The following is a 57,671-nucleotide window of genomic DNA, read 5'->3' on the forward strand; positions in this document are numbered from 1 at the left end:
CTCTTTAGTCCTGCTCCATGTACTTCTGGTTGTATAGCATTGTACGCCTGTCAATTAACCATTTACAGTGAATGTAAGTTAAAATATTCTTTAAATGATTAATGACTTTACTTAAATGAATACCGAGTTTTTACTTGATTTAATTCAAATTAAAAACTTCAATGACTTATAAGTAATAACCATGGTATAATGTCGTATTTTAAAATCAGGATAAAATTATGTAACAATCTGATTTAAAGCTATTTTACTTAAAATTAATTCTTTTGACTTTACGACTTTTAAACTTTCGACTTACTTATGTTGCAAAAAAATTAATAAAATGCTGTTTTTTCCTAGGATTAAGCGGCATTTCTTTTCTTTAACTAATCCTTAAACGCATCTAAAGCCATTGATGGTTTTCCGTCAGACTGCCAAGCACTCAGGGAATAACCGCTCCAACTTTTTTCTCCTTGTGGTTCCCAATACATTACGCCAAGTCCTTTGTTATTTGGTACCGCTTCGACTGCTTTGATTGTTGCTGCTAACATTTCGTACGTATTTTGCGCTTTGTCATATTCCCCACCAACTTCTACAACCATCACTTCTTTGTTGTATCTGTCCACCATATCGTTTAGATTATACGCTAAATCCGCAATAGTTTCTGTGTAATCTTTCTTGATCCAAAAAGGATAATAGGACAGTCCAATCACGTCGTACTTTACATTATTTGCTGTAGCGTTATCAAAAAATAATCTGAATTTTTCATTATTATTTCCTTCGTCAAGATGAACGATTACTTTAATTTTAGGATCAATAGCTTTTGTAGCTTCATACCCTTTGTTGAGTAATTGTGCCAATTGATTCCAGTTTTTGGTACTTCCTTCCGGCCACATCATTCCACCTGGAATTTCATTGCCTACCTGAACCCATTCCGGAGTAACTCCTGCTGATTTCAAGGCATTCAAAACATCAAAAGTATGATCATACACATCCGTCATTAACTCCTGAAAAGTATGATTTGCCCAGGCTGCGGGTTTCGCTTGTTTTGCCGGATCGGCCCACGAATCGCTATAATGAAAATTGATCATGATGCGCATTCCCATTTTTTGCGCACGCAAAGCCATGACAACGGTTTCTTCCTTGCTGCAATGCCCACTGGCTTTATCGTCATTTGGATTGACCCAAACACGAAGCCGAATGGTATTCATTCCTCTGTCCTTTAGGAGTTGCAAACAATCTTTTTCAATACCGTCAGTATCATAAAATTTATATCCTGTGGCTTCCATTTGTGGCAACCATCCTATATCAGCTCCTTTTGCAAAAGTAGCAACTATTGGAGTTGGCGTATGATCCACATTCGTTTGAGAATTACTGGACGTAAAAAACAAAAATAACAGTAACAACGACAATATAGTTTTACTATTTTTCATTTTAAAAAGATTGGAATTTATAACTTGTTTTATGATAATATATTTCACCTTTTTTTAGAATAGCATTCGGGAAATGTTCGTGATTTGGTGCATCAGGAAAATTTTGCGTCTCAAAACAAATACCGCTCAAAGCATGATAATTTGCATTTTCTTTTCCTTTTATTGTATTAAAACAGTTCCCACCAACATAAATATGAACCCCAGGTTGATTCGTATAAACGGTCATTTTCAAATTATTGTTTTTATTAAAAAGAGAAGCAGCAAATTCATTTTCCTTTTCTAATACAAAAGTGGCATCAATTTTTGGAGGACACTTTTTAGGTTGATTAAAATCGAAAGGTTTATTATCTAAATCCAAAAATCTACCAGTTGGACTATTTTGATCAGTAGTCTCTACCATTTTTTGAGCGTTAACGATTAACTCTTGTTCTAAAATATCAGAATCGTGACCATCGAGATTAAAATAACTGTGATGGGTTAAATTCACAACTGTATCTTCGGTCGAAATGGCTTTATACTCTATAATTAATTCATTGTCTTCCGATACCATATAGGTGATTTCTACTGATAAGCCTCCTGGATAATTTTCTTCCCCATCAGGACTGAAATATGCGAAAGTAATAGCCGGGTTTTTGCCTTCTTTCACGTTTTCTACTCGCCAATTTTTTTGACTATATCCAATATTTCCACCATGTAACGAATTATTGTTATTGTTTTTATTTAAATGAAAAGCTTTACCGTTCAAACTAAAAAAGCCATTATTAATTCTGCCAGCATATCTTCCAATGGTTGCACCAAAGTATGGCGCACTTTCCAGATCAAATGATTTTATGTAAGCATCTAAAGTATCAAAACCCAATACCACATCTACCAATGCACCGTTTTTCAGTGGCATTTTCAACGAAGTAATAGTTGCACCATAATTGGTGATTTTAAGTTGCATTCCATTTTTGTTAGTTAATTCATAAAGAGAAACCTCTTCACCATCTGATGTAAAACCAAATAATTTCATTACAGAATTAGCTTTAAAATGTGATATGTGTTTTATTTTCATTATTTATTTATGAAATATTAAAACCAAAAGTAAAATAATTACTGTTACTTACATACCAGTACCTACCAGTTTTTGTATATTGCCAAGAAATTCCATTTTTTATGAAAATAATTTCCATTCAAAACAATATTGGAGTTCCTAAATACAAACAAATTATCATTACCGTTGAGAAGGGAATTGAAGAAGGAAAATTAATAAAAGGAGACAAACTCCCCTCAATAAATAAAGTGTGCTTAGAGTTTTCATTGTCTCGAGATACGGTTCTTCTAGCCTACGACGAATTAAAAAAAAGAGGTATTATTTATGCTATTCTTGGGAAAGGATACTATATAAAAAGCACCGAAGTAAGAATAAAACAACGGATTTTTTTACTTTTTGACGAATTGAATATTTTCAAAGAAGACCTGTATAATTCGTTTCTGGAAAACATTGGTACAAATGTTCAGGTAGACATTTTCTTCCATCATTTTAATGCTCCTGTTTTCCAGAAACTAATTAATGACAGTAATGGCAATTACACCAAATACATCATCATGCCGACCAATTTAACCCAGGCCGCCATCGTGATAAAAACCCTACCAGTTAATGATGTATACATATTAGACCAGACCAATCCAGAACTAAAATCCTTTCCTGCCGTGTATCAAAATTTCGTAAAAGACATTTATGAGGGCTTACTGAAAGGGAAATCCAGACTAGATAAATATGAAAAAATGATTATGATTTTTCCGGGATTTCGTGAACCTTTGGGAATGAGAATTGGTTTTGAGAATTTTTGCAAAGACTTTGCTTTCGATTATGAAATCATTACTGAATTTAAGAATCGGGAAATTAATAAAGGTGAAGTGTACATCATCCCGAGTGACAGGGATTTAGTGCGTGTAATTGAAAAATCAAAACTTCAAAACTTAAATCTAGGTAGTGATTTTGGCGTTATTTCCTACAACGAAACGCCTTTGAAAAAAGTAGTTGAAAACGGAATCACAACCATTTCAACGAATTTTGAAGCTATGGGAAGAATTTTGGCACAGATGATTTTAAAAGGTACAAAAGAACAAATTGAGAATAAGAGTGCTTTGAATGTCAGGAATTCGTTATGATGAGCTAAACCCTATAAAATCCCTACTCTGATACTTTTTACTAAAAACCGATGAAGTCCTAATCAAGCGATAAGGCGTTAACTTTATTCGCTACGTAGGTCCAGCTCATCGGTTGAACTGTTGATTTAAAGATACAAATTTATTGCTTTGACAAAACTAAAGTATTGCTTGTCCTTATTTATATAAAATGGTTGTCAGTAACTAATACCAATTCATTAGTCAAGCCCCGAATTGCCGCGAATTTCTATTCTAATTTTAAAAAAATTGGTGAAAATTAATAAAATTATTGGCTAACTTTTTTAGAAATAGTTCTCTCTTGAAAATTTAGCCCACTTAGCGGATAGTCATCTTATATAATTTAAAATTTTGCCTTATTTTGAAATAAAAAACTTATAAATACAAATAGAATAGTATTTTTCCCCGGGATTTACTGTAGTTGTAGGGAAATGATTTTTATTAGGGCTATCCGGGAAATGTTGGGTCTCCAAACAAAAAGCTGTTCTATACTCATAAGCTTTACTTTTTTTTCCGATTTCAGTACCATTTAAAAAGTTCCCTCCGTAAAACTGCAATCCAGGTTCATTTGTGTAAACTTCCATAGTTCTCCCGGACACAGGTTCTATAACCTTTGCGGCATAGTTTAAACCTTCCAAATTTTGATTAAGGACAAAGTTGTGGTCGTAACCAAGACCATATTTGAGTTGCGGATCTTTAGTATTAACCCTTTCTCCAATCGCAGTTATTTTTTGGAAGTCGAAAACGGAATTTTCTACACTAGCAACCTCTCCTGTAGGAATCAATCCATTGTCAACAGGTGTGTAATAAGCTGCATTAATCTGTAAAAGATGGTTGTTAATTGTTCCGTTTCCTGCTCCTTTTAAATTAAAAAATGAATGATGGGTTAAGTTTACTACCGTTGGCGCATCAGTAGATGCCCAATACTCAATTTTTAATTCATTATTGTTTGTAAGTTTGTAAACAACTTTTACAACAAGATTGCCAGGATAACCCTCTTCCATATTTTTAGATACATACCGTAATTCTAAAGTTTGACCATCCACTTGTTTTGCATCCCAAACAACAGATTCTAAGCCTTTATTTCCTCCATGAAGATGGTTACGACCATTGTTTTGGGCCAAATCATATTCTTTACCATTTAGTGTGAATTTTCCGTTAGCAATACGATTTCCATATCTTCCGATTAAAGCCCCAAAATATTTTTCTTTAGAATTTAAATAATCAGTAAGGTTAGAATATCCTAAAACTATATCCTCATAATGACCTTTTCTATCTGGCGTCCATAACGAAACTACTTTCCCTCCGTAATTGGTAATTTCTGAAATCATTCCTGAATGATTCTTTAAGGTGTATAATCGTACTTGTTTGCCATCAATCTCTCTTTCAAAATCACTTTTTTTAAGTAATGTAATGGACATCTTTTTTGGGTTTTGTCCCACTGTTATAGAAAATGTAAATAAAAATGAGATAATTAAAATCGCTTTTTTCATTGTTGTTTTTTTGATGTTTTTTGACTCAATTTTAGAGGTTTAATATACTATTTAAGTAAGGCTTTAATCAATAATTATTTTTTCGTTAATTGTATTTCCTTCAATGGTAATATGAAGAAAATATAATCCAGATTTTAAAGCCGAAACATCAACCTTACATTCCGCATCAGTCGTAGTCGTGTTAATTTTCTTTATAGTTTTCCCTGTGATATCAATAATTTTGATTTTTGCAATGCTACCATGGTTATTTAGTCCGGTAATTATAAATTTTTCTTTTGCTGGATTTGGATAAATTTTCACCGTGCTGGACCTATCCATATTTAATGTGTTTAACGTTGCTCTTACAAATTCAAGTTTAAACTGTTGATTATCTGTTCCAGTCGAAGTGTTTTGCTGAACATTTCCCCCGTTAACATTGATATCAGCAGCATCTATCTCGAGTGTTTTACCACTATTCTTATTAGTAATACTATAATTCCCTGAACCGATATCCGTTATAGACCATAATTGACAAGGAGCTCCATTAGGCGTCCAAATTGTGGCACTAGCTAGATTAGAAACGCTACAACCTCCAATCTCCATTGCTAAACCACTCAATGCAGATATAAAAGTATAGTAACCATCCCCAGTAGCTTGAATCCACCATTGTTGCCCTAGTCCACCGTTGTCCTCCCATTGTATAATGTTTGCAGGATTGCCATAAACAGCTCCTGCAATTTCAACTAATTTTGTAGTGTTCTTTTGTTTAATCTTATACAGCCCATTTGCCACCCCTTGAAAAGGCAATGTAGGTTCTCCACTAGGTGCAGTTACTGGTTCTCCTATAACGGAAGGCTTTCCAAATTGTGGAATTCCGTTTCCATCAAAAGTGATTTTTTGAGCTCTTGTAGTTCTAGTATTTCCGCAATCACCTCCAGAATTTGGCGTTGCATGATAGGCAAACCAATCTTCTGTACCGTCCGGAGATTTAAAGAAACAATTGTGTCCCGGACCATAGCTACGGGTTGCCGCATTTGTTGCAAAAACAGGGTCTGGCATCTTTGTCCAAGAAGACAGAAGTAAAGGATTAGCCGAATCATTCATATACATCATCCCCATTTTGTAGTCTGGTGTCCAACAACCATTGGCAGAATAGGCCATAAATATCTTTCCGTTTTTTAAAAGAATTTCAGGTCCTTCATTTACATCACCAAAATTTCCTCCAGACAATTCCCCTGGGCTTGATAACAATGACCTTGAGCCAGTCAGAGTCCACGGATTACTCATTAAAGACACATAAATTCTTTGCGGTTTATCTCTTCCAAGTGCATTTGTTGTTGCGTCTATTCCTGACCAGAAAAAATAGCGATTCCCTAAAAGTTCCAAAACTGTTCCGTCTATAGCATAATAATCCGCACCCGTAGAAGAAAGCTTTCCCCTGAAATTCCAATTATTTGACATTGGGTCGCTGGTACTGTTTTCGATCACAAATGATTTTTGAACATTTGACCCTGTTTCTTTAGCAGTGTAATAAATATACCACTTCCCATCCAGTTGATGTAATTCGGGTGCCCAATAGTCTCCTGTTTGAGCACCCACATTTCCCGGTCCAAATAATCTTGTTAATCTCACTTGTTTTAAGCCTTCAAGAGTTGTTGCCTTTTTAATAGAAATGTCTCCACCAGTAGTTCCAGTGTAGTAATAGTATCCGTTTACATAAGTAATATGAGGATCTGCTAAATCTGCAATAGGTTGCGTAAATGTCTGAGAAATTCCTGCTTGAAAACAACAAATAAAAAAAGCTAAAAGCACTTTGTTTAATTTCATGAATATTATTTTTTATTGTTCAATTTAATCGGACTGTAAATTAGCCCTTCTCTTTTTTTGATGTTTTTACAAACTTTGGTTGTTCTAATCAAGCAGGTTGAATGTCATTATTTTTTTGCAGTCAATTTTTTTATCAAATTTACCTCATCTTGACGATATGGCGCACCATCCTTTGTAAACACATCGTGAAACCATTCAATAGGCTCTTCCCCATTTACCATAGGAGTGTCCCATTGATAAATAGTATTTGACTTTCCTGCTACTAAGCCCCAATTAATTGCTCCAATGTTTTCTTTTTTTAATAATGGCAGAATATTTGAAAACCTGCTATTTCTAGTTCGAGCCATATATTCTGTACAAATCATGGGTCTACCATGTGATTTTAATAAGTGAATTACTTGTTGATGCTCTGCAGCGTCCCCATAATGGTGGTATGTAATAATATCAGAATTTAAAGCCTGGAAAGCATTAAGTTCTTGAAAACTCCAAGTCCACAATCCAGCAGTTAAAGGTTGACTTGGGTTAATTTCTCGAGCCCATTCAAAAACTTTAGTAAGCAGATTCATTGAAGTATTCAATTTTTCACTATTTCCGGGTTCATTATACAAATCCCACATCAGTACACGGTCATCTTTGGAAAATGTTTTGATAATATCTTGAACATATATTTTTAATTCCGGAAAGTTTTTATCTTCTTTAGAGGCAGGGTCGCCCGGATCTTGTACCCAACCAGAATTATGCACTCCAGGTTTAGGACTTGGCTGTAAACCAATTTTGGGATTTTTATCCCATACGTCATCAAATATCACAAAAATAGTTTTTATGCTGTGTTTATCTGCTATTTTTAAATAGGCTTTCATCCGATTTTTAAACCCTTCTGGATTATCCTTGTAGACTAAACTATGTAGGTATACACGCATCGTGTTCATGCCAATACTTTGAGCATACCCCAATTCTTTATCGATTGTCCCTGGATCAAATGTATCTGCTTGCCACATCTCCAGTTGATTGATGGCATTGCTTGGGATAAAATTAGCTCCTACCATCCAATTATTTTTAGCATACCAATTTTCTGCTTTTTTAATAGACCATTTGTGCTGATTGTTTTCTTGAGCCGATCCTACTGTTATAGTAAGAATTAAAAACAGGTTTAAGATGTGTTTTTTCATTTTAGCATTATTGAAATTTAATTATTTATTTTTTTCTTCTTTGAAAAACTACCGTTTTAATAAAAAAACGGTAGTTTAATTAACTAACTCAAACCATTAATCCTATGAATATTAATACATTAAGGATTAAATATTTTTAAATTATTCCCCTGCAGGGATAATTAATTCTTTATTAAGTGGTTCCGAAATTCCAAAAACTGGAAAACCATTGTTATCCCACGTAAATTGCTGCATTCTCATTGATCTATTTTCTCCACATCCTTGTCCAGGTTGCGGGTTGGCATGATATAGAATCCAATCCTCTTTGCCGTTTAAAGATTTAAAGAAAGAATTGTGACCGGGCCCAAAGGTGTTTCCAGTTGTATTAGATTTAAAAAGAGGATTGTTTTCGCTTCTTGTCCATGAGTTTACATCTAAAGGATTTTTTGATACTTCCATCGATATCATTCCAATGCTATATCCATCTGTCCAACAGCCTCCTGCCGAATAGAACAAGAATACCTTATTGTCTCTAATTAAAAATTGGGGTGCTTCTGCTACCAAAGGATTGGTATTATTAGTTTCCCAAGTTGCGGTTGGTTTCAATAAACATACTCTTTCTGTTGAAACTTTAAAGGGGGTTTCTAATTTGGCTATGTATAAATTTTGACTGACATTAGTATCACCAGACCATCCAGACCAGGCAAAGTAATACTCGTTGTTAATCTCGATATGGGTTCCATCGATTGCCCATTTATCATCGGGCAGTTTTAATTCCCCCTTATCTACCCATGTTCCCAGAAATGGATCTTGTGACGAATTTTCAAGAACCCACATTTTGTGATTTTTATTATCGCCATCACTTGCAGCATAATAGACATACCATTTTCCATTAATTTTATGTAATTCGGGTGCCCATATTTCTTTCGAATTAAAACCAGACGAGGGTGGGGTCCAAATTATTTTTTTTGTACCATTTTTAAGTTCAGACATTTTCTCTGTTCGCATCAATGTGATATTATTTCCGGTAGTAAATGTCACAATATATTCATTGCCATTTTTATACACCCAAGGATCAGCACCAGAGCTCAGAATTGGATTTTTAAACGTAGTAGCAGTAGACATTGCGTCAATTTTTGGACTTTCACTGCTAATTTGGCTACTGTTGCAAGAAATAAATAAACTTACCGTAAGACAGACAATAGAAATGGCTCCACATTTTCTCAATTTTATTTTTAGTGATTCCATACTTGTAGTTCTTAAATTAAATATTTAGGATAAAACCCGTTAGGTGCAAATGATTAAAAAAAACAGCACCAACGGGTTTTTAATCTGTATTTTACCAATTAGGATTCTGTGTCATATTTGGATTAATATCCAAGTCTCTTTGTGGTATAGGCAGTAATTCGTGTTTCCCTTTTACAAAATTATTAAATCCAGGATCCTTGCTACTTAATGTTGGTACTAAATCACCCCATCTTTTTAAATCGTTAAATCTATGACCTTCACCTGATAATTCTAAGAGGCGTTCATGCTTGATTTGAGTTAAAAATGCTTGCTGTGACTTCCCGGTTGCTAAGGGCGCTAAGCCTGCTCTTGACCGTACTCGATTAACATATTGGTAGGCATCGTTAGTTTTTCCAGTTGCATTCAAACATTCAGCATACATTAAAAGAACATCGGCATACCGAATAAATCTGTAGTTGTTAATTCCTCTGAAGCCTTCATAATTTCTAGCGTGATCGTGAAGGAACTTTCTAAAAGATACCCTTTTATTGTTGCCATATCTTTGTAAAAATGTTTGACCATAAACCATTGTGGCAGCAGGACCGGCTTCGTTAGTAAAGTTGTATAAAAATGTTGCTGGCAGTCTGGGATCTCTTTCGTTTGAAACCGTTTTTTCAATTTCAAATTCATCAACTACCCATCTTAATGCTTCAGCATCTGAAAACCCTACTCCAGGTGGTGCATAGAATTGACCAATAGATGTTCCATAATTATGGTTAGCGGTTTGTACGTCATTATCTGTTCCTTCTGTAGGATTTTCAATATAGCTCCATTCAATTACGGATTCTGTATTAAATTCTGAAGTGATTTTGAAATTTTCGGAATAATTCGACACTAAATTATAGGCACTAGCTCCATCGCCAACAACTAAATAATCAAGCGCTTTTTTAGCAGCTTCGTAATCGCCTAATTGCATGTAGGCTTTTGCTAATAAAGCATTGGCACCGCCTTTAGTAATTCTTCCTTGATCTTTTGGATCCGCATAGCTCTTTGGTAAACTGGCAACGGCTTCCGTTAAATCCTTAACTACTTGAGCCCAAACTTTAGCCTCAGTCGAAGTTGTTGGTAAATCTGTTGGTGCAGATGGTTTTAATTGCAAAACAACATTGCCCCACAAACTGGCTAAATGATAATAATGCATTCCTCTGAAAAAATAGGCTTCGCCCAATACTCTTGCTTTCAAGTTTGAATCCATAGTTATAGCCGGCACATTTGCAAGGACAGCATTTGCTCTATTGATTCCAACATAATTATCAAAATAAACATCAACCATTGGTCCAAAATTAGAGTCTGGTTGTATGAAATTATTCATCGCATTGGCCAAATCACTCCAGGGGCTATAACTTACACCCACATCGGATCGCAAATCATAAAGCATGGGTTGCCATCTTGAAAATCCTCCTCTGTGCAAGGTACTATAACAGGCATTAATACCTTTTACAGCATCTCTTTCATTCTGCCAAAAACTTTGGTTAGTTACTTCGTTTGGGTTAACTTTATCTAACTCGTCACTACAAGAAGAAAAAATTGTTAACAGTACAAATAATATTAATATATTTTTCATGATTTTTTACTTTAGTTTTTTGTTTTTAAAATTCTAGATTTACACCAAATGCAAGAATTCGATTTGAAGGCCAGTTTCCGTTGTCCACACCTCTTTCGAGAATACCATTACCTTGCACATCGGGATCAAGTCCAGAATATTTGGTAATTGTAAATAAATTTTGTCCTGTTGCATAAACACGCAATCCAGTCATTTTTAATTTTTTTAGAATACTGTCTTCAAATGAATATCCTAGTTGAATATTTCGCAATCTAAGGTATGAGCCATCTTCCAACCATCTATCTGAACTAAATCTAGCGTTGTCAACCAAACCTTGATCATTTGTTGCTACACCAATTCTCGGGTCACTTGTATTTGTATTTGTTGGGGTCCAAGGATTTACATCACTTCTAAAGTTTGTATTTTGATAGGAATCTAACTGTTGTCTCACACTATTAAATATTTCATTTCCAAAGATCCCCACAAACTGCGCACTTAAATCAAAATTCTTGTAATTAGCTCCAAGTTGTAATCCTGTTTGTAAAGTTGGCCATGATGAAGATCCGCTAAAGTCTCTGTCCGTATCAGATATTCTTCCATCCGCATTGCTGTCTACAAATTTGACATCTCCAGGTTTTGCAAAAGGCTGAATCAAATTGCCATTTAACGAGTGAGCATCTATTTCAGATTGGTTTTGAAAAATACCATCTGTTTTTAACAAATACCATTGGCCTAAAGGTTGTCCCACCTTGGACCTTGTCAATCCAGTTTGTATGTAATCTATGCCTTCTCCACGGTTTCCAACTTTTTCAACACGGTTTTTTATGGTTGTAAAATTTAAACCAACATTCCATTTAAATTCATTGACATTGTTCGCGTATGAAGCTTCAAGTTCAAATCCAGTATTTCTAATTGAGCCTGCATTTACTGGAGGAGTACCCCCTAAATTACCTAAATAAACGGCAATAGGCAAATTAGTAACTAAGGCATCTTCAGACAATGAATTATAATATGCCGCAGACAGTTTTACTGTATTTTTAAATAATGATGTTTCTAGACCATAATTTTGTGTTTTTCTATTTTCCCAACGTAAATCCGGGTTCACCAATGTAGCTTGATAGGAACCCACTTGAGGCATACCGCCAAGAATCGCTCTTGTATTGTTATTTATTGTTCCTTGCCAATCAAAAGAACCCAAGGTTACGATTCCCAACTCACCATACGAAGCATTTATTTTCAAATCATCAATCCAAGGAACATTAAAAAAATCTTCTTTACTAATTCTCCAAGCACCCGCTATTGATGGAAAATTACCTGTTCTATTGTCTTTACTAAAACGACTGTCTTTGTCAATTCTTCCTGTAAGGGTTACATAATATTTACTGGCATAATCATAATTTATTCTCCCTAGATAACCAAAAGTTCTATAATCATCTGTGATTGCACCTTCGCTAGTTGATGTTCCTGTTGTTGAATTTATTTGGGTAAATATTTGATCTCCCAATTCCGTAATGTTACTTCTCATAGCTAAAGAGAAATCTCTTTTTGTTTGTTGGTCAGAAATACCTACTACACCATTTAAATTATGTTTCCCTACTTTTTTGTTAAAATTAAGGGTATGTTCCATCAAAACACTGATAAATCTTGATCTATTGTCAGCGATAAAACTAGGGCGAACTGCAGCATTAAATTGGGTAACTCCATTTCGTCTTATTCCTTTAGAAAAGTCAAAACTTGCATCAACACCAACATTAAATTTATAGCTTAAACCCTCTATTATCTCCACATTTACAAAAGCATTACCAACTAATTTCGCAAAATTTATGTTTTCACGTAAAACATCAGTAACGGCAACTTGATTCTTTGAAAATGAAACGGCATCTACAGTTCCTATTCCCCAACCTCCAGGATTATTAGCATTTATGTACCCGTCACCTTTTACAGGAATAACAGGCAACATAGTCACCATATCGAAAAAAGGATTACCCGTATCAAAAGATCCTAAAGGTTGTTTTGTGGTTGAATTAGATATTAATAAATTTTCTCCGATAGTTACGATACCTTTTTTCATCTGGGTATTCACTCTAAAAGATGTTCTTTGAAAAGACCTTCCAATTAGCACTCCTTTGTTTTCAAACTGGCTTGCAGAAAGAAAATAGGAAGAAGTTTTAGTACCCCCAGAGGCGCCAATGTTTAAGTCTACAGTATTTCCGGTTCTCGTCACTTCATCCTGCCAATTTGTATTGATATTGGGATTAAAATTTGCTCCAATTGATAAAGGAGGCATTAATCCAGAATTTGTATAACTTGTTTTTTGTAATTCGGCATATTGGGCATTGTTCATTACATCCCAAGTTTTAGGAATTTGTTGTATCCCAGTGTTAAGCGTAACGGAAATTTTAAGTGGTCCTTCTTTGCCTGATTTAGTTTTAATAATAATAACTCCATTGGCAGCTCTTGAACCGTAAATCGCTGCTGCAGATGCATCTTTTAAAATTTGGATAGACTCAATATCATTATTATTTATGGTTTGATTTGCGTCAGTAATCATTCCGTCAATAATGTATAATGGATTAGAATTAACAAAGCTAGCTGATCCTCTTATCTCTATTTGAGAATTTTGTCCCGGTTGTCCACCGTTCCTAACAGTTACACCTGCGGCTAATCCTTGCAGAGATTCAGCAAGGGAGTTTGAGATGTTTTTATTTGTTTTAGTTGGATCAATAACAGCAATAGCACCTGTTAAATCACTTTTTCGTATCGATTGGTATCCAATTATGACCACCTCGTCTAAATTACCGCTGTCTGAAATTAAAACAACATTAATTGTAGTACGTCCATTGACTTTAATTGATTGGCTCTGATAACCAATATAGCTAAAGTCTAACACAGCATTAGAAGAAACATTTTTCAATGTGAATTTCCCATCAAAATCGGCAGTAGATCCAAGCTGAGTTCCTGAAATTAAGACATTGGCACCCGGTAATGGAGTTCCATCACTACCTTTAATTTCACCGCTAATATTAATTTGGCCTTGAGAATAAGCGTTGTTTAGGAACGCAAATAAGCAAAATGTTAGGGTAATGACTAATTTAATTAATTTTGGTACATTTTTTTTCATTTTGTAATAGTTTATTTGGTTATTTCTAAACAAAACACGGTCAAAAAAAAAAATAAATCTATATTTAACGTGTCATTTTTTATACAAATCAATTATAATATTTATTTTATCAGTAATATTATTATTTATGGAATGAATTGTATAATTATAGGATAATATGAATTGAAAATTGGCATTCTATTTATTTACTTTTATTCACAAAATTAGTATTAAGATTAAAAAATGAAAAAATACATCGTTCACCTCTTCATAATTTATTTCTTGACCAATTCTTCATTTGGGCAAGAATTCTACTTCAAACATTACAAAAGCGAAAATGGTTTATCACATAATACTGTGCTTAGCTCTCTTCAAGATAAAAAAGGGTTTATGTGGTTTGGCACCAAAGATGGATTAAACAGATTTGATGGCTACACTTTTAAAACTTTTCGAAATGACACTAATAATCCTAATAGTATAGGGAGTAATTTTATTGAATGTCTCCACGAATACAATGGTCAATTGTGGGTGGGAACTAATAATGGATTATTCAAATACAATGAAAAAGCAGAAGATTTCAGCCTTTTAAGAAAGTCTTTAAACAAACCCATTGTTGACATTGAGAATGATAATGATGGAAACCTATGGTACATTGCAGACTTAACTTTATTCAAGTACACAATAGCAACTAAAAAGACGGTTAGTTATAAAAATAAACTATTGTTTAATGTAGAAGAAATAACCAGAGCACCTGATGGAAGAATTTGGGTAGCATTTAATAATAATCTATATGGTTACAATAAAGAAACAAATTCGTTTAAAAAAATTAGTATTAACATCTCCACAAAAAACAAACTTCCCATAAATATTAGCAAAATAATATGTGAAGGTGAAAATAATATTTTTATCGGAACACAAAATAGTGGTGTGCTAGTTTATCATATTCGTAACAATAGTATCAAACGATTGCGTCTGCATAATGGTGAACCTTTATACATAAGAGATTTTTTAAAAATTAATCCAAACGAGTTGTGGATTGCAACAGAATCCGGCTTAATTATCTATAATTTGAAGAGTTCTAGGTATAAAAATTTAACTAAAAGCTATAATAATCCCTACTCTATTTCCGATAATGCAGTTTATTCCTTGACAGCAGATTCTGAAGGAGGCGTTTGGATAGGTACTTATTTTGGGGGCATTAATTATTATCCAAAACAGTACATACAATTCAAAAAATATTATCCAAAACTTGGTGAAAATTCAATTAGCGGTAATGCAGTTCGTGAAATTCGTTCGGACCCAAATGGGAATTTATGGATTGGTACTGAGGATGCTGGACTTAATAAGTTTAATCCCAAGACGGGACTTTTTACTAATTACGATCTTTCCAAAAACAGCAACTTATTGACCCATAACAACATTCATGGGCTATTAATCAAAGAAAATAAACTGTGGATCGGTACGTTTGATCGTGGAATTGACATCATGGATACCGACACTGGAAAAGTTATCAAACATTACAGTGTAGGAGATGGTCATGGTCTCTCCAGTAATTTTGTTTACACACTTTATCAAAATATTTCAAAACAAATTTTTGTTATTACTTCAACGGGTATACAAACTTACGATGCAGGAAAAGATAAATTCATCAACATTAAAGGATTTGCAGAACGGGTTTTTTATACTTCGTTTATGGAAGATAAAAAAGGCATTCTTTGGGCTGGTACTTATTGGGATGGTTTAATTAGTTATAATCCAAGGACTAATAAGCGCATTGTTTTTAAACAAAATAAAGACAATTCAAAAAGCATCAGTAATAATGCAATAAATGGCATCTTCCAAGACTATAAAAATGATTTATGGATCGCAACTGAAAATGGGCTTAATGTATATAATTATAAGAGCAATGAATTTAAAAATTACACTACTAAAGATGGATTTCCCAGCAATGTATTTTACTCTATTATTAGTGGTGAAAAAAATATTCTTTGGATAAGTACTTCAAAAGGTTTGGTTGAATTCGATCAAGAATCAAAAAAAATTAAGGTGTACACGGAAGACAACGGCCTTTTAAATAATCAATTCAATTATAATTCAGCTTACAAAGACAAAAACGGTATGATTTATTTTGGCAGCACGAGCGGCATGGTCGCTTTTAATCCAAAAAGGTTTTTAAAAAACACTTTTCGTCCCTCTATTTTTTTGACAGGAATAGAAATATTAGGAAAAGAATCGTCGGGAAAAACTAGTATTTCCACTTATAATAATTCTATCACCAACAACGAAGAGATTACTTTATATCCAGATGAGAATTCTTTTAATCTTGATTTTACGTCGTTAAGTTATACTGCACCTGAAATGGTGAAGTATTGGTATAAGCTTGAAGGTTCTACAAGTGATTGGATTTCGTTAGGAAAAAGGCACAAAGTCTATTTTTCTGGCTTATCCTCCGGTAAATATATTTTTAAAGTGAAAGCACTTAACGTTAACGGCATTTGGAGTAAGTCATCACCAGTACAAATTACCATTTTACCACCTCTATGGAAAAGTAATTTGGCGTACGTCTTTTACATTTGCATTCTAATTGTTTTGTGTTTTTTAGGCTTTAGATTTTATCATAACAGAATAAAGATAAGAAATTCGTATTTATTAACAGAACTAAATAACAAAAAGGAAAAAGAATTATACAATGCCAAGATTGAGTTTTTCACCAATATTTCTCACGAGATTCGTACACCATTAAGCTTGATAAAAGGTCCTTTAGAAAAGTTACTTGATAAAGTGGATCCAGGTACTGAAATAAAGGAGAATTTGTCTATTATGGATAAAAATGTAAGTCGCTTGCTCAATTTAGTTAGCCAATTATTAGATTTTAGAAAAACTGAATTAGAGAGCGTTAGTCTTACATTTGTCAAAACAAATATTTCAGATTTAGTACGAGAAACTTACACGCAGTTTAGTCAAATAATAAAAAGCAAGAACATTTATTTTGAACTTAAATTAGAAACAGATGATTTGATTGCTTTTGTCGATGCTGAAGTATTGACTAAAATATTGAGTAATCTGTTTAATAATGCGATAAAATATTCAAAATCTAACATTATTCTTTCCTTATCAAAAAAGGAAGGCTATTTCAAATTAACGATAAAAAATGATGGTAAACTAATTCCATCCCATCTTAGAAACAAGATATTTGAACCTTTTTTTAGAGCGCCAGGAACCGAAAATCAATCCGGAACTGGAATAGGTCTAGCCTTGGCTTATTCCCTTGTGAAGCTACACAAAGGCAAATTAAAATTAGACACTAATGATGCTGCAATGAATAGTTTTGTACTCAAACTTCCTATACATCAGGATAAAGAGTTCGATTTTGACAATGTAAAAAAATCTGATATTAAAGTAGAAGACGACTTCTCTACTCATAAATTAAAAATCGAAAACAATAAACCGACTATCCTTTTGATAGAAGACAATGAGGATTTACTAGATTTTGTTGCTAAAGATTTAATGGATACTTACACAATAATAAAATCAACAAATGCCATCCAAGCATTAGATATTGTTGATAACGAGAGCATCCAACTAATAATCAGCGATGTCATGATGCCAGAAATGGACGGTTTTACATTTTGTGAAAAAATGAAAACTAATATAAGTACAAGCCATATTCCCATTATTTTATTAACTGCAAAAATATCCCTTGGGGCTAGGATAGAGGGGTTAGAATCTGGTGCAGACGCATACATTGACAAGCCTTTTTCTATGGGATATCTCAAAGTACAAGTGTCTAATTTATTGGATAATCGAAGAAATATAATAGACCATTATTCAAGTTCTCCTCTGGCTCATATCAGAACGATGGCTCATACCAGTGTCGACGAAAATTTCATAAAAAGACTCGATGGAATTATTATTAGCAATATTTCAGATTCTAATTTAAGTGTTGACACCTTGGCATTGAATATGAATATGAGTCGATCCACATTGTACAGAAAAATTAATAGTGTCACTAATTTGACTCCTCTTGATTTAATAAATATTACCAGACTTAAAAAAGCTGCCGAATTATTGAAAACAGGTAGTTATAAAATCTATCAAATAGCCGAAATGGTTGGTTTTAATTCACAGGTAAGTTTCGGTAGAAGTTTTCAAAGACAATTTAATATGACCCCATCTGAATATATAAAGTTTGAGATAAAACAACAATAAATAACACACTAGGAATAACAGGTAATTCTCGTATTTGAGAAGCATTCTATAGCATTTACATAAGTTCTCAATGAATTAAATATCATGCTGTATCCCACGGAAAAAGAATTTATGTATCTAATTATGATTAGAAAATAATATTAGCTGGTTCAATATTTACTGGAAAACTACTTTTCAGAAATAATGGTTGTCGAACCACTAATGTGAATGAAGTAATCAACGTTTTGACTAGAAGTAGCAATGGTCGGGCAACTTCAATAAAAAAAGCCCGTAAAGTGTTGACTTACAACGCTATTACGGACTTTTAATGTACCCGGAGCCGGAATAGAAACCTATCAATTTGGCGTTTTTTAAAACCTCCCGAAAACAGCATAAAAATAACCTTCAACCTCAACAAATTCAATACTTAACAACCATTTACGCAAAGGTGAAATAATTGAATGAAATTGAATAAAATGCAATAAGATAGTGAAAATGTTTGGCAAATGTTTGGCAACTTTTGGAAACGTCCTACAAATAGAATATCTTTGATTTGTTCAACCGTTCAACTAAAAAATATGGCATCAATTAATTTCAGATTGCGAAGTGAAGCAAACAAAAATGTTTCAATAAAAGTTTACACCTCTCTCGGACGTGGAAAATTTATTGAATTAAACACGGGTTTTTCTATTAACCCGAAAGACTGGAGCGAAAGCACAGACCGACCAAAACAAAACACCGCCGAAAACAAAGTAATTTTTAACAACCTCAAAAAATTGGAATCATTCCTTTTTAAGAGTATTAATACTGATATGGGCGAAAGTGTTGTAATTGATACTTTTTGGTTGGATGCAAAAATTAACGAATGTTTTGAGCGTGTACAAATAACCGACGAGGGAATAATTGCAAACTACATTCAAAGCATAATCGACACAGCCGACACCCGAAAAGTAAAAGTAAAAGGCGGTTACAAACACGGACTTTCATTAAGTAGAAAAAACAGCTACATAGCCACAAAAAACATTTTAAATGAATACCAAACTAAAACCAAAAAGCAAATTCACTTTATAGACGTTAATCAGGCGTTAACAGATAAGTTTGAATATTGGCTACTTAAAACTAAAAAGTACGCCGTAAACACAGCCTCAAAGCATATTGCAAACATTAAGACCGTTTGCATCGAAGCCGAGAAAAAAGGCATCCAAGTTAATGCGTATGCGAAACAAATAACCATAGTTTCAGAAAGCGACGACGACCGATACATACAAACTTTGTCCTTTGCCGAATTGGACGACATTAGAAAAGCGGACATAAAAAGCGTGGCGCACCAAAACGCCCGTAAATGGTTATTGATTGGGTGCGAGATCGGACAGCGTGGCGGGGATTTACTCGACATAACACCGGACAATATAAGATACACAGCCGGGAATATGTATTTAGACTTAATACAGCAAAAAACAAAGAAATCCGTTACTATTGGAATAATAGCCCCGCACGTTATCGACATACTAGAAAACAGTTTTCCGTATAAAATCACAACCCAAAAACTAAACGAACATATTAAAAAGGTTTGCGAAACTGCCAAAATTACCGCAATGACCGACGGCAAAATATTTGATGCAACCACCGGGCGCAAAGTGTTCAAGGCATACGAAAAACACAAACTAATTACGACACATTCTTTTCGCCGTTCCTTTTGTACTAACTATTATAAAAAGATACCAACACCCGTATTAATGGGTATATCCGGGCATAGCAAAGAGGCGATTTTTAGAACCTACATAAATGCACCGGAAGACACAGACGAAAACGCCAATTTATTTATGAAGTTTTACAACGACATACACAAAGACAAAGCACCCGAAATGAAAGTAATACTTAATACAGGAACGGAATAATGGACGAATTAGAAATAAGTAACGGAATATTACAAAAGGATGTGAGGCGTAATATTAGAAACCACATACAAATTCAGTACGACATTGGTTTTCAAGATTTTTTAAGTGCAAATTATTTAGCCGACGAGGTTTTTTATATCAATTACATTGATAAATATCAAAAAGAACAGTTACAAAAATTAGAAAAAGAAGTTTCTTTTTTTGATATAAGTAACGGCGAAAAAGTAACGGACGACATTGCAGACCAATGGTATAATGAAAAAATAACACGTGACCATTATTGGTATTTCAAAGAATTTCAATCCTTTTTAAATGAAAGGTTACAAGAAATTACAAAGGATGACCAACCACAGCAACTCAAACCCGAACCGCTTGATTTGTCCGACACAACAAAAACCGAATACAGAAATATGGAAACACGCTTTGATTATTTGAAATTTATAACAGATACTTTTTTTGATACCTTATATCCTGTAGAGGAAATTGAAAGCGAAAGAGAGCCGACGGAAATTACTATTATTTTTTTAGATAGTGATGGAAACGAAAAAAGAGAACACAAAACAATGCCATATCGAGAACAGCCTTTTGAACTAAGAATAAAAACATTTATAGATAAAATTATACGCAAACAAAAAATATCTGAAAGAGATAGCTATGTTACGATAAGCGAATTTTTCAGACAATGCAAACTTGCGACAGAAGAATTAGATGATTACGTCCAATGTGATGATTTTGACACACCCATCTCTTTAAAGAACTTAAATAGTAAATTAAACGGCGAAATGAATTCTTTGGATGTTTATTGGGTAAAACGACTTGTGGGAATCGCTCATGAAAATATAGAAAACCCAAAGCAAGCCGAACACGACACCCCAACAGTTGAAAATAAAATAATAGTTATCAAAGAACCATACGGCAAAATGTTTTCAAATAATGGTTTTGAACTGTTTGAATATCTACTAAACGAACACGTTAAACCAAAAGAAACAATAAGGCGAAAATCCGATTTGATTTATTATTATTGGGAAATGTACAACAGCAAAACCCAATACATACACCAAAGACCTGCAACGTTTTTTAAATGGTTTGACGAAAAATACAACGAAACAACAGGACAATTAAAAACGTATAACGACGTAAAAACACCCCAAAGAATAAAGGATTATTCAACCGCTTTAGATTGGTTTAAATCAAAAAATAAAGAGTGTACCGTTAGTGTACCGTAAAAAGTACAATCTTGTATTTAACGCAGTACGACCGTATTTAATCCTTTGCATATCATTTAAAACGAAAAAGATATGCAAACTATTCAATTTATCCAAACAACCCCGGAGCAACTACAAAGCGAAATTTCAAACGGGGTTAAAATCCAATTACAGGAATTTTTAAAACATTTCAAACCAATTCAACCCGCCGAGTATTTAACTCGTCAACAAGTGGCGAAAATGTTTGATGTGGATTTGTCAACCGTTCATAATTGGTGCAAGTCGGGAAAACTCAAACCTCTCGGGATTGGTTCACGTGTTTACTTTTTAAGAACCGATATAGAGGCGTGCCTTATTCCTTTAAATCAATAAGGCTATGCAAGATAAAATCCCACATAGCCCCGAAAATATTTTGTCAACTACCGACGGCAAAGATACGAACCCAAAGAACCAAGAAAAAACCATATTTGATTTTTTACAAAATCACACCGCCACCGCTTCAATGGTTTCAAAAGCTACCGGAATACCTCAAAAATGTATTTGCCGTTACAAACGAGATTTAGAGCAACGTGGACTACTTTTCGAGGTTGAAAGAAAACTTTGCAAATTGACAAGTTTCAAAGCGTGGTATTTAACCACAAACCCCGATTTATTCCCAAAGTCTAATCTTAAAAAATTAGGCAATGAATAAAGAAAACAAAACCGATGTAATGAGCGACTGGAAAGCCGAATTTACAAAGAGAGTCCAAACCGAAAGCAAAAGCCGTAAACAAACATTTACTTTTTATGATGCGTGTCAAAAAACAGACTATCACAACACCCGGGATAAAGTCTTTTTGTCCGTTGTTTCTTTTTTAAGAAGTGAGCCGTTACAAAATAACGATTATGTAAAATTTGTTTCTTGTTACATAACCACAGGGAAAAAACTCGATGTAAAATACTTTAAAAACAACGGCAACAAGCTAAACGAATATTATAAAAAGGTTGATGAGGCAAAAGCAAAAGGCGAAACATTCAACCCGTTTAGTGTTAAAGCATACAAAAGATATGTTTTGTTTATAGTTTTGAAGTTTAGCGGGGAATATACAAGCGATTTAGACGAGGCGTTTGGGGTTCAAACCGTTGGACATAGGGAATACAACCCCTTAACAAATATACCGTCCGTATTGCGTGGGGAATTACCTTTTAAAGTAAAAGAGTACGACATAAAAAGAGCGTTCCCGACGTTTATTGATATTGAATTAATCAAGGAATATCGACATACCGTTTATGATATACTCGACAAAAAAACATTTGCTTATTTACTTAATTCCAATGTTACCAATAAAGATGCAGACCGAAACATAATTTTAAAAGAGTTATCAAAGGTTTACGGCAACGATGCGGACAAAGTTTGTACCCTCGAGAGGTTCAATACCAAAGGAGGCGCGTTTATGGACTTTTCAAGATACGAAAAGGAATACATTGAAAGATTTGTAACTGAAAATGATTTGGTTAATTACGTACGTTTACACGATGGCGTTTTTGTTCTTGCCGAAACCGATTGTAATTTTTTTGTCTTTGATTGGGTTGAATTTGCGATTAAAGAATGTATCAAAACCCCGATCGAAAATGAAATACTAAACTTTTACACCATTGACGAAAGCGATAAAGTTTATACTTCGCCAACGATGTACGCCGACTTTTTTATTCAAGAAAAGTTTTTAAGAATTTCGACACCCGACGACAAAATATTTTTATTGAGAGATACTAATAACGTGGTTGATTTTTTCAATCATAATACCGATACGGTTTCATTTTTAAAGGACAATATAAACGAGTTTTCGGGTTCGTTTGATGCAGTAGCGGACACAATAGCAAGGGAAAATTTTAGCACAGTTAAACAGGGTTTTTTATTAATTCCCTCGATTGAATTAAAATACTATTCGGACACTAAAAACACTTTCGGACTGCCTTTTAAAAACGGTTTTTACTATTTCGATATGAATGACAAAGGAACATTAAAACAAAAAGAGTACACCGATGTAAAAGGATTTTTTGCACCTCACGAAATACAAAGCCGAGAGTTTAAATATACCGATGAGGTCGGAATGTTTGAGCATTTTTTAATTAGAGCGTGTACCGGGCGAAAAGAAACCAATACACAGGACACAAAAAACATTTTTGAGAGCTTTAAGACGATGTTTGGTTATTTGTGTCACAACTATAAAGATATGACAAAAAACCCGTGTATTGTACTTACTGATATGGATGCGGACGACGAAACCCGAAACGGACGACGAGGCAAAACACTAATATCAAAAGCCGTACAGGAAGTACAGGAATCAATTATAAAAGGAGGCAAAGAATTTGACAGCGGATATACTTTTGTTTTTGCAGACCTCGAAAAAAAGCATAATGTTTATATCATTGACGACGTTCCAGCGGGGTTTAAGTATGATGATTTATACACCAATATTTTAGGCGATATTTCGTGCCAAAGGAAAGGATTGAAAGCCGACTTAATTAAATTTAGAGATGCACCAAAGTTCGCCATTACTTCAAATTGGGTTGTTCCGTATGATGAGAGGAACGCCTCGACAAATGGGCGGTTTATTGAATACAAGTTTACAAACTATTATACAACAAGCCACACCCCGAAAGACGAATTTAAGTGTTCCTTTTTTCAAGATTGGAACGCCGACGAATGGAATCGGTTTTACTCTTTTGTTTTTCGATGCGTAAAACTGTTTTTGCAAAAGGGAATTATAAAAACCGAGTACAATAAGACAGACGACAATTATAAGGCGTACTTCAATAACGATGCAGTTTATACAGAATTTCACCGATGCGTTAATAATTTCGTTATCGACAAGACTTCTTTAGAATTTTCAGTTACGGACTTTTTGAAAGAGTACAATGATATTTTAAACCCTTTGCGATTTGAAAAAATATTTACAACCAAGAACGCCAAACGGTTTATAGATGCGTGGGCGGGTAAATTCAACACAGAAAAACGAGGATTTTGGTTTGAATATTCACAAAGGACACGAAACTGGATTAAAAAGTATTAAACCGTTACACTTGTTACAGATGCGTTACACTTGTTGTTACACTTCAAACCCGCACCATTAATACGATGTTACACTTGTTACACTTTAAAACAATGTACTAACAGTTTTAAAAAAGTTAGTAGTAGAGAATGTTTAATATTTCATATCATATTATAAGTGAGATTTAAGTGTAACAACCGTAACGAATTTGATAATCAAATAGTTATCCGTAACAACAAGTGTAACACAACCGTAACCGTTACACATAAAACTAAAAAAAACTAAAAAATGGAATTAGAGCAAAAAACAACCAAAGAAATAAGAACCGTACTAAAATCGGTTATCAATAAAGAGTTACTAAACATCGAAACACTTTTCGAGGGATTACCTCCAAAGGAACGTTTAGAAATAATCGTTAAATTAATCCCCTATGTATTACCTAAAGTTGATAATGTAAATTATAGTTTGGGCGAAACAACCGATTGGGGGATATAAAAATGTTCCCTAATAATTTAGGTTAAAAATCAAAGCAAAATGAGTATCGAAAATTGTAGTACATTAACTGTAACCAAACTGAAAGAGTGGGGTTATTTGAACAATGGCATAAAAGAGGGCGTAATATCGTGGAGCATATCGGGCGAAGTTCATTCGAGAATTGGGATAAAATCAAATATATCTGAATATAATAAATTCGTAACCCTTGACTATAAACAAAATGGGGAGGTTATTACTTATGACGTTCGTTTTATATCGATACCCTCAAATTTAGGTAAAGGCGAAATTTTGTATTTCGTTTGTCCAAGCACTGGAAAGTACTGCAGAAAACTATATCTTAACTCAAAGTACTTTTTGCACCGGGAAGCCTTCATTTATTTGAATTACCAAAAACAAAATGAATCAAAAAAAAACCGTCGCTTAATTTCCATATTGGACAAAGTATATTTAAATGATGAGGTTTACGACGAACAATTTAAAAAACATTTCAAAACTCACTATAATGGAAAAGTAACCAAACGATACCAAAAGATTTTAGATAAAATAAAATTATCCGAGAGTTATCCGTCGGGCATAATTGAAAGTTTACTTATGATGTAAAAATATAACCGTTCAGAGATGAGCGGTTTTTTTATAGTTCGTGCCTATCTGTTCACGTGTTTAACTATTTGATTAATCAATTTTTTTCAAGTTCATTCCTATCCAAAAGTAAAGCAATACGCGCGCGTAGCTCTTAGAAAATAATAGTTTTGCACTATCTGTTTATGTGTGAAGCATTTTTTATAGTTCGATATACTGCAAAAATAAAAGTTCATTACTATCTGATACGCACATACAGGTAAAATAATTAACAAAAACGAACCAATACGCGCACGCGCGAGGCAAAACAAAAATATGAACATAAAAAAACGGTAGTTGTTCAAGCTACCGTTTTACGTTGTTCAAACGTTGGTTTAAAATTGGCATCGTAAACCGTTACAAATGTATTGAAAATTTAAGTGTATTTGAAAATGTTTGGCAATGGTTTGGCAACTACAATAAAAAAAGTCCGTAAAGTGTTGATTTACAACGCTATTACGGACTTTTAATGTACCCGGAGCCGGAGTCGAACCGGCACGGTTTCCCACAGGTGTTTGAGACCAGCGCGTCTACCAATTCCGCCATCCGGGCTTAGCTAGACATGAAATAACAACAGTTATTTCAACGCAATAAAAGAGGTGGTTGTGTTTAAATCAACCATCAATTCCTTTAACACGGTGCAAATGTAAAAAATAATATTAAATGTTCAACTAAAAATACTTAATTTTTTCCTTTCAGAGTTGAATAAATTTTATAAATTTGCACCTCGTTAAAAACACAACACACAACTAACTACACCCGAGGCAAATACAAACATACGGCTTTATACAAATGACAAAGCCAACAGTATGGAGCGCAGCGGAATAAAAACAACAAATTAAATGTCACACCTAGAACCAGAAGCTAAAATTTTTGCGTGTTCACAAAGTGTCTATCTGGCTGAAAAAATAGCAGAGCAATACGGAATTCCTTTAGGAAAAATCACCATGTCAAAATACAGCGACGGTGAATTTCAGCCTTCTTATGAAGAGTCTATCAGAGGATTACGGGTTTTTATCGTTTGTTCTACTTTTCCAACGGCAGATAATTTGATGGAAATGTTACTGATGATTGATGCTGCAAAACGGGCTTCGGCACGACACATTACGGCAGTAATTCCTTACTTTGGTTGGGCAAGACAAGATAGAAAAGATAAGCCAAGAGTTCCGATAGGAGCTAAATTAGTGGCTAATTTACTTGATGCTGCAGGCGCAACAAGAGTAATGACCATGGATTTGCACGCAGATCAAATTCAAGGATTCTTTGAAAAACCGGTAGATCACCTTTTTGCATCGACAATATTCTTGCCGTACGTAAAAAGTTTAGGTTTAGACAATCTGACTATCGCTTCTCCAGACATGGGAGGTTCAAAAAGAGCCTATGCGTATTCTAAATTCTTAGAATCGGATGTGGTGATTTGTTACAAACAAAGAAAAGAAGCCAATATTATTGACACCATGGAATTGATTGGTGAAGTTAAAGGTAAAAATGTAATCTTAGTAGATGACATGATTGATACCGGAGGCACTTTGGCGAAAGCCGCAGATTTAATGATCGAAAAAGGAGCACTGAGCGTACGAGCAATTTGTACACACGCGATTTTATCCGGGGATGCTTACGAAAAAATAGAGAATTCTAAATTATTAGAATTAATCGTCACCGATTCTATTCCGTTAAAGAAAGAATCAAAAAAAATAAGAGTGTTGAGTTGTGCGCCTCTTTTTGCTGAAGTTATGCACATGGTGCACCACAACAATTCCATAAGTGGAAAATTTATAATGTAATACGTTAGTCGTAAAGTCCAATGTCTTAAAGTTATAAAGTCTTGCTGATAGCCAAAAGCTAAAAGCCAAACAAGTAATATTATTTAATAACTATATTTTTTTACAATGAAATCGATTACAATTAAAGGATCAGAAAGAGAAAGCGTGGGTAAAGTTGCGACTAAAGCCCTACGTAATGCTGGATTGGTTCCTTGCGTATTATACGGAGGAAATCAGGCAGTTCATTTCTCAGCAGAAGTTATGGCTTTCAAAAACTTGGTTTACACCCCAAACGCTCACACAGTTGAGATCAATCTAGGTGAAGGAAAATCATTTAACGCTATTTTACAAGACATTCAGGTTCACCCGGTGTCTGACAAGATCTTACACATTGACTTCTTTCAATTATTTGATGACAAAGAAATCACTATGGAAGTTCCTGTAAAAATCATTGGTAACTCTAAAGGAGTTATGGCCGGTGGAGATTTACGTTTGAACACTCGTAAACTAAAAGTAAAAGCTTTACCAAAAAATCTTCCTGATTTTATTGAAGCTGACATTACTGCCTTAGACATGGGTAACAAATTGTACGTTACTAAAGTAGCTTCTCCGGACTACAAAATCATGCACCCGGACAACACTGTAATTTGTCAAGTGAAAATCTCTCGTGCCGCTATGAAAGCAGCTCAAGAGGCAGCAAAAGCAGCAAAAGCTCCCGTAAAAGGAAAGAAAAAATAATATTTTTTCAATCATTCAAGAAAGCATCAGTTCTACAACTGGTGCTTTTTTTTGCTTTTTATTTTCTCATTTAAAGCAACGAGAAACCTCATTATCCTATTTTAAATTACAAGGAGCACAACTACCCATTTTCACAACAACGCCCCTCCTGCTGTCCGTTGTATCCACGCCAAAAAGCGCGGGATGCCACTCCCATCAGGGCTATCCAGAACTATTTTGTTCCCAATACCGATTTTCTAAAAATCTAATAGTACACTATTCTAATTAAGTCTATTTTTGCAGTATGATAAAATGGATTTCAAATTTATTCTCACATACAAAAACTGAGAATAATACAGATTGTAGGAAATCAGAGGCTCTCGAACACCAAAAAAATAATATAGAAAACGTGAGTAATAAATTTTTAATAATAGGACTCGGCAACATTGGCGCCGAGTATGTAAACACTCGCCACAACATTGGTTTTAAAATCGTGGATTTCCTCGCCCGGAAAGAAAGCGTTACTTTCGAAACCGTAAAACTGGGTACACTGGCCCAATACAAATTCAAAGGAAGAACTTTTTTGCTACTCAAACCCAACACATATATGAATTTGAGCGGAAAAGCCGTGCAATACTGGATGGGAAAAGAGAATATTCCACTTGAAAATATTCTGGTGATCACCGATGATTTGAATCTATCTTTTGGAGCCATTCGCATCCGACAAAAAGGAAGCGATGGCGGACACAACGGACTCAAAAACATCAATCTGGTATTGAATACGCAAAATTACGCCCGATTCCGTTTTGGGATCAGTGACGAATTCAAAAAAGGAAAACAAGTTGACTATGTCCTTGGCGACTGGGATGATACTGAAAAAACAGCGCTTACGGAACGACTGGAATTAGCCTCCGAAATCATAAAATCCTTTGGAACTTCCGGACTGGAAATTACCATGACCACATTTAACGGGAAATAAAAAAAGGAATATGCTTCCTTTGTACGCCTCTGTTTTTTTTAATTTGTATTAGATGAAAATAATAATTAATTTTAATGCATGTTTTTAATACATACTAAAAATCAACACATTGAATTACCCTTTTCTAAACACATCCATAATATGAAAAAAATTATTTTTTTTATTACACTGTGCTTTTTTTTTTCAATCAATCCTACGTTTGCACAAGTAAATAACACCCCTTCAAAAACGCTTCTTTTTGGCAAAAATAAAATCATTCCGGAAGGTTCTGTAATTCGATGTGCCACGACAGAATATGAAGAATACCTAAAATCCAAAAATCCAAACAGAATATCTACTGCTGAATTTGAACAATGGATAACACCAAAGATTGAACTCGAAAAAAATAAAAAAAAGAATGCTGCACAAGGATTCAAAACAAATGCAGTCATCACCATACCGGTTGTCGTTCATGTAATTCATAATGGCGACCTTTTAGGCAGTGATGAAAATATTTTTGATGAACAAGTAATTTCTCAAATTCAAGTACTCAACGAAGATTTCAGAAAAAAATCAGGTACTCCTGGCTTCAACAGCAATCTTGTAGGAGCTGATGTAGAAATAGAATTCGCACTGGCTAAACGAGATCCATCGGGCATTTCATCAAACGGGATAAACCATGTAAACTTAGGGCGAGAAAGCTGGTCTACTGTCGATATTGATGGCTCTCTAAAACCCCAAACACAATGGAATCCTGAAAAATACCTTAATATTTGGGTAGTCAAATTTACCAAAACCGATCTTTTGGGATACGCACAATTTCCTAGTGCTTCCGGACTTCCGGGAATAGAATCAGATGAAGGCTTCGCTAACACTGACGGTGTCGTGATTGGTTATACTTTTTTTGGTTCATCCAGTTATTTTACCGGAGGAAACTACACTACTCCTTATGACAAAGGGAGAACAACCTCCCATGAGGTAGGACACTGGCTTGGGCTGCGCCACATTTGGGGAGACGGAGGCTGTGATGTAGACGATTTTTGTCAAGATACGCCTAATGCAGGACAAGAAAACACGGGCTGCCCATTAAATATTGATTCCTGTCCCGCATCCCCAGGCTTAGATATGGTTGAAAATTATATGGACTATACGGATGATGCGTGTATGAACATCTTTACAGCAGATCAAAAAGCACGAATGATTACTGTAATGAATAATTCCGTAAGACGGGCTTCTTTGAAAACTTCGGATGCACTTACCCCGGGTGTCATCTTTGCCAATGATGCTTCAACAATGGTTATAAACTTAAACATTCCTCCTTGCGGCACTAGCTTTATTCCTGTTATTAGAATCGTGAATAAAGGCAGCGCAACATTGACTCAAGCCTCAATCCGTTATGGAATTGATAATAACAACCTGCAAACCTATAATTGGACTGGAAGCCTGGCAAATAACGAATCCCAAAATATTACTTTAAATAGTTTGACTACTACTGGAGGCAATCATGATTTCAGCAGTACAATAACTAGTACCAATAGGAAAACGGATCAAAACAGCGCCAACAACAGCGATACTATAAATTTTGACATTACAAAAAATTACGCCAGCAATACAGTAGTTTTCTCCTTACAGCAAGACTATTATGGTTCAGAAACCACCTGGAATCTTACAAATTCAGCCGGAACCGTGTTATACAAAGGAGGCCCTTATAAAGATCTTCCAGAAACCGGGCCGCTTCCTGATCCAATCAAGGCAACCTTCGATCTCGCAGGCAATGATTGTTACACTTTTACTATATTTGATACTCGAGATGACGGCATCTGTTGTGATTTCGGAAATGGCTCTTACACTGTGTCAACCCCTACGAATGAAATTATTGCTACCGGAGGAGCCTTTGGGGGAACCCAATCTAAAAGTTTTAGAATTGGATCATTATCTACCGTCGATATAGAAAAATTAAATTCGGTTTACCTCTACCCAAATCCCACCTCTAACATCCTGAACGTAGTTAGTGAGAACAAACTCAATACTCCGGAGGTTTACACTATTATCAATACTTTAGGTCAGATCCTAAAATCAAAAAAAATAGAATCAGCGGAGGATCTTCAGATAAACGTCTCCCATTTATCGCAAGGTATTTATTTTTTAAAATTATCGAAAAATCAATCTGAAACGACTACTATTCCGTTTATTAAAAAATAAATTAAAGTCTATAATACATTAAAAAAGCATTGAACTTTTCAATCCTTTTTTAATTATATCAATTGTATACCTTAAATTTGCACCATTATAAAACACTTGCTTTGAAGATTTTTCATTCTATAAACGATTTCGTTTCCCCAAAAAAAACAATTCTAACGTTGGGCACCTTTGATGGTGTCCATATTGGGCACAAAAAAATCCTGAATAAACTGACCCAAAATACGGAAAACGAGAATTACGAAAGTCTGGTACTTACTTTTTTTCCGCATCCCCGAATGGTTTTACAGGAACATTCTGATCTAAAATTACTCAACACTATCACTGAGAAAATTGATTTGTTGGAAAAAATTGGTATCGAAAACCTTGTCATCCATCCTTTTGACGAAACTTTTTCAAGATTGACTGCCGAAGAATTTGTAAGTACTATTCTCGTAGATCGTTTTCACATCCACAAGATAATAATAGGACACGACCATCGATTTGGACGAAACCGAACAGCTGATATTGATGATCTTATCGCCTTTGGAAAAGAGTATAATTTTGAAGTAGAACAAATATCCGTTCAGGAAATCAATGCCATTTCCGTGAGTTCCACTAAAATCAGAAAGGCCTTATTAGAAGGTGATATGGCGCTGGCTAATGAATATTTAGGCTATGATTATTCACTCACTGGGAAAATCATTCAAGGAAAACAGCTGGGAAGGACTATCGGTTTTCCAACGGCTAACTTAAAAATTGAAGAAAACTACAAACTGATTCCACAAAATGGAGTGTACATTGTACAAAGTAGTATCAATCAAAAAACGGTTTTCGGGATGATGAACATTGGGTTCAATCCTACTGTTGATGGACAAAATCAGTCGATAGAAATTCATTACTTTGATTTCGATGCTGATTTATACAATCAAGATATTAGTGTCTCGATACTTCAAAGAATTCGTTCCGAACAAAAATTCGAATCAGTTGACGTACTAAAAGAACAACTTGAAAAAGACAAAAAAACAGCACTTGCCTATTGGAATAAATATTGATTTTTTCATAAAACATTACTATTTTTTCTGTAAATTTGAAAATAGGATGCTTTTTATAAGAAATGTATCATTTTTAAATTTTAAAACTAACTGTATGAAACTACCTAAAGAATTAGTAAACGGATTCATTATTTTCATAGGAATTGGTCTTTATTTCTTAATAATGGAACTTTTAGGCCTGGCAGATATTTATTTGTTGCGTTTATTTAACGTGTTGTTTGTCTTTTACGGCGCCCATAGAACACTAAAGGCTAATTTTTCCGAAAACAAAACAATATTAGTTTCTAATGCGGTTTCAGCATTATTAACGGCGCTTACAGGAATATTTTTGAGCATTATTGGCTTAATTATTTACAGTTATTCCAAAGGTGGTGATGCTTATGTGGGATCACTATCCAAAACCTTTTTATTTGGCGGGGATCCGTCGGTGATGACGTATTCCATTTCTTTGTTTTTTGAAGGGATAGTATCCTCTGTAGTTGTCACCTTTATGCTTATGTTGTATTGGGACCCCCGCTATGCATCAGACAAACACGGAGCTGAATCATAACCTATATTTTAAATTAATCCTTCCTCTAATACCGTCGCAAAGCACAATTAGTATTGGTCTTTGCGACGGTATTATTAAATTTTAAAATCCGCTATATCAATAAACCGCTGTATCTACAATACTACGCCCAGAATTTATGGAATATAAAAACACCGGTATACATCTGCTTAATTTGGCTATTAAAATTTTCAGAACCGGCTTTTCAATGGTATTACATTGGTTCTTTAGAACAATTTAACTACTTTTGAGCCATCAAAAAATAGTATCAATGAGCATTACAAAACACAATTGGACCAAAGACGAAATTATCGCAATATATAACAAACCTATGATGGACTTGCTGTATGAAGCAGCTTCTATTCATAGAGAACACCATGATCCTAACGTGGTTCAGGTATCTACTTTACTCTCTATAAAAACAGGTGGATGTCCGGAGGATTGTGGCTATTGCCCACAGGCCGCACGGTATCATACTGAAATTGAAGGCAATGATTTAATGTCAGTAAGTCAGGTAAAAGCACAAGCTTTGCGTGCAAAATCAAGCGGATCATCCCGTGTATGCATGGGCGCCGCTTGGAGAAATGTAAAAGATGGTCCTGAATTTGACCAGGTACTGGAAATGGTCCGTACCATAAACAAACTGGATATGGAAGTGTGTTGTACCCTTGGAATGATCACTGAAAACCAAGCACATCGACTGGCAGAAGCTGGTTTATATGCTTACAACCATAATTTAGACACCTCTGAAGAATATTATAAAGAAGTAATTTCGACCCGCGGATTTGAAGACCGTTTGCAAACTATAGAAAATGTTCGTAAAACAAATGTCACTGTTTGTAGCGGCGGAATAATTGGAATGGGAGAAAGTATTGAAGACCGAGCTGGAATGCTTGTCGCACTTTCTACCTTAAACCCACAACCGGAGTCAGTGCCTATAAACGCCTTGGTTGCTGTGGAAGGAACGCCAATGGAAGAAGAAAAACCAGTTGAAATATGGGAAATGATCCGAATGGTAGCCACAACCCGAATCATCATGCCAGAAACCCAAGTCCGCCTTTCTGCGGGAAGAATGAACATGAGTCGTGAAGGTCAAGCCATGTGCTTTTTTGCTGGTGCCAATTCCATTTTTGCTGGAGATAAGTTATTGACCACTCCAAATCCTGACGTAAATGAAGACATGAAAATGTTTGAAATGTTAGGTTTAAATCCACAAAAACCCTTTACAAAAGTTTCTCAGCCTCAAACCGTTGAAGCTGTAGATTCTCAATTTGCTCCCTTGGGTGAAAAACCAAAATGGTCACGACCAGGACATACCATCGAGAAGAACCTTGAAGCATCTGGCAAAGGGAAATAATCTTCGTTTTTGAATAAAGACTCAAAACCATCTTGCAGGAGCAAGATGGTTTTTTTAGACTTCTATTTTAGTACACTATTTTCTTGGTAACAACCCTTCCATGCTGCAAAACTATTTTTACCAACACAACTTGATGACCAACAAGTAAATTCAGAACTGAGAAATCATTGTTGTCGATTTCGTTTTTTTGATAAATTGTACTTCCTGCTAAATTGTATACAACAACCTGCTCTATGAATTCTTTGGTTGATTTTATTTGCAACTCTTTGTTTTTAGTCGATACAAAAACAGATTCATCTTCTTTTATAAATTCATCCGAAATTAGGTTTTTGTTTGTATATCGCAAAACGAAACGATCATCAAATATTCCCACAGCAGTAGTGAAAGCATAGCTTTCGTTTGTTATATCAACAAGATTATTATTTAATTTATCCTCAATAAAAACATTTTTATTGACTAACACTCCATCTGTCTGATCTATTTTAATGATAAAAGTTCCTGCTACTGTGCTGCTAAAACCTAATTTTATTTCATCCGTCTCTTCAAACGGTAATGCACGCCCCTGAATTACTAAATTCTTATCTTGACTCCTACTATAAAAGTCTAAATATTGATTTCCTTCAAAACTCTCACCGTCAAAAGAACGGTCAAAATCATTTGTCGCTCCCGTTGCATATCCTATTAAGATTTGTTTGAAAGCACCTTCATTATTACTCAAATTTAACCAAATTCGGTCTTTTTCTATAGCCTCAGATTTTGATTTATTAATGGCACTTGATTTAAAAAAACTAGCGTTTTGACCAATCACACGCATACTGTTATTAAAAATAGCTGTCCCACCACCATTGATACTCGTCATAAAAAAAGATTGTCCTGAAGCTATTTTCCCGTCTGGCTTAGTATTATTAACGCCTGAATTAGTTGCAGCACTCGTACCAACGCCTCCCAATAAGTTATACACCGCATAATCATCTGAAGTATATACGTTCTTATTAATAGCCGTATTGTGTGTCCAGAGATAAATAGTTCCATCCATAGTTTCTTTGTTTGCAATTATAAACAAATCTGCGTTAATCGCTGAAGGATACGGATTGCCAATCAAATTTGACGTACCTGTGGCCGCAATTGGCACTGACACCAACCCATTATTGGGAACTCCCGCAAAAATAGCTTCATAATTTGCTGCACTCGTTTCTGAAAAAGTTTTCGGACCACGAATAATATATCCTTTACCAACTGACATTACGTTTGTTGAAATCTCATTAGCCCATGAATTCCTTGAAGCATCAAAGGAATAAAACTTATCCCAATGCGTATCAGGAGAAACATCAATCAGTTTTTGATTTGAAACAGGCGAAGACCAATAGGTATAATCTGTGAGGAGAATGGGCGTTGTTTTTCTTTTTAATTGAATCACTCCGGAATTACTGACCTGATCTTCATATTGATACAATGCCGCATTGTTTTCTAAAATTAATGTGCCTGAACCAGAATAATCGAAAACCAATCCTAACGTATTTCCTGCCGGAATTGTAACCGTGTTCCCTGCACTAATGAAACAAGAACAGGAGTTTACTGTTGTAAATGAGGGGTGATTTCCCTGAAAAAGCAGTGTCTTTTCAGCAGATGGTATTCCATTATTCCAGGAACTCCCATTCCAAACGGAGCTATTGGAACAGAGTTTAATTCGGGCTATTCGATGTTTAGTTACACCTGAAACCGAATTGAAGTTTCCTCCAATAAGCACTTTATTATTGGGAGTAAAACAAATACTAAACAACGTATTATTCAAATTCACAGAAAATGTCGTGTCAACATCTCCCGTTGCTAGTAACCGAACCATTCGCCTCACAGCTGTCCCGTTGTATGTACCGGAGAACGTTCCGCCAATTAATAAGCGATCATCGGGCTGGACTAAAACTGCCCTAATTTCTCCATTACTAAATCCCAATCCCGTTGCAAAAGTGATATCTAAACTCCCATCACTGTTCAATCGCAACACTCTTTTTGCGGAAACGCCTTTGTATGTTGTAAATGTCCCACCAACAATCAGTTTATTATCTGATTGTAGTGCTATTGCATACACATTTTTGTCAAAACCAGTTCCTATAGAAAATCCAGGATCTACGCTTCCATCCGCATTCAGGCGAACCATCCGATTATACGAAATCCCATTAAAAAAAGAAAACTGGCCACCTAAAACAATTTTTCCATCGGGTTGCAATAAAATATTTTCTACGATAGCATCAGCTCCAGAACCGGTATTAAAACTGGTGTCTAAAGTTCCATCGGGTAATAATCGAGCGATTCTATTCTTCAAAACCCCATTGTAACTTGTGAAATTTCCACCGACAATTATTTTTCCATCTGACTGTACCGCCAAAGCATACACCTGATTGTTAAATCCGGTTCCAATAAAGAAAACCGCATCAATGTCTCCATTTGCCAGAACCCTGGCAATCCTGTTCCTTACGACACCATTATAATATGTAAAAACACCTGCAATAACAACTTTGCCATCCGGTTGTACAATAGCGGTTTTTATAGAATTATTGGCTCCAGCACCAGAATTATTAAAAGAAACATCAATTGCTCCGTCTTCTGATAACCTTGCAATTCGGTTGCACATCGTTCCGTTGAATTTGGTGAAATTTCCAAAAACCATCGTTTTATTATCTGATAACGCATTTACTTTTAAAACAGAATTATCAAAACCAACTCCAGCAGTAAGATATCCAATGTCTAAAGCGCCAAAAGCATCAATTCGCGCCAAACGTCCTTGGTTTTGGGAATCAAAAACAGAAAACGACCCACTAACGTACCAAGAACCATCAGATGCAGTAGCTAAATCAAGAACGGATGCCGAAAACGGGCCTGCCCCAATATCAAAGGCAGGATTAATAACTCCATTTGCTTCCAGTAAAACTAATCTATTAACAGCTGTTCCATTATAAGTCCCCGTAAAAGATCCCCCAACCAAAACACCTCTAGCCGGATTTAGTTTCACAACCGCTACAACACCCCCACTAAACCCTGAGCCAGTGCTAAAAGTAGCGTCAAGCGAGCCATCACTATTCAAACGAATTATTCTACTGGTTTTAACACCATTGAAATTTAAAAAAACACCCCCTACTAAAATTTTCCCATCCGCTTGTGTCGCGAGTGCTGACACATCATCATCAAAACCGGCTCCTTGAACAAAAGTAGCGTCAACAGTCCCATTGCTATTCAATCGAATTATTCTGCCACAAGCAGTTCCATTAAAGGAAGTAAAAGATCCTCCCAAAATTATTTTACCGTCAGCTTGAATTTTGATTTCTTCAACAAGGGAGCCAGCGCCACTACCTATTGCAAAGCCTGTGTCAATATTTCCATTAGGCAAAATTCGAGCTACCCTAGGTGCGGGAACTCCGTTGTAACCGGTAAAACTGCCACAAATTACAATACTACCATCTGATTGCAAATCGCATGAATATATTATATTATTGGTAGTCCCAGCAGAAGAGTTAAAAGTTACATCTCTAGTTCCATCAGCATTTAAACGGATTAGTTTTGCAACATTTACACCGTTAAAGGTTACAAAAGAACCGCCTAAAATAATCTTCCCATCCGGTTGTATTAAGGAACAATATACTTTGCCTTCGATGCCCGAACCTAAATTGAACGAAAGATCTTTGGAACCGTCCGGCAGTAACCTACACAAATATGGAGTTGAAGCCCCATTAAAATTTAAAAAATCACCTCCAACAATTAGTTTCCCATCCGTTTGCAAAGCAACAGTTCTTATGGTTCCATCAAAACCATCGCCTTGCAAACCGTCATCATACGTGTTGAATGCAACATCTGACTTTCCTTGTTGTGAAAAAGCTACATTAATAAAAAGGAAGAAGAAAAAAATAGTAAAGTGTCGTATTTTGATGTCTAAAATTGAATTTCCGGCGTTTGCTTGAGCTCTCCGAAAATTCATGACTGTACTAAAAGATTACGTGCCATATGGGTTGTTTTAAATTGTTGCTTTTTTTGTTGAAATTCATTTGATAAAGAAATATCAGCGATAACTTTATAAAAGTAAATACAATCTTTTGCAATCACAATACCCACATTTAGTGATATTTAAACTAAAAATAACACACTGAATTAGGCTCTTGTTTTTTTCATATGCTTGTCGGTATTCCTCTATTTTTTTTAAAAATGGACACAGACCCCACAGCTTAGCACCGATTTTCAATATAATGATGTAATCAATTTTTGGAAATTTATGTCAAAAAAAACATTCGGTATTCATTCGGACTAGTACAACCCGTTGGGTACAATTATTAAAAACGTCAGTTCGCATATTTTTTTGTGTAGCAAAACGAAACAAAACTTCTCGATACGCTTCGCATTTGAAGTGACGTGTATCGAGAACCGTTTTTAAAATTAATTGGTAGTTTTGTCCAAAAACAAGAGCAAATCAACATACAAATAGCTTCAAAAAACTATTTAAACAAAAAAAGCCCGTTTTGTTTACACAAAATGGGCTTGGAATGTATTGTTGTATGATGCTTTTAATACACCGTTTTTGTTGTAACTGTCTCTCCATTTTGCAACACTGTTTTTACAATTAGAACTTGCTCACTTGATCCTAAATTTGGGATTACTAATTCAGTGTTATCAACATTTGTTTTTTTATAAATTTGCTTGCCCAGCACATCATAAATAAAAACTTTATCAATAGTTTCTACTGATGAGTTGATTTTTATCTGCTTGTTTTTTACAGATACTAAAACCTGCATCGCGGCAGTATCAAAATCGCCAACTCCTAATGTCCTGTCCGTATAACGCAATACAAAACGATCATTAAAGGTTCCTTTTTCAGTGCTAAAAGTATAAACTGCTTTTTTTAGATCATAAATACTATTGTTACTTTTATCTTCAAGGTAAACATTCTGAGAACTAAAAATCCCATCGACCTCATCAATACCAATTGAAAAACTACCTTGAATTACAGAACTATATCCCAATGGCACAATATCGTTTTCATCAAAGGGTAAAGCCCTTCCTTGTATGGTTAATTTCTTATCTTCGTTGATACTATAAAAATCAACAAACTGATTTCCATTATTGTTTACACCATCAAAGGCATTGTCATAACCATTAGTAGCACCATCCAGATACCCAACCAGCATTTGCTTGAAAGCACCTTTATCATTTGTTAAATTGAGCCAAACACGGTTTTTCTCGACTGCATTCGTGTTTTTTGAGCTTTGGGTAGTTTTAAAAAACTGCTCATTATCTCCCGTGATAGTGCCTACACCCACTCTCATACTATTTTTGAATATTGCTTTCCCCGTCATTAGACCAGTTGCAAAGAAACCTTGTCCTGAGGCAATCTTACCCGATGGTTTATTAGCCTCTTTCTCTATACCTGATTCTGTATTCCCCTTTACTATTGCAGTTCCAACACCTCCCGAAAGATTATAAGAAGCATAATCATCCGAAATATAAACTAATTGCCCCGAGCTTCCGCTACTAGCATCAGTTGCTGCACGAATCTCAGTATTGTGAGTCCAGAAATAAAGAGTCCCCTGCAATACTGAACTATTTGCTCTTAAGAACGATTCAGCATCTAGTGCCGAAGGATACGGATTCCCAATTAAATTTGAAGTTCCAGCACTTGCTATATCAATCTCAAATTGCCCGTTATGCGGAACACCTTCAAAAGGTACTTGAATTACATCAGATGTCGGATTTGGTGCAGGAAAAAATTCAGGTCCACGAATAATATATCCTTTTCCTCTGCCCATTATATTTGCTGAGTTTTCCGGTACCCAGCTGTTTGTTGCTGCGTTAAAGGACCAAAACCTGTTTGGGTTTGTATTTGGAGATACCTTAATTAGGGGCTGAAAAGCAACGGGCGACGACCAGTAGGTATAATCTGATTTCCTAATTACCCCTGATTTACGTTTATAAACGATGTTTCCTGTATTTATATCAGGATCCTCATTTATTTGGACCAAGCTAGAGTTGTCTTCGAATATCAAACTGGTACCCAGAGCTGTATTTACTTTTACAGCATTCGTTATTTTGAGAGTATGACCGGATTGTACATTCACTTGAACTCCAGCGTTTACAGTGCAATCGCAGCCTTCTAAGTTTCCAATGGAGGTATAATTACCTGAAAAAACGATGCTTTGTTCAATAGTTGGCGGACCATTTGTCCAAGTCCCATTGAATGAAGCTACCAATGGCAATGGCTTGATTACAACATTAGAGCTCACTGAGGACGTACACGTTCCATTTGAAACTGCAAATGTATAGGTTGTTCCTGCTACCAAACCTCCAACAGTTGTAATTTCTCCCGTTCCCGTTAACCCTGTCAAGCCTGCTGTATTTGGAGTTGCAATAATGGTTCGAGATCCAGTTGCTGGCAAACCGCTTAATGAAACACTTCCAGTTGCTAGTGCACAAGTAGGTTGCGTTATGGCTCCCACAACAGGTATCCCAAGTGCTGAAAATGTGGATGAAAACCGCACACGTGACTGCCCTAAATTTTCATAATATTCTAGCACAAAATTAGTAGCCCCGCTAAGGTAAACCGTAGAGGTTGTTTCTTGGTACGAATGATCGCTCCAGTTATTTATAACATACGTTAGACCTCCGTCTAAACTTAAACGATACCCATCATCACCACCTACTGTAAATGTATAGCATCCTGCCGGTAAGTTTCTATTCATTTTAAATCGTACCGCAAAATTATCAGTATAACTACCACATACATTAGGCCCTGAAAGCGCTCCGTCAACTAAATTTAAATCAAAATTCTCCGTTTGCGTAACATACCCCCTATAGGTAGTTGTAAAAGCATTACTAGGTGGACTTCCATTTGTGTTAGCATACACATAACCTAACCAGGAATTATTACCATAAGATATTTGATCTCCTACAGGTGTACTTACCGTAAAACTACTAAGACTCGTCCCCGTCCCACCAGAAGTAGTTACAGTTATAAATCCAGTTGTGGCTGTAGCTGGTAATTGAGCCGTTATTTGTGTATTGCTATTTACTGTAAATGATGCCGGAATCCCATTAAAATTTACTGCCGTTGTTCCTGTAAAATTTCTTCCTGTAATAATTACTGAAACTCCAGATGCAGCGCAAGCATTGCTTGGTGTAAAACTAGTTATGATAGGATTTGGTGTCCATGTATAGGTTAAACCATTAAGCGGCAGTTCTCCTGAACCACTACCTGTTCTACAACTAGCGGTATTATTAACACCTACTGTAGATGTAGGCCAGTTATTAGTTACTAATCTATTATTAAAATCAGTATTATTTAATCCACGTAATCCAACTTGAGCAGTCAGACTACCTGCGTAAGTTGTAGCACAACCACCATAAATTACTTGAATTGTATTTGATGATTCATTCAATCTAATCTGAAAATTGAAGTCACCATTTCTAGCCGTTCTACCCTCATATCGACGCACGTTGGTCCATTGCAATACAAAAACTCTATTGGGTGCACTTCCTATTGAACTATAAACTATCGCAGAATTAGCACTAAACAGATCCATTCCCAAAGCACTAATTGCACCCTCAAAACCAGTATTTGAAGATATAGGAGTATAACTTGTAGCGGAAGAAAGTGTGGTGCCGAAGGTGATATACCCGTTAGAGTTAACAGAACACGTAGTATAATTAATTCCATTAAAATTGAATGAGAATCCAATTGGGATAGTATTATCGCTTACAAAATCGTCCCAAGGACTAATCAACACACCATTTAAAGCTGCATAGGTACCACTAGCTTGCGAAAAAGAGTAATTTACTACTTGGCCATAACCTAAACCAAAACTAAAAAAGAATGCAATTAATAAAAGTAATTTTTTATTCATGTTATGATATTTATTTAAGCATCTTACAGCTAAATCTCTAATTCTTTTAAATACAAAAAATAAGTAAAATCAACTATTCTGGTAATATCGTTCCGTATTTTAAATAAAACCTAATTTAATCGACCAAGCGCAAAATATTCTGTTGAAATACATGTTTTAACTATTAAAAATCTTCTACCATTTCTCTTAAAAAATCATTCACACCATCTTAACTGGCTTTATAACAGTCGCTTTGTTTCAAACCCTAAGCCTTTTTCCTAGCTAAAACAACAAAAAATAAATTCCTGTTTCCCGTCCTGCGACACTTTAAATTTAATATCTTATTTTTGAAACCCACAATGAGAATGCTTGAACCTATTTAAACCATAAAGAACAAGCGCAAAAACAAAAAAATGAATCCCATATATACCCTAAAAACAGCCATTCCTAAAATTGAACACTACTGTGCTTATCAGGAACGCTGTCACGAAGAAGTAATACAAAAGCTGTGGAGCATGAAAATGGACTCTGATGAAATCGATACGATTGTAGTGCATCTGATCAGTAGTAATTTCCTGAATGAAAGTCGTTTTGCCTGCAGTTTCGCCAGAGGAAAACACCGCATCAAGTTTTGGGGCAAAATCAGAATTATCAATGAATTAAAATTCCGAAAAATCACACAATACAATATCAATCTGGCACTCAAAGAAATTACGCATGAGGAATATACCGCAACCTTTGACGGCATTTCCCAAAAACAATGGGAGGCCATTCGGGAAGCAAACCGGTTGAAAAAACGAAAAAAATTTTGTGATTATTTGCTCCGAAAAGGCTACGAAAGTAATTTAGTCTACGAAAAAGCAAAAGAACTGGAAAGTTGGAACACGGATGACACGGATAAAACCGATTAACGCTGATTTTTTTTGTTTGCAAAAGAAAAAGCTACTCCAAAACAATTCATTTTAGCCCAAGATTCAGTTCTAAGTCACATTGAAAAAAAACCAAAACCGACAATGGAATTATTTGATTTCATTCAAATGGTATTCCACACAAAAATAAAAATCCGCTTAAATCTGCGGTATCTGCGTGCCATTAAACCTTGACCTTTATAAACAGATCGTACCAATTAACACTGATTACCAAAATTTGTGAAATTAGAGTAATTCGTAGCTACTTTTTTAAAAAGAACACCTCTTATAAATGGCATCCTTATACACTCAAAAGAACACTTACCGCGTTTCCTCCAAAACCAACGGCATTAATCAATACTTTCTTAATCGGTTTTGTTTGTGCTTGCGCTTTTGCAAAAGGGACTCCGATAAAACGATTGTGTTGCAGCATCAAAATAGCGAATTCCATACTCAAAATCCCTGATGCACCAAAGGTGTGACCAATTTTCCATTTATTGGTAGTGAGCAAAGGCAGGCTTTCACCAAAAACTTTCTGTATCGCTTTATATTCGGTCAAATCCCCTTTTACAGTTCCCGGAGCATGCATGACAATCACATCCACTTTGGACAAATCAGTATTTTGAAGTGCCATTTTCATAGATTTCTGGAAACAGGTCGCTTCTGCCGAAATAGAAATACTATGTTCCAGAATTTCTGTAGCGTATCCAATTCCTTCGATGTAGGCCAAGGCGTTTTCTTTTTCCCCAATTTCGAGACAACACACCCCAGCACCTTCACCCAGAATCATGGTGTTTTGCTTTTTTTCTAAATCAAGAGCCCGATTGGGATATTCTTCTGCGCGACTCGAATAAATTTTCAAGGCGCGCATTTGGGCAATCGTAAAATCAGTTAAAGGCGCTTCAGTTCCACCGACTAAAAACTTATCTGCCATTCCCGCTTTTAGCCACGCCACTCCGTTTAACACGGCATGCAACGCAGTAGAACACGTAATAGAATGTGAGATTTCAGGGCCAGAACTTTGCAAATCATGTGCCACCCAAGAGGAAATATTGCCCAAAGTGGTCATTGGAGAAGCCAATGTTTGTGCTTTTCCTGTTTTTAAATACTCCTGATAATTCTTTTCGAATAAATCCGTGGCACCGCGAGATGAACCAATATTGATTCCAAAAACGTCATTTGAATTCCAGCCTGCATTTTGCATCGCTTGCCGCGAAGCCGCCATAGCGTACAAAACGGATTGGTCCAAGGATTTATATTTGTTATCTGACTGTTTCAACTTACGAATTATTTCAGTAGAATCAGCATCAATTTTGGCTACAAATGTGTTTTTTTGATCCAAAAAATGTTCGGAAAAACAATGATTTTTATCGAGATATTTTTTCCAAATTTCCTCAGGTGCATTTCCTAATGGAGAAAGGGAAGCTATGGCAGTTATGGAGATTGTTGTTGACAAGTTATTTTATTTTTCGCAAAGGTCGCAAAGTTATTTACATTCTGCGTTCAATCTGCGGAAAAATAGCACACCAATGACGCGGATCTGAACCGATAAAAACGGATTTTTCTAATCTGCAGCCAAAAAACTAGACTATTTCTAACGCTTTTTCGACCACTTCATACACTTTTTGTAATTGCTCATCGGTAATAACATAAGGCGGTAAGATATAAACGATATTACCAACAGGACGCAGAATCACTCCGTTTTCGATAAAAAAATCATAGAGTTTGTTCCGTAAACTTCCGTAATAACTGGCAGCACTTTCGGTTTTTATTTCTAAAGCAAAAATAACGCCCAGCACTCGGGTTGCGGTAACTTTTGGATGATTTTTGATGCGCTCCTGAAAGTTCAGATGCCTTTGATTGACCCGAATTAAATTCGCCTGCATTTCATTCGTTTGCAGCAATTCCAAACTGGCCAAAGCCGCTGCACAACCGGTAGGATTTGCTGTAAATGTATGCCCATGAAACAACGCTTTATTAATATCATCATCATAAAAAGCATCAAATAAATCCTGTGTAAAAGTCGTAATCGCCATCGGAATTGTTCCTCCGGTCAACGCTTTAGACAAACACATCATATCTGGTTTTTCTAATAAATAATCCGTTGCAAACGTTTTTCCCGTTTTTCCAAAGCCCGTCATCACTTCATCTGCAATGGTCATCACATTATTCTGCTGACAAATTCGCATCAGTTTATCTAACGATTCTGGTTCGTACATCACCATTCCTGCAGCTCCCTGAACCAATGGCTCAAAAATAAAACCCGCACAATTATTGTTTTTTATTACATGACGTAAAGCGTTGTAACTTTGCTCTTCCTGCCCTTTAACAGGAACCGGAATCCGAATCACTTCAATCAAAGAATCCTTAAATGCTTCCACAAAAAACGATATTCCACTTGCGGCCATAGCACCAAAAGTGTCTCCGTGAAACGCATTTTCAAAAGCAATTATCACCGTTCTCTTTTCTCCTTTATTGAAAAAATATTGTAGGGCAACTTTAATCGCAATTTCAACAGCCGTAGAACCATTATCGGAAAAGAATATTTTTTGTTGATTTTTAGGTAAAATTTCCATTAGCTTCTCTGCTACCAAAATAGCTGGTTCGTGAGTGAATCCGCCAAATAATACGTGCTCTAATGTGGTGAGTTGTTTGTAAATCGCATCGGCGATAAATGTATTGGAATGTCCGTACGGATTGACCCACCACGAGGCAATCGCATCAATATATTCTTTATTGTTTTCGTCCCAAAGCAAAGCGCCTTTCCCTTTTTTGATGGCAATTGGCAACCCTGCCGTTTTGTGTTGGGTATACGGATGCCAAAGATATTGGCGGTCTCTTTCTGTTAAAGTCATTTTAAATAATATATTCCACAAAGATACACAGAGAAAGCAAAAAGTTTCACAAAGATTTTATAAACTCAATAGCTGCTCCCGAAATAAAGCTGCATATTCCTGGATGACATTTTGATCAAAATATGGTTCTTGCGCTATACGTCCAATGCATTTTACAATCGTTTTACTCAGAATTATTTCTTCAGTAGCCTTATTTTCATCGCCCGAAAAAATAATTCCGGCGATTTTAATTTTTCGGTTTTGCAAAGCTTCAATGGTCAATAACGTATGATTGATACTTCCCAGATAATGTCGGGAAACCACAATCACTTTGTAATCGGGCTGAATCAAATCTACAACACAATCCTTAGCGTTTAACGGCACAAAAACACCGCCTGCACCTTCAATAACCAAGTGGTTTTCTGTTTGAGGTTCACTAATTTTCTTTAAATCAATAACAACTCCATCTCGTTCTGCAGCAAAATGAGGACTTGCAGGCGTTTTTAAGGCATACCCGTTGGGATGAATTACCGTCATTTTATTGGACAAAAACGATTTAATCTTATGACTATCTGAGTTGTCTAAATCCCCCGCTTGAATGGGTTTCCAATAATCAGCTTCTAAAGCTTCTGTTACAATGGCTGACGCGATGGTTTTACCTACATCAGTACCAATTCCTGTGATGAATAGTTTCATAAATTTAGCCTGCGGACAATTCTGATTTTACAGATTATCTCTAATTTTATTTGTTATGTTTTTTATTGTTTGTATGTATAATACGTTTCAATTCTGGATTTTCCCCAAAGCACATTACCAATCCAAGATCAATCTCAGAAGTTTTTGAACATTTCATTCTTTGTATGTAATTCAAGCATTCCGTTTCGGAGTGTAAAACCCCACATCGTTTTGTTCTCTAGAAAACCATGAGGCAAAATAATAGCGGTTCCTTTCCTGATATCGCAATAGGAGATGATGGTGTTTTAAAGATAATTTGTTTCCCTTTTTTGGGTTTGTTTCGAACGACTGTAAAATTAGGACTTTAATTTTTTTTAAACAGATGTGTCATATTATTTTTTAGAATTCTTGTATAGATTAGACTAAAAAATGCCAATAAAAATTAAAAAAAATATTTGAGCAGAATTAGTAAACAAAAAGTGTTTTTGTTTTGTCATTTCGATGAAGGAGAAATCACATTCTTGACTTTTATAATGAGACCCCTCCTTTGTCGGAATGACAATTGGACAAAATACTTTGTAAACTAAAATCGTTTATCACCATTGAGTAAACTGCCTAAACCGCCCAATAAACTGCCTTCGTCGCGACTGTTTCCGCCAGCTCTGGGAGCAGATGCGATGATTCTGTCGGCGAGTCGACTGAAAGGCAACGATTGCACGTAAACTGTTCCCGGACCGCGAAGCGTGGCGTAAAATAATCCTTCGCCACCAAAAATAGAATTCTTGATCCCGCCAATAAACTCAATATCGTAATCCACATCTTTGGTAAAACCTACGATGCAACCGGTATCGACTTTTAGGATTTCGCCTGTTGCTAATTCTTTTTTGGCTAATGTTCCGCCGGTATGCACAAACGCCAGACCGTCACCTTCTAATTTTTGCATGATAAAACCTTCGCCACCAAACAATCCGCGACCGAGTTTTTTAGAGAATTCGATTCCAACAGAAACGCCTTTAGCGGCGCAGAGAAAGGCATCTTTCTGGCAAATGAATTTGCCGTCAAATTGCGTTAAGTCAATTGGGATTATTTTCCCTGGATACGGTGAGGCAAAGGAAACTTTGCTTTTGATAGTATTTTGATTGATGAACGCGGTCATAAAAAGACTTTCGCCGGTCAATACTCTTTTTCCGGCACTTAAAAGTTTGCCGAACAATCCGTTTTCTTGTCCGGAACCGTCTCCAAAAATAGTTTCCATTTGGATATTATTGTCCATCATCATAAAACTTCCCGCTTCGGCAATTACAATTTCCTGTGGGTCTAATTCTATTTCCACATATTGCATTTCCTCGCCGTAAATGTGGTAGTCTATTTCGTGTGCTTGCATGATTTCTGTACTTTAAGTTTTTGTTTAAAAGATTTTTACCATTAAGAAATTAAGTTTCATTTAGAATCAGAGCTTAATTTTTCTTAATTACTTAATGGTTTAAAATATTTTTTGTTTTTAAATAAGTCGGTAGTATGATTAAAAAGTTACAGCTTTACCATGGATTTTGGAATTGATGTTTTGGAATTGTAGATTTTCTCGTTGAAGTGCGCAAGGGATTACTTCACCGTACATTTATTTTTATAGGAGTTCAGTGAATTTCATTTGCAGCGAATAGCCCGACGCAGCCGGAGTTTACGGAGGCTGGGTAGCGCCCAAAAAAAATCGGTTCACATTGCTGTAAACCGATTTCCTTATACGTTTTTGAGGAATTAACTGTTCATTAATTCTTCAATTTCGTCTACTTCAATTGGGATGTTGCGCATCATGTTGAATGGTTCGCCGCTTTCCTGAACGATAATGTTATCCTCCAGACGGATTCCGAAACCTTCGGCAGGAATGTAGATTCCAGGCTCTACGGTAAAAACCATATTCGCTTGCATGGGTTCGGTGAGGATTCCATAATCGTGCGTGTCCAACCCCATGTGGTGTGATGTTCCGTGCATGAAATATTTTTTGTAAGCGGGCCATTCCGGTTTTTCGTTTTGCACATCGGCTGTGTCAATAAGACCCAAACCTAGCAATTCTGAAGTCATTAATTTCCCAACTTCGATATGGTATTGTTTCCAAAGTGTACCTGTTGTCAGCATTTTAGTCGCTTCATTTTTTACGCGTAAAACGGCATTATACACTTCTTTTTGTCTTTTGGTATACGTTCCTGAAACCGGAATGGTACGCGTCATGTCACTGGAATAATTGGCATATTCAGCCGCAACATCCAGCAAAATCAAATCACCAGCTTTGCATTGTTGATTGTTCTCTATGTAATGCAATACATTAGCATTATTTCCGGAAGCAATAATTGGCGTGTAGGCAAAACCTCTGGAACGGTTGCGAATGAATTCGTGAATTAGCTCGGCTTCAATTTCGTATTCGGTTACATTTGGTTTCACGAAAGGCAATATTCTTCTAAAACCGAGTTCCGTAATAGTACATGCTTTTTGGATTAAATCCAATTCTTCGGTTTCTTTTACAGAACGAAGGCGTTGCAATATTGGGTTACTTTTTGCAACAGCATGTGCCGGATATTTGTCTTTCCACCATTTTACAAAACGGGCTTCACGAGTTTCGGTTTCTACAGTAGCGCGGTAATGCTCGTTGGTATTGATGTAAATCGTGTCAGCGTGCGTCATCATCTCAAATAAGACTTTTTCAAATTCCTGCAACCAATACACAGTTCTGATTCCTGTTACTTCAAAAGCACGCTCTTTAGTCAGTTTTTCGCCTTCCCAAATCGCAATGTGCTCACTGGTTTCTTTCAAGAATACCATTTCTCTTTGGTGCTCGTAAGGCGCATCCGGGAAAAGCAATAAAATACTTTCTTCCTGATCTACTCCGCTCAGATAAAAGATGTCGCGGTGTTGTGCAAATGGCAACGTACTATCTGCCGAAACGGGATAAATATCATTAGAATTAAAAATAGCAACGCTTTTTGGCTTCATCTGAGCCATGAACTTTGCTCTGTTTTTTATAAATAAATCACTGTCAATTTGATGGTATTTCATGTGTTGATTTTTATTGTTTTTTATGGATCATGTGTAGTTCACAGAGCGTTAGGATTCGTATTGATACCATTTCTGGCTACGCTCATTTTATAACAATTTGTTTATAATATTGAATAATCAAAAATACTAACTTTGAGAGAAACGGATGTTAATTACACGATAAAATTTTCAGATAACTATTTTTATGATTAATTTTCCAACTCAAATCAATTTACATGAAAAAAATAGTACTCTTTTCGGCTCTTATTGCACATAGTGTCTCCTGGGGACAAGTTTCTGCCGAAGCGATTCAGCAAGCCTTGGAAGCCAAAAAAACAATGGAGAAACAATCGCTTTTTCAAAATGTTGCTTTCGAAAATGTGGGTCCAACGGTGATGAGCGGAAGAGTGGTAGATGTGGATGTAAACCCCGAAAATCCAACCGAGTTTTATGTGGGCTATGCCTCAGGCGGACTTTGGTACACGAATAATAACGGAATGAGTTTTTTGCCTATTATGGATGCGGCGCCTACACAAAATGTGGGTGATATTGCGATAGACTGGAAACAAGGCACGATTTGGGTAGGAACTGGCGAAGTCAATTCGTCGCGATCGTCTTACGCCGGAATTGGAATTTTAAAATCCGAAGACAAAGGAAAGACTTGGCAAAATATGGGATTGCACGACAGCCATCACATCAGCAGAATTTTGATAAATCCATCAAATCCAGATGAAGTTGTTGTGGGTGCCGTGGGTCATTTGTACTCAAAAAATGAAGAAAGAGGAATTTACAAAACGACTAATGGTGGGAAAACGTGGAGTAAAACCCTTTATATCAATGATGAAACGGGAATTATAGATGTGGCCGTTTCACCAAAAAATTTCAAAGTTCAATATGCGGCTTCTTGGAGTAAAGATAGAAAATCGTGGGATTTTATAGGAAGCGGTGCTACTTCGGGAATTTATAAAAGTGAAGATGCGGGATTCACATGGAAACTTTTCACGAATGCTGAAAGCGGATTTCCGGTTGGAGAAGGCGTTGGAAGGATTGGTTTAGCGGTATATGACGATGAAAATGTGTATGCCATTTTGGACAACCAATTCAAAAGACCGTTACAATCCAAAAAAAGTAATTCGTTACCGGTTGCGTTTTCTATGCCGGGGGACGAATTCTTAAAATTACCTAATAAAAGTCTGAATTCTATTTTAAAGAATTACGGTTTAACCGAAAAATACAGAGCCGAAAATATCAAACACTGGGTTCAAAACGGGTATTTGCAACCTAACGAAGCAGCAAAAGTGGTTTTGGATGCGATCAATAGTTTAGCGGAAACAGAAGTAATTGGAGCCGAAGTATACAAATCAAGTAACGGCGGGAAAAACTGGACGAAGACCCATCAAGATTTTATCGATGATTTCTTTTATTCGTACGGGTATTATTTCAGTGTTATTTCAGTTGATCCTAACGATGTCAATAAAATTTATTTATCGGGTGTGCCCATTATAAAATCAAATGATGGCGGAAAAACATTCACCTCCATAAGCGAGGAAAATGTTCACTCGGATCATCATGTTGTTTGGGTGAACCCAAATAAATCAGGTCATTTAATCAATGGAAATGATGGAGGTTTGAATATTTCGTATGATGATGGAGCGCACTGGGTGAAAAGTAATTCGCATTCAGTGAGTCAGTTTTATTCAGTAAATGTGGATGAGCAAGAACCGTATAACATTTATGGCGGGATGCAGGATAATGGGGTTTGGGTTGGGCCAAGTGATTATAAATATTCCTCAGAATGGTACCAAACCGGAAAATATCCTTACGAAAATTTGATGGGTGGAGATGGAATGCAGACTCAAATTGACAAAAGGAATCCCAATATTGTTTTTACAGGGTTTCAATTTGGAAATTATTACAGAATTGATCGCGCCACTAACAAGCGGGAGTATATTTCGCCAAAGCCAAAAAAGGACGAAAAGCCCTTTCGATTCAATTGGCAAACGCCTATTTTATTGTCTTCACACAATCAGGATATTTTATACATGGGATCTAATTTCTTGCATCGTTCGATGAATCAAGGGGAAGCTTGGACGGCTATTTCGCCGGATTTAACGCAAGGAGCAAAAGAAGGAAATGTTGCTTTTGGAACAATTGCTGTTATCAGTGAAAGTACCTTGCAGTTTGGGTTACTATACACAGGAAGTGATGATGGATTGATTCATGTTTCAAAAGACGGCGGTGCAACTTGGAACAAAATTTCGGGAAATTTACCGCAAAATAAATGGGTTTCCAGAGTCGTGGCTTCGGCACATAAGAAAGAAAGAGTGTATGCGACTTTGAACGGGTATCGAAATGATGATTTTACCAGTTATGTTTATATGTCAGATGATTTTGGTCAAACGTGGAAAAATATCGCCAATAATTTACCTGCAAGTCCAGTGAATGTAATTGTGGAGGATAATGTAAACGAGAATGTTATATATCTGGGAACGGATAACGGTTTGTATGTTTCATTAAATAAAGGAACATCTTGGGATGATTTTTCTAATGGAATTCCAAACGTGGCCGTTCACGATTTAGTGATTCAAAAGAAAGCAAAAGATTTAGTGGTAGGAACTCACGGTCGTTCGGTGTATAAAGTCAATTTGGATCAAGTGCAACAACTGAATGATAAAGTTGTAGCGGAAAATCTTCATGTTTTCGAACTTAAAAAGATAAAAAAAACAAAAGAATGGGGAAACAGCTGGAGTTCTTGGGCTAAGGCTTCAGAGCCAAAAGCAGAGATTTGGTTTTATTCGAATGGAGATGCAGAAGTGCTTTTGCAAATTGAGAACAGCTTGAAAGAAGTGGTTTATTCTCAGAAAGTAAAAGCTGTAAAAGGATTGAACAAACACGTATATGATCTTTCCATAACCAAAGCAATTGCTGATAATTGGAAAAATAAAGACAAAAAATTAAAATTGGAACCAGCCAAAAACGGCAACTATTACCTTCCAATTTCGGTGAATAAAATAAGCATTCAAAAAGGAAAAGAGAAAGTGGTTACTGATCTTGAAATTATCGAATCAAAATAAACAGTCCTTTTATTTTAAAAACAAAAAACACGATTCCATCTGAAATCGTGTTTTTTTTATAGTTGTTGTTCTGTTTAAAACTGTGCCGCTTCTGTAGAATCTTTCATTGCGGTTGTAGAAGATTTCCCAATTGTTACAGTATTTTGTACCGCATCAAAATAAGATGTTCCTACGAAACCTTGGTGTTTTACCGCTTTGAAACCGTGTTTTTGCAAAGCAAACTCTCTTTCCTGCAATTCAGAATATCCTGCCATTCCTCTTTCTTTGTAGGCTTTAGACAATTCGAACATACTAGTGTTTAATGCGTGGAATCCGGCTAAAGTGATGAACTGGAATTTGTATCCCATTGCAGCAAGATCTTCGCGGAATGTTTCCATTTCAGCAACGGATAATTTTGCAGCCCAGTTAAAAGAAGGCGAACAATTGTAAGCCAACATTTTTCCTGGGAATTTTGCGTGAATTCCTTCAGCAAATTGTCTAGCGTAATCCAGATCCGGATTGCTAGTTTCCATCCAAATTAAATCAGCGTAAGGCGCATAGCTCAATCCTCTGTCAATTCCTTGCTCCACACCACAATTTACATAGAAAAAGCCTTCTCCTGTTTTTTCTCCTGTGATGAATTTAGCGTCTCTTGGGTCAATATCGCTAGTCAATAAGTTGGCTGCATCCGCATCGGTGCGTGCCACAACAATTGTTGGCGTTCCCATTACGTCAGCTGCTAAACGAGCCGCAATCAATTTGTTGATGGCTTCTTGCGTAGGAACCAATACTTTTCCACCTAAGTGACCGCATTTTTTAGCAGAACTCAATTGATCTTCAAAGTGAACTCCGGCTGCTCCCGCTTCAATCATCGCTTTCATTAATTCAAAAGCATTTAGGTTTCCACCAAAACCGGCTTCGGCGTCAGCCACAATAGGAACTAAATATTCTTTTTTGTCTGCAGTCCCGTTAACCACTTGTATTTGATCTGCTCTCAATAAAGCGTTATTGATACGTTTTACAACCAATGGAACACTGTTAGCAGGATATAAAGATTGGTCAGGATACATTTCGCCGGCTACGTTTGCATCAGCAGCAACTTGCCATCCGCTCAAATAAATGGCGTCTAATCCTGCTTCTACTTCTTGAATGGCTTGGTTTCCGGTAAGCGCGCCAAGTCCGGCTACAAAATCCTGAGCATTTAGTTTATTCCATAAAGTATTCGCTCCAATTCTGGCTACGCTATGTTCTATTTGATACGAACCTTGCAATTTCACCACTTCTTCAGCAGTATATGGTCGCTCAATGCCATTCCATCTTGGGTTTGTAATCCAGTCGGTAACTAATTCTTGAATTCTTGTTTCTGTAGTTTTCATAGTGTTTATAAAGGTTTAATGGTGTTTAATAATTTTTTATTGAAATTGATTTTATTGAAATTTTAAATGTATTTGTATCCTGGAATAGTCAAAAACTCGATAAAATTGTCGTTCACGACCAGAATATCTAATAATTGTTCTGCCAATCTGTATTTTTGTTTTTCGTGATTCTCATCTCCAACGAGCTTTCTTATTTTTTCAAATTCTTCCATAGCCAGTCGGTGATAGTATTTTTCAGTCAGGACTTTTTGATTATCTAAAACCACTTTGTTTTGCAGCCATTGCCACAATTGTGATCTTGAAATCTCAGCAGTAGCGGCATCTTCCATTAAATTGTGCAAGGCCGCGGCGCCTTGTCCGTTGAGCCATGAAGCAATATATAAAATCGAAATACTGATGTTTTTTCGAACACCTTGCTCGGTAATGGTTCCTTTTGGCGTTTCCAGTAAATCACTTTCGGTAACGTATACGTCTTCTCTTTTTACCTGAATTTGGTTTTGGTTTGGCATGTATTTGTCGAATACCGTCATGGCAAGCGGAACCAAATCTGGATGTGCAACCCAAGTGCCGTCATGACCATTTTTTACTTCCCGTTCTTTGTCCGCAATTACTTTATCGAAAGCAATTTTATTGGCTTCTTCGTTGTTTTTTATTGGAATTTGTGCCGCCATTCCGCCTATTGCGTGAATATTTCGTTTATGGCATCTTTGTATAACCAATTGGGAATACGCACTCATGAATGGGGCAGTCATAGTCACCTGATCTCTATTTGGAACAAGAAAAGCTGGATTTTTTCTTAGTTTTTTGATGTATGAAAAAATGTAATCCCATCGACCGCAATTAAGGCCTACAATATGCTCTTTCAGTTCAAAAATGATTTCATCCAATTGAAAACTGGCCGTAATGGTCTCTATCAAAACTGTAGCTTTGAATGTTCCGTTATTTACACCCAAATATTCCTGCGTGAATTCGAAAACCTCATTCCACCATCGCGCTTCCAGATAATGTTCCAGTTTTGGAATGTAAAAATAGGGCGCCGTTCCATCCTCAATAAGTTGTTTGTAATTATGGAAAGCATACAAACCAAAGTCAATTAGCGATCCCGAAGTTTGTTCTCCATCAATCAAAATATTTTTTTCCGCCAAATGTAATCCTCGTGGTCTGACAAGCAGAACAGCAGTTTTGTCGTTCAGACTGTATTTTTTATTTTTTATAGTGTCTTCAAGAGTGATGGTTTTATTCACCGCGTCTTTCAGGTTTTGCTGTCCTGACATTAGGTTGCTCCACGTAGGCGAAGTACTATCTTCAAAATCAGCCATGAAGGTTTTTGCTCCGGAATTCAAGGCATTGATCACCATTTTTCTGTCGACCGGCCCTGTTATTTCGACTCTTCGGTCTAATAAATCCTTGGGTGTTTGCGCCGCTTTCCAATTGCTTTCTCGGATGCTTTTTGTTTCAGCAGGAAAAGTGGGTAAGACCCCCTGATCAAATAAATCCTGTTGTTTTTTTCGTTCTTCTAAAAGGTCGAGTCTTTTTTTGTTGAAATTTTCATGAAGTAAAGACAAAAAAGTCATGGCTTCATCAGTTAAGATTTCCGGGTACTGATCGGTGGTTTCTTCTGAAAAATTTAACAAATTTTTCGAATATACTTCTTTAAAATTCATTTTTTAACACATTTAAATTGATACTATTAAACTTTTGCTGATAATTATTAATTATTCAACACTGCAATACTACAAAAAGTTTTTTACAAAACAAGCGAACGTACGCTAAAAATTAAAAATATTTTTTTTGGCGTAAATATTTTTTACATTATCTTTGAAATATGAATATAGAAAAGGATTATATCAAGTTAATTTTTGGACTTAAACTCAAGCAGGCTCGTACCAATAAAAAACTGTCTTTATTTGGTTTGGCAAAAATCACGGACCTTTCAAAATCGTACTTGAACGAAATTGAAAAAGGGAAAAAGTATCCTAAAACGGATAAAATTATTCTGTTAGCCGAAAAACTCGATATTTCCTATGACAATATGGTTTCCTTGAAACTGGATAATAATCTGGCCCCCATTGGAGAAATCCTAAAATCTGGCATTCTGAAAGAGATCCCGTTGGATATTTTTGGGATTCAGGAAAATGATCTTATCGACATTATTGCTAACGCTCCTGCAAAAGTCAATGCGTTTATCAGTACGATTATTGAGATTGCGCAACATTATAATTTAACCAGAGAGAGTTTCTTCTTGGCTTCATTGCGTTCGTATCAGGAAGCGCACACCAATTATTTTGAAGATTTAGAGCTGAAGGTTTTGCAGTTTTCCAAAGCGTTTTACGTAAATATTGACACTAAAATTTCGATTGAAGAACTCACAGCAATATTAATGGAGGAATACGGATATACGATAAAAGAACTTGTTTTTTCGGAACAAGAACAATTGGGGGATTTGAGATCGATTTTTGTGCCAAAAAGCAAGACTTTGTTACTTTCATTAGATATTGACGAACCTCAAAAAGCATTTATTTTGGCCAAAGAAATTGCGTATAATTATCTCGCAATCACCGATAGACTGTATACGTTCAGTTGGATTAAATTTGATAATTTCGACCAAGTTCTGAATAATTTTTATGCTTCATACTTTGCGGGAGCATTGCTTATTCCACGACAGAAACTGATAGACGAACTGAATTTATTTTTGTCCAAAACAGATCCGAAACCTCAGGAAATGATTGCTTTGATGAGCGGGTTTAATGTTTCTCCGGAATCATTCTACCAAAGATTGACTAATATTTTGCCAAAAGATTTTCAGTTAAAAAATCTTTTTTTCCTGCGATTGTCCCATCAAAAAGGAACGGACACCTATCAGATAAAGAAAGAATTACACATCACCAATCAGCAGGAGCCGCATGCGAATGAAATGAATGAGCATTACTGCCGAAGATGGGTTTCGATACGCACAATTGAGGAGTCTTTGAAGCAAAATAAAAACCACTTTTTTGACGCACAAATCTCCAGTTATGAAAACAGTAAAAATGAATATCTTGTTTTTTCATCCGCAACACCGGATCCGTTCAAGGTAGATTGTATCCGCAGTATTTCAGTAGGGATTTTAATTACTCCGGCCGTGAAGAAAAAATTTAAGTTTATGGAAAACGACTCCGTTAAAAAACAAATTGTTGGGGTTACCTGTGAGACCTGTGCGGTAAAAAATTGTTTGGAACGTGCTTCTCCACCAATTCAGTTAGAGCAAAAAATGCGAAACGAGAATACGGAAGCGATTGTTCAAAAATATATGGCGAAATTCAATTGACTTTAAAACTCTTGTTATTTAATTGTAAATAAAGCGGTTACGGTTAGTTTGTATTTAAATAATTTTTATCTTCGTAAGAATTAACCTTAAGTATATTAACTTGATAAAAAAAGTAATGCCATTTAATTTTGTTCTTCTAACAATTTCTATACTGCTTTTTGGATCTTGTGCTGACGATTCTGAAATCTCCGCGGATTCTGCTAAATCTATTGATCGTAACGAGTACATTAAACATGAAAAAAAATAGAAAATCCTTATTCTGTAAATAATTATCAGTAGAGCATTATCTAATAACAAACCTATAGATCGAGTGAGTGGCTATACGTTACCGCAATTAGAGCAAGCACCAGTGGGAGCAAGATCGTGATGGGAATGGCGCGATAATATCAAAAACAAATACGATAATCCAACTGAGATTTTTGCAGAAGAATTATTTAATAATTGGCAAGACTAAAAATATGAAGAATATACTATTTTTATTGCTCATACTGCTTTTTAGTAGCTGTACAGAACAAGGAGGAGATAGAAACCATAATTATACTATTATAAATAATTCAAGTGTTGAGATAGAAATCATTCCTTATTATAATGGTGTGAAAAATATATCCAATAAAATAATTCTAAATAACGCTGATAAATTCAACAAAACTTTCACGGATACTCCATCCT

Annotated in this window: 37 protein-coding genes and 1 tRNA gene (1 of these 38 cut by a window edge); 20 read left to right on the forward strand and 18 right to left on the reverse strand. The window is 35.7% G+C overall.

Features of this window, described 5'->3' with window-relative positions:
• Positions 1-362 precede the first annotated feature (362 nt).
• Positions 363-1,409: a glycosyl hydrolase 53 family protein gene (locus EKL99_RS11050; RefSeq protein ID WP_126561269.1), complete on the reverse strand. Its 1,047-nt coding sequence runs from the start codon at positions 1,407-1,409 to the stop codon at positions 363-365.
• 1 nt (position 1,410) lies between these two features.
• A complete protein-coding gene (locus tag EKL99_RS11055; RefSeq protein WP_197037236.1) occupies positions 1,411-2,463 on the reverse strand; it encodes an aldose epimerase family protein in 1,053 nt (350 codons plus the stop codon).
• A 101-nt stretch (positions 2,464-2,564) separates the two neighbouring features.
• Between EKL99_RS11055 and EKL99_RS11060 the strand changes: the two genes are divergently transcribed.
• Positions 2,565-3,563 carry a GntR family transcriptional regulator gene (locus EKL99_RS11060; protein WP_126576952.1) on the forward strand — a complete coding sequence of 333 codons (999 nt, stop codon included), beginning with the start codon at positions 2,565-2,567 and terminating at the stop codon, positions 3,561-3,563.
• Between the two features lie 371 nt (positions 3,564-3,934).
• Here EKL99_RS11060 and EKL99_RS11065 read toward each other — a convergent pair whose 3' ends face one another.
• The 6 genes from EKL99_RS11065 to EKL99_RS11090 all read right to left on the reverse strand — a co-directional run bounded on the left by EKL99_RS11065 (position 3,935) and on the right by EKL99_RS11090 (position 13,976).
• On the reverse strand, positions 3,935-5,071 hold the full coding sequence (locus EKL99_RS11065; protein WP_231507427.1) for an aldose epimerase family protein: 1,137 nt from the start codon (positions 5,069-5,071) through the stop codon (positions 3,935-3,937).
• A gap of 63 nt (positions 5,072-5,134) precedes the next feature.
• A complete protein-coding gene (locus EKL99_RS11070; RefSeq protein ID WP_126576954.1) occupies positions 5,135-6,877 on the reverse strand; it encodes a family 43 glycosylhydrolase in 1,743 nt (580 codons plus the stop codon).
• Between the two features lie 107 nt (positions 6,878-6,984).
• A complete protein-coding gene (locus tag EKL99_RS11075) occupies positions 6,985-8,046 on the reverse strand; it encodes a glycoside hydrolase family 2 TIM barrel-domain containing protein (RefSeq protein WP_126576955.1) in 1,062 nt (353 codons plus the stop codon).
• A gap of 141 nt (positions 8,047-8,187) precedes the next feature.
• The gene (locus tag EKL99_RS11080) at positions 8,188-9,273 is read right to left on the reverse strand and encodes a family 43 glycosylhydrolase (protein ID WP_231507428.1); all 1,086 of its coding nucleotides are present in this window, start codon (positions 9,271-9,273) and stop codon (positions 8,188-8,190) included.
• A 91-nt stretch (positions 9,274-9,364) separates the two neighbouring features.
• Positions 9,365-10,876 carry a RagB/SusD family nutrient uptake outer membrane protein gene (locus EKL99_RS11085; protein ID WP_126564490.1) on the reverse strand — a complete coding sequence of 504 codons (1,512 nt, stop codon included), beginning with the start codon at positions 10,874-10,876 and terminating at the stop codon, positions 9,365-9,367.
• Positions 10,877-10,901: 25 nt separating this feature from the next.
• Positions 10,902-13,976 carry a TonB-dependent receptor gene (locus tag EKL99_RS11090; protein ID WP_126576956.1) on the reverse strand — a complete coding sequence of 1,025 codons (3,075 nt, stop codon included), beginning with the start codon at positions 13,974-13,976 and terminating at the stop codon, positions 10,902-10,904.
• A gap of 222 nt (positions 13,977-14,198) precedes the next feature.
• Between EKL99_RS11090 and EKL99_RS11095 the strand changes: the two genes are divergently transcribed.
• From EKL99_RS11095 to EKL99_RS11130, 8 genes are all read left to right on the forward strand, one after another.
• On the forward strand, positions 14,199-18,164 hold the full coding sequence (locus EKL99_RS11095) for a hybrid sensor histidine kinase/response regulator transcription factor (RefSeq protein WP_126576957.1): 3,966 nt from the start codon (positions 14,199-14,201) through the stop codon (positions 18,162-18,164).
• A gap of 557 nt (positions 18,165-18,721) precedes the next feature.
• Positions 18,722-20,041: a phage integrase SAM-like domain-containing protein gene (locus EKL99_RS11100; RefSeq protein ID WP_126576958.1), complete on the forward strand. Its 1,320-nt coding sequence runs from the start codon at positions 18,722-18,724 to the stop codon at positions 20,039-20,041.
• A complete protein-coding gene (locus EKL99_RS11105; RefSeq protein WP_126576959.1) occupies positions 20,041-21,267 on the forward strand; it encodes a hypothetical protein in 1,227 nt (408 codons plus the stop codon). Before EKL99_RS11100 ends, EKL99_RS11105 begins: the two co-directional genes overlap by 1 nt.
• A gap of 72 nt (positions 21,268-21,339) precedes the next feature.
• Complete coding sequence (locus EKL99_RS11110) at positions 21,340-21,618, forward strand: helix-turn-helix domain-containing protein (protein ID WP_126553063.1); 279 nt, start codon at positions 21,340-21,342, stop codon at positions 21,616-21,618.
• 4 nt (positions 21,619-21,622) lie between these two features.
• The gene (locus EKL99_RS11115; RefSeq protein ID WP_126576960.1) at positions 21,623-21,937 is read left to right on the forward strand and encodes a hypothetical protein; all 315 of its coding nucleotides are present in this window, start codon (positions 21,623-21,625) and stop codon (positions 21,935-21,937) included.
• A complete protein-coding gene (locus EKL99_RS11120; protein ID WP_126576961.1) occupies positions 21,930-24,299 on the forward strand; it encodes a hypothetical protein in 2,370 nt (789 codons plus the stop codon). The genes EKL99_RS11115 and EKL99_RS11120 overlap by 8 nt, the downstream gene beginning before the upstream one ends.
• A 267-nt stretch (positions 24,300-24,566) precedes the next feature.
• Positions 24,567-24,773: a hypothetical protein gene (locus EKL99_RS11125; RefSeq protein ID WP_126576962.1), complete on the forward strand. Its 207-nt coding sequence runs from the start codon at positions 24,567-24,569 to the stop codon at positions 24,771-24,773.
• 39 nt (positions 24,774-24,812) lie between these two features.
• Positions 24,813-25,373 carry a hypothetical protein gene (locus tag EKL99_RS11130; protein WP_126553055.1) on the forward strand — a complete coding sequence of 187 codons (561 nt, stop codon included), beginning with the start codon at positions 24,813-24,815 and terminating at the stop codon, positions 25,371-25,373.
• 490 nt (positions 25,374-25,863) lie between these two features.
• Here EKL99_RS11130 and EKL99_RS11135 read toward each other — a convergent pair.
• Positions 25,864-25,943 (reverse strand) — tRNA-Leu (locus tag EKL99_RS11135).
• A 290-nt stretch (positions 25,944-26,233) separates the two neighbouring features.
• Here EKL99_RS11135 and EKL99_RS11140 point away from each other — a divergent pair.
• The 7 genes from EKL99_RS11140 (at position 26,234) to bioB (ending at position 33,966) form a co-directional block, all read left to right on the forward strand.
• A complete protein-coding gene (locus EKL99_RS11140) occupies positions 26,234-27,175 on the forward strand; it encodes a ribose-phosphate pyrophosphokinase (RefSeq protein WP_126458151.1) in 942 nt (313 codons plus the stop codon).
• A 105-nt stretch (positions 27,176-27,280) separates the two neighbouring features.
• Positions 27,281-27,892, forward strand: coding sequence for a 50S ribosomal protein L25/general stress protein Ctc (locus tag EKL99_RS11145; RefSeq protein WP_126452005.1), 612 nt, complete (start codon positions 27,281-27,283; stop codon positions 27,890-27,892).
• Positions 27,893-28,175: 283 nt separating this feature from the next.
• On the forward strand, positions 28,176-28,850 hold the full coding sequence (gene pth, locus EKL99_RS11150) for an aminoacyl-tRNA hydrolase (RefSeq protein ID WP_126553053.1): 675 nt from the start codon (positions 28,176-28,178) through the stop codon (positions 28,848-28,850).
• Positions 28,851-28,991: 141 nt separating this feature from the next.
• Positions 28,992-31,031 carry a M43 family zinc metalloprotease gene (locus EKL99_RS11155; RefSeq protein WP_197037237.1) on the forward strand — a complete coding sequence of 680 codons (2,040 nt, stop codon included), beginning with the start codon at positions 28,992-28,994 and terminating at the stop codon, positions 31,029-31,031.
• A gap of 101 nt (positions 31,032-31,132) precedes the next feature.
• Complete coding sequence (locus EKL99_RS11160) at positions 31,133-32,062, forward strand: bifunctional riboflavin kinase/FAD synthetase (RefSeq protein ID WP_126553049.1); 930 nt, start codon at positions 31,133-31,135, stop codon at positions 32,060-32,062.
• 94 nt (positions 32,063-32,156) lie between these two features.
• Complete coding sequence (locus EKL99_RS11165; protein ID WP_126553047.1) at positions 32,157-32,612, forward strand: hypothetical protein; 456 nt, start codon at positions 32,157-32,159, stop codon at positions 32,610-32,612.
• A 268-nt stretch (positions 32,613-32,880) separates the two neighbouring features.
• A complete protein-coding gene (gene bioB, locus EKL99_RS11170) occupies positions 32,881-33,966 on the forward strand; it encodes a biotin synthase BioB (protein ID WP_126458136.1) in 1,086 nt (361 codons plus the stop codon).
• A 67-nt stretch (positions 33,967-34,033) separates the two neighbouring features.
• On the opposite strand, the gene EKL99_RS11175 is transcribed toward bioB, so the two are convergent.
• The gene (locus EKL99_RS11175; RefSeq protein WP_126576964.1) at positions 34,034-37,933 is read right to left on the reverse strand and encodes a T9SS sorting signal type C domain-containing protein; all 3,900 of its coding nucleotides are present in this window, start codon (positions 37,931-37,933) and stop codon (positions 34,034-34,036) included.
• A gap of 580 nt (positions 37,934-38,513) precedes the next feature.
• The gene (locus EKL99_RS11180; protein WP_126576965.1) at positions 38,514-41,843 is read right to left on the reverse strand and encodes a T9SS sorting signal type C domain-containing protein; all 3,330 of its coding nucleotides are present in this window, start codon (positions 41,841-41,843) and stop codon (positions 38,514-38,516) included.
• Positions 41,844-42,235: 392 nt separating this feature from the next.
• Here EKL99_RS11180 and EKL99_RS11185 point away from each other — a divergent pair, with 392 nt between their 5' ends.
• Positions 42,236-42,733 (forward strand): regulatory protein RecX, encoded by a 498-nt coding sequence (locus EKL99_RS11185; protein WP_126458127.1) that lies wholly within the window; start codon positions 42,236-42,238, stop codon positions 42,731-42,733.
• A 298-nt stretch (positions 42,734-43,031) separates the two neighbouring features.
• On the opposite strand, the gene EKL99_RS11190 is transcribed toward EKL99_RS11185, so the two are convergent.
• The 5 genes from EKL99_RS11190 to EKL99_RS11210 all read right to left on the reverse strand — a co-directional run bounded on the left by EKL99_RS11190 (position 43,032) and on the right by EKL99_RS11210 (position 49,287).
• Positions 43,032-44,186, reverse strand: coding sequence for a beta-ketoacyl synthase N-terminal-like domain-containing protein (locus tag EKL99_RS11190; RefSeq protein ID WP_126576966.1), 1,155 nt, complete (start codon positions 44,184-44,186; stop codon positions 43,032-43,034).
• A 127-nt stretch (positions 44,187-44,313) separates the two neighbouring features.
• Complete coding sequence (bioA, locus tag EKL99_RS11195; RefSeq protein ID WP_126564382.1) at positions 44,314-45,585, reverse strand: adenosylmethionine--8-amino-7-oxononanoate transaminase; 1,272 nt, start codon at positions 45,583-45,585, stop codon at positions 44,314-44,316.
• A gap of 57 nt (positions 45,586-45,642) precedes the next feature.
• Positions 45,643-46,260, reverse strand: a complete 618-nt coding sequence (gene bioD, locus EKL99_RS11200) for a dethiobiotin synthase (protein ID WP_126458118.1) — start codon at positions 46,258-46,260, stop codon at positions 45,643-45,645.
• Positions 46,261-46,822: 562 nt separating this feature from the next.
• Positions 46,823-47,623 (reverse strand): TIGR00266 family protein, encoded by an 801-nt coding sequence (locus EKL99_RS11205; protein WP_126553035.1) that lies wholly within the window; start codon positions 47,621-47,623, stop codon positions 46,823-46,825.
• 371 nt (positions 47,624-47,994) lie between these two features.
• Complete coding sequence (locus EKL99_RS11210) at positions 47,995-49,287, reverse strand: aminopeptidase P family protein (RefSeq protein WP_126553033.1); 1,293 nt, start codon at positions 49,285-49,287, stop codon at positions 47,995-47,997.
• Between the two features lie 215 nt (positions 49,288-49,502).
• Between EKL99_RS11210 and EKL99_RS11215 the strand changes: the two genes are divergently transcribed.
• On the forward strand, positions 49,503-52,340 hold the full coding sequence (locus tag EKL99_RS11215; protein ID WP_126576967.1) for a sialidase family protein: 2,838 nt from the start codon (positions 49,503-49,505) through the stop codon (positions 52,338-52,340).
• A 74-nt stretch (positions 52,341-52,414) separates the two neighbouring features.
• On the opposite strand, the gene aceA is transcribed toward EKL99_RS11215, so the two are convergent.
• Together aceA and aceB are read right to left on the reverse strand one after the other, a co-directional pair.
• Entirely contained in the window at positions 52,415-53,695 is a 1,281-nt protein-coding gene (gene aceA / locus EKL99_RS11220) for an isocitrate lyase (protein WP_126458105.1), read from the reverse strand.
• 62 nt (positions 53,696-53,757) lie between these two features.
• Complete coding sequence (gene aceB, locus EKL99_RS11225) at positions 53,758-55,359, reverse strand: malate synthase A (protein ID WP_126576968.1); 1,602 nt, start codon at positions 55,357-55,359, stop codon at positions 53,758-53,760.
• 161 nt (positions 55,360-55,520) lie between these two features.
• On the opposite strand from aceB, the gene EKL99_RS11230 reads away from it, so the two are divergent.
• Entirely contained in the window at positions 55,521-57,002 is a 1,482-nt protein-coding gene (locus EKL99_RS11230; RefSeq protein ID WP_126576969.1) for a helix-turn-helix domain-containing protein, read from the forward strand.
• A gap of 458 nt (positions 57,003-57,460) precedes the next feature.
• A protein-coding gene (locus EKL99_RS11235; RefSeq protein WP_126576970.1) for a hypothetical protein crosses the window boundary here: on the forward strand, positions 57,461-57,671 show its 5' portion. 17 nt of this gene lie beyond the right edge of the window; only the first 211 of its 228 coding nucleotides appear in the window; the start codon lies at positions 57,461-57,463; the stop codon falls past the right edge of the window.

Source organism: Flavobacterium sp. ZB4P23 (genome assembly GCF_003970375.1).
In the GTDB taxonomy this organism is placed as follows: Bacteria; Bacteroidota; Bacteroidia; order Flavobacteriales; family Flavobacteriaceae; genus Flavobacterium.

Coding starts and splice junctions, on each gene's coding strand:
- EKL99_RS11050 (WP_126561269.1), bottom strand. CDS start 1,409: ATGAAAAATAGTAAAACTATATTGTCGTTGTTACTGTTATTTTTGTTT.
- EKL99_RS11055 (WP_197037236.1), bottom strand. CDS start 2,463: ATGAAAATAAAACACATATCACATTTTAAAGCTAATTCTGTAATGAAA.
- EKL99_RS11060 (WP_126576952.1), top strand. CDS start 2,565: ATGAAAATAATTTCCATTCAAAACAATATTGGAGTTCCTAAATACAAA.
- EKL99_RS11065 (WP_231507427.1), bottom strand. CDS start 5,071: ATGAAAAAAGCGATTTTAATTATCTCATTTTTATTTACATTTTCTATA.
- EKL99_RS11070 (WP_126576954.1), bottom strand. CDS start 6,877: ATGAAATTAAACAAAGTGCTTTTAGCTTTTTTTATTTGTTGTTTTCAA.
- EKL99_RS11075 (WP_126576955.1), bottom strand. CDS start 8,046: ATGAAAAAACACATCTTAAACCTGTTTTTAATTCTTACTATAACAGTA.
- EKL99_RS11080 (WP_231507428.1), bottom strand. CDS start 9,273: ATGGAATCACTAAAAATAAAATTGAGAAAATGTGGAGCCATTTCTATT.
- EKL99_RS11085 (WP_126564490.1), bottom strand. CDS start 10,876: ATGAAAAATATATTAATATTATTTGTACTGTTAACAATTTTTTCTTCT.
- EKL99_RS11090 (WP_126576956.1), bottom strand. CDS start 13,976: ATGAAAAAAAATGTACCAAAATTAATTAAATTAGTCATTACCCTAACA.
- EKL99_RS11095 (WP_126576957.1), top strand. CDS start 14,199: ATGAAAAAATACATCGTTCACCTCTTCATAATTTATTTCTTGACCAAT.
- EKL99_RS11100 (WP_126576958.1), top strand. CDS start 18,722: ATGGCATCAATTAATTTCAGATTGCGAAGTGAAGCAAACAAAAATGTT.
- EKL99_RS11105 (WP_126576959.1), top strand. CDS start 20,041: ATGGACGAATTAGAAATAAGTAACGGAATATTACAAAAGGATGTGAGG.
- EKL99_RS11110 (WP_126553063.1), top strand. CDS start 21,340: ATGCAAACTATTCAATTTATCCAAACAACCCCGGAGCAACTACAAAGC.
- EKL99_RS11115 (WP_126576960.1), top strand. CDS start 21,623: ATGCAAGATAAAATCCCACATAGCCCCGAAAATATTTTGTCAACTACC.
- EKL99_RS11120 (WP_126576961.1), top strand. CDS start 21,930: ATGAATAAAGAAAACAAAACCGATGTAATGAGCGACTGGAAAGCCGAA.
- EKL99_RS11125 (WP_126576962.1), top strand. CDS start 24,567: ATGGAATTAGAGCAAAAAACAACCAAAGAAATAAGAACCGTACTAAAA.
- EKL99_RS11130 (WP_126553055.1), top strand. CDS start 24,813: ATGAGTATCGAAAATTGTAGTACATTAACTGTAACCAAACTGAAAGAG.
- EKL99_RS11140 (WP_126458151.1), top strand. CDS start 26,234: ATGTCACACCTAGAACCAGAAGCTAAAATTTTTGCGTGTTCACAAAGT.
- EKL99_RS11145 (WP_126452005.1), top strand. CDS start 27,281: ATGAAATCGATTACAATTAAAGGATCAGAAAGAGAAAGCGTGGGTAAA.
- pth (WP_126553053.1), top strand. CDS start 28,176: ATGATAAAATGGATTTCAAATTTATTCTCACATACAAAAACTGAGAAT.
- EKL99_RS11155 (WP_197037237.1), top strand. CDS start 28,992: ATGAAAAAAATTATTTTTTTTATTACACTGTGCTTTTTTTTTTCAATC.
- EKL99_RS11165 (WP_126553047.1), top strand. CDS start 32,157: ATGAAACTACCTAAAGAATTAGTAAACGGATTCATTATTTTCATAGGA.
- bioB (WP_126458136.1), top strand. CDS start 32,881: ATGAGCATTACAAAACACAATTGGACCAAAGACGAAATTATCGCAATA.
- EKL99_RS11175 (WP_126576964.1), bottom strand. CDS start 37,933: ATGAATTTTCGGAGAGCTCAAGCAAACGCCGGAAATTCAATTTTAGAC.
- EKL99_RS11180 (WP_126576965.1), bottom strand. CDS start 41,843: ATGAATAAAAAATTACTTTTATTAATTGCATTCTTTTTTAGTTTTGGT.
- EKL99_RS11185 (WP_126458127.1), top strand. CDS start 42,236: ATGAATCCCATATATACCCTAAAAACAGCCATTCCTAAAATTGAACAC.
- bioA (WP_126564382.1), bottom strand. CDS start 45,585: ATGACTTTAACAGAAAGAGACCGCCAATATCTTTGGCATCCGTATACC.
- bioD (WP_126458118.1), bottom strand. CDS start 46,260: ATGAAACTATTCATCACAGGAATTGGTACTGATGTAGGTAAAACCATC.
- EKL99_RS11205 (WP_126553035.1), bottom strand. CDS start 47,623: ATGCAAGCACACGAAATAGACTACCACATTTACGGCGAGGAAATGCAA.
- EKL99_RS11210 (WP_126553033.1), bottom strand. CDS start 49,287: ATGAAATACCATCAAATTGACAGTGATTTATTTATAAAAAACAGAGCA.
- EKL99_RS11215 (WP_126576967.1), top strand. CDS start 49,503: ATGAAAAAAATAGTACTCTTTTCGGCTCTTATTGCACATAGTGTCTCC.
- aceA (WP_126458105.1), bottom strand. CDS start 53,695: ATGAAAACTACAGAAACAAGAATTCAAGAATTAGTTACCGACTGGATT.
- aceB (WP_126576968.1), bottom strand. CDS start 55,359: ATGAATTTTAAAGAAGTATATTCGAAAAATTTGTTAAATTTTTCAGAA.
- EKL99_RS11230 (WP_126576969.1), top strand. CDS start 55,521: ATGAATATAGAAAAGGATTATATCAAGTTAATTTTTGGACTTAAACTC.